Consider the following 57,671-nt stretch of genomic DNA (forward strand, 5'->3'; position numbering starts at 1 on the left):
GTCAATCGGTACAACAGCAATACCGCTTTTATCCGCGCAGACGGCTAAAATGCGACCCTCGCCACCGCTGAGCCAAACATGACCATTACCCGCCACGCCCAGATCGACTGGGACGACCAAGGCAATCCGCTTTCGCGAACATTTTCCGACGTGTATTTCTCCACAGAATCCGGACTGGACGAGACGCGTCATGTGTTTTTGGCGCAGAACGATCTGCGTCGTCGCTTCACCGAATTGCCGCCAGGCGAACGGCTGACCATCGGTGAAACCGGGTTCGGCACCGGGCTCAATTTCCTCTGTGCCTGGCAGCTGTTCGACGAGTGCGCCCAACCTGACGCCAGGCTGCATTTCGTCAGCGTCGAAAAATACCCGCTGAGCCGCACCGATCTGCAACGCGCACTGGCGTTGTGGCCGGAACTGGCGCGGTTCGCCACTCCGCTGCTCGCTCAGTACATCGCCGTACACGAAGGCTTTCAGCGACTGGTGTTCGATCAGGGCCGCATCACCCTGACCCTGCTGATAGGCGATGCGCTGGACATGCTGCCGCAACTCGACGGCCAGATCGATGCGTGGTTTCTCGACGGCTTTGCACCGGCGAAAAACCCCGACATGTGGACGCCAGAATTATTTGCCGAGCTGGCACGGCTGTCGACGACCGCCACCACCCTCGGCACCTTTACCAGCACCGGCTGGGTGCGCCGCGCACTGAACGCCGCAGGCTTCAAGATGAAACGCGTGCCGGGCATCGGCCATAAATGGGAAGTGCTGCGCGGCACGTTCATCGCCTGGCCGGAGGACGCCGTACCCGCCCCTGCCGTCAAGCCCTGGTTTGCCCGTCCGCCTGCCCTGCTCGGCGCGCGCAAGGCACTGGTGATCGGTGCCGGGCTGGCCGGTTGCGCCACGGCTGAAAGTCTGGCGAACCGGGGCTGGCAGGTGAGTCTACTGGAACGCCACGCAGCACCTGCGCAGGAGGCATCGGGCAATCCGCAAGGCGTGCTGTACCTCAAGTTGTCAGCTCACGGAACAGCGTTATCCCAACTGATCCTCAGCGGATTCGGGCACACCCGGCGACTGCTCGAGCGCTTGCAACGGGGCACCGACTGGGATGGCTGCGGCGTGCTGCAGTTGACCTTCGACGACAAAGAGGCCAAGCGGCAGGCACAACTGGCCGCTGCCTTTCCTGAATCGCTTTTGCACCTGCTGGACCAGGCGGCAGCCCAGGCGCGCAGCGGCATTGCATTGGCCAGCGGCGGGTTGTTCTATCCGGAAGGCGGCTGGGTGAATCCGCCTGCGCTCTGCGACTTGCAGGCCGGGCATCCGAACATTCGGTTGATGGCTCATCACGAAGCACTTGAATTGCTTCAGGTCGATGGGCAATGGCAGGCGTGGGACGCCGAACGGTTGATCGACAGCGCCTGCGTCGTGGTGCTGGCTGGCGCTGCCGACATCAGGCAGTTCGCCCACAGCGCCGATTTGCCGCTCAAGCGCATTCGCGGACAGATCACCCGACTGCCTGAAACCCAAGCCAGCCAGGCCTTGAGCACGGTGGTGTGCGCTGAGGGTTACGTGGCACCGGCTCGGCTGGGCGAGCACACGCTGGGGGCCAGTTTCGACTTCGACAACGACGATCTCACGCCCAACCTGGCAGATCATCTGGGCAATCTGCAGATGCTGGAGGATATTTCCCACGATCTGGTGAAACGCCTGGCGGCAACTGAACTGCCACCCGAACAGTTGCAGGGTCGCGCCGCGTTTCGCTGCACCAGCCCGGATTACCTGCCTATCGTCGGCCCACTGGCGGATCGGCAAGCGTTTGTAGACGCTTACGCTGCACTCGCCAAGGATGCGCGTCAGGTGCCGGACGTCGCCTGCCCCTGGCTACACGGTCTGTACATCAACAGCGGCCACGGCTCACGCGGGCTGATCACCGCCCCGCTGTCCGCCGAACTGCTCGCCGCGTGGCTGGATAACGAACCCTTGCCCGTACCACGCAGCGTTGCCGAAGCCTGCCACCCAAACCGGTTCGCCTTGCGTGGGTTGATTCGGGGCGAGAATAAATAGCTCGTGTGACTGCGTGAAACAGGCGCATGCAGGCTTGAGAAACGGTCAGTCATCCCACTGATCGTGCTCACGCTCCGCGTGGGCAAGCAGCCCGGGACGCTCCGCGTCCCAATTGGCACAGACTGTGGATTCATTGAGCCAGGCGCTCGACTCACGTCAATTGGCGACGCACGCTCGCTCAGCCGCTATCCTTGACTATCAGCGCAGCCAGTCGAGCCCCTCATGTTGCAAGTGCGAGACGTATTCAAAAGCTACACCACCACCCAAGGCCCTTTGGCGGTATTGCGGGGTGTCGATTTGCAGATGGAACGTGGCGACAGCCTCGCGCTGATGGGCGAATCCGGCAGTGGCAAAAGTACACTGCTGCACCTGATCGCCGGGCTTGATCAGGTCGACTCAGGGAGCATCGACATCGCAGGCCAGCGTCTGGACCGGATGAACGAAAGCCAACTGGCGAACTGGCGGCGCACTGAAATCGGCCTGGTGTTTCAACAGTTCAACCTGATCGGCAGCCTCAAGGTTGCGGACAACCTGGCCTTTCAAGCGCGCCTGGCCGGGCGTCACGACCCTGTCTGGCAAGCGCACCTGGTCGAGCGTCTGGGGCTGGGCGCAATGCTGGAGCGCTATCCCGAGCAACTGTCCGGTGGGCAACAGCAACGCGTCGCCATCGGTCGCGCCCTCGCCTCGCGGCCGGGCCTGCTGCTGGCTGACGAGCCCACCGGCAACCTGGACGAAACCACCAGTGACGAGGTTCTGCAATTGTTGCTGGATCTGCTCAATGACAGCCCGACCACCCTGTTGATGGTCACACACAGCCCGCGCATCGCCGCAAGACTGGCGCGTAAGCAGGTGCTGCACCTGGGCCAGTTGGCGACGGAAGGTGAGTGCTGAAGTGCGAGTCTTTTACTGGACCTTACGTGCCCTGCTCAGCCACTGGCGCCGCCACCCGGTGCAGTTCTTCAGCGTCCTGACCGGGCTGTGGCTGGCGACGGCCTTGCTGACCGGCGTCCAGGCGCTCAACAGTCAGGCACGGGAAAGTTACCAGCGCGCCAGCCAATTGATCGGCGGCGAACCGCAGAGCAGCCTCGAAGCCGCTGACGGCAAGTTGTTTTCCCAGGATCTGTTCATTCAACTGCGTCGTGAAGGCTGGCCCGTGTCGCCCGTGGTGCAGGGGCGGGTCACGCTCAAAGGACATGAAGATCGGCGCCTGCAACTGATGGGCATCGAACCCGTCACCCTGCCTGCCGGGTCTTCTTTGGCAGGCCAGACACTGGATTCGGATCGTGTTGTGGACTTCCTCACCCCGCCCGGCCGGACCTGGATCGCCCCGCAAACCCTACAGGCGTTGAACCTGCAGGAAGGTCAGCGACCGCTTACCGAGGACGGCACGCCACTGCCGCCTTTGAGGTCGACGCCAGACATGGCGCCCGGTTTACTGCTCACCGACATCGGCTTCGCTCAGCCCCTGCTGGTTGCTTCCGAACAACTGTCCCGCCTGTTGTTGCCCAAGGATTTTGCGGCGCACATGCCCCCATTGCCCGCTGCGCTGGCCGACCGGCTGGTGATCATCAAAAGCGGTGAAGAAAACAATCTGGAGCGCCTGACCGAAAGCTTTCACCTGAACCTGAATGCGTTAGGCGTGTTGTCATTCATCGTTGGGCTTTTCATTGTTCACGCAGCCATCGGCCTGGCCTTGGAGCAGCGGCGCGGCCTGTTGCGTAATCTGCGGGCTTGCGGCGTGACTGCGCGCCTGCTGATTGCCACGTTGAGCGTCGAACTGGGTGCGTTGGCGCTGCTGGGCGGCGTGCTCGGGGTGATAAGCGGTTACCTGTTGGCCAGCCTGCTGTTGCCGGATGTGGCAGCCAGCCTGCGCGGCCTGTATGGCGCCGAAGTCGCCGGGCAACTGAACCTGAGCCTCTGGTGGTGGGCCAGCGGGATAGGAGTCAGTCTGCTGGGCGCACTGCTGGCCGGTGCCAACAGCCTGATACGGGCGGCACGCCTGCCCTTGCTGGCGCTGGCCGATGCCCAGGCATGGCAGCAAGAGCATGGACGCTGGCTACGGCGTCAGGGCTGGATCGCGTTGGCCTGCGCCGCCGTGGCTGCAGCGACGCTGCTACTGGGCAACTCCCTGTTGGCAGGTTTTGTCATGGTGTCTGCACTGCTGCTCGGCGCTGCCTTGGGACTGCCGGTGCTATTGGATACGTTGCTGAAGGCGATGCTCCCGCGTACTCACTCGGTTACTGGGCAATGGTTCGTGGCCGACTGCAGGCAACAGCTGCCCGCCTTGAGCCTGGCGCTGATGGCGTTGCTGCTGGCGATGGCGGCCAATATCGGTGCAGGCAGCATGACCTCCGGCTTTCGAGAAACCTTCAGCAGTTGGCTGGAGCAGCGCCTGACCGCCGAGCTGTACATCAATCCGCAAAGTCCCGCGCAAGCCGAGCCATTGCAGACGTGGTTGAGCCAGCAGAAGGAGGTCAAGGCCGTGTTACCGAACTGGCAAGTGCCGGTTCAGTTGCAGGGCTGGCCAGCCGACCTGTTTGGCGTGATCGACCACAGCACCTACCGCCAGCATTGGGAGTTACTCGATGCATCGAGCGAGCCCTGGGACCAATTGGCCAGCCAGGACACTGTCATGCTCAGCGAGCAATTGGCACGCCGGCTCAAGCTGGGATTGGGTGACAGCCTGATCATCCCGGTGCCCGCAGGTCAGTGGACGGTGCGTATCGTGGGCATTTATGCCGATTACGGGAATCCCAAGGGGCACTTACTGGTCAACGCCGGAAAGCTGCTTGCCCATTGGCCCGACCTGACGCCTGTACGTTTCAATCTTCGGATCGCCCAAGCCGACATCGCGCCGCTGATTGCGGGCCTGCAACAGCAGTTTGCCCTGGACGACAACCACATCATCGATCAGAGCCAGCTCAAACGCTGGTCCAATCAGGTGTTCGAGCGAACCTTCGCCGCCACTGCGGCGCTCAACAGCCTGACACTCGGCGTGGCCGCAGTGGCGCTGTTCATCAGCCTGTTGACCCAGAGCCAAAGTCGAATCGGCCAGCTCGCGCCGCTGTGGGCGATGGGCGTCAAACGAAGACAATTGATGCTGCTCAACCTCGGCCAGACCTGGATGCTGGCGGTGCTGACGTTGCTGCTGGCACTGCCGCTGGGTATCGCGCTGGCCTGGTGCCTGAATGCCGTCATCAACGTGCAGGCCTTTGGCTGGCGACTGCCGTTGAGGGTTTTCCCGCTGCAACTGGTGCAATTGATGCTACTGGCCCTGTTGGCGACCTTGCTGGCGTCGGCCTGGCCAATGTTCAAGCTGTATAGAAGTCGTCCGAGCGACTTGCTGAGGACGTTTGCCCATGAACATTAGAGGGCTGCTTCTGATCGCCGCCCTGCTGCTCAGCGCCTGCGATGACAAACCCCGGCCCGACAAAGGTTTCGCGGGTCTGGGCGACACAGCGAACGCCTACACGCAGGTAACGCCGGGGCGCGTATTTTCCTTTCCAGAGGATCATGGACAGCACCCTGGCTTTCGGATCGAATGGTGGTACATCACGGCCACGCTCAAGGACGACACTGGCAGACAGTTCGGCGTGCAATGGACCTTGTTTCGCAGCGCTTTGCAGCCCGGCATCCAGACCGGCAGCGGGTGGAACGACGGCACGATCTGGCTGGGCCATGCCGCCGCCACCTCGGCCACCGGGCATTACGTGGCCGAGCGCTACGCACGGGGCGGTGTCGGTCAGGCCAATGTGAACACGGCGCCCTTCTCTGCCTGGATCGATGACTGGTCGTTGAGCAGTGACACCGTCGCTGAAGACCCTCTGGCCAGCCTGCAATTGAAAGCCAGTGGCAAGGATTTCCGCTATCGCCTGCACCTCACGTCGAGCAAACCCGTGGTGCTACAAGGCGATCAGGGCTACAGCCAGAAATCCGAGGCTGGACAGGCGTCGTACTACTACAGCCAACCGTTTTTCAACGCTCAAGGCAGTGTGGACATAGAAGGCAAGACCTATCAGGTGGCAGGCAACGCCTGGCTGGACCGGGAATGGAGCAGCCAGCCACTGACCGCCAACCAGACCGGCTGGGACTGGTTCTCTCTGCAACTGGCAAACGGGGACAGGTTGATGCTGTACCGGATTCGTCACAAGGAAGGCGCGCCCTACGTCACAGGCAACTGGATTGGCGCCGATGGCAGCACGCGATTACTGAGCGCCAGCGAGATCAGCCTTGAACCGCTCAAGATCACCCAGATCGGCGAGCATTCAGTGCCCACGGTCTGGTCGATCAAGATCCCCGGCATGCACCTGGACATCACCAGCGAAGCGCTCAACGCCAAGGCCTGGATGGGCACCAACATTCCATATTGGGAGGGGCCGGTCACGTTCAGCGGCAGTCAAAAAGGCGTGGGGTATCTGGAGATGACAGGCTATTGAGCTGCCTCTGTCCCTTGCCCGATCAAGGCTGAAAGCACATGGCCGCAACCAGCTAAGGTCCTAACTTATAACTTTTTGATCTAAAACTACCGCGTTTGCATTGGGTCAGTTTCTGGGTGGCTGCACTTTCTCAGCCACCTCCCCAACGGAAACCCGGTAAGGACTTATGTGCGGATTAGCAGGTGAACTACGTTTCGACCATCAACCAGCGGACCTGGCCGCTGTTGAACGCATTACCCATGAGCTGGCGCCTCGCGGCCCGGACGCGTGGGGTTTTCACAGCCAAGGGCCAGTTGCCCTTGGTCATCGCCGACTGAAAATCATGGACCTGTCGGACGGCTCGGCGCAGCCGATGATCGACAGCCACCTGGGCCTGTCAATGGCCTTCAACGGTGCGATCTACAACTTTCCGGAACTGCGCGCCGAGCTTGAAAGCCTCGGCTATGCGTTTCACTCCGGCGGCGACACCGAAGTGCTGCTCAAGGGCTACCACGCGTGGGGCGCAGACATGCTGCCCAAGCTCAACGGCATGTTCGCGTTCGCCATCTGGGAGCGCGACAGCAAGCGTCTGTTCATTGCCCGTGACCGTCTGGGCGTAAAGCCTCTGTACTTGTCGAAAACCGACAAGCGCCTGCGCTTCGCCTCGTCGCTGCCTGCGTTGCTGAAAGGCGGTGACATCAGCCCGCTGCTCGACCCGGTTGCGCTTAACCACTACCTGAACTTCCACGCCGTCGTACCTGCGCCACGCACGCTGCTGGCAGGCGTTGAAAAACTGCCGCCGGCCAGCTGGATGCGCATCGACGCCAGTGGTCAGGTTGAGCAGAAAGTCTGGTGGACGTTGCCTTACGGCCCTCATGAAGACGAGAAAAACCTCACGCTGGAAGACTGGCGCGACCGCGTTCTGGACAGTACCCGCGAAGCCGTGGCGATTCGTCAACGTGCCGCGGTAGACGTCGGCGTGCTGCTGTCAGGCGGCGTAGACTCCAGCATGCTGGTCGGTCTGTTGCGCGAAGTCGGCGTTGAAGACCTGTCAACCTTTTCCATCGGCTTCCAGGACGCTGGCGGCGAACGTGGCGACGAATTCCAGTATTCAGACCTGATCGCCAAGCATTACGGCACCCGTCACCATCAGCTGAGGATTCAGGAAAGCGAGATCATCGAGCAGTTGCCTGCTGCCTTCCGGGCGATGAGCGAGCCGATGGTCAGCCACGACTGCATCGCTTTTTACCTGTTGTCCCGCGAAGTGTCCAAGCACTGCAAAGTGGTTCAGAGCGGCCAGGGCGCGGACGAGCTGTTTGCCGGTTATCACTGGTACCCGCAGGTCGATGGCGCGAGCGATCCGGTCGCTGCCTACCGCGACGCCTTCGTGGACCGCAGCTACGCCGAATACGCCGAAACCGTGCAGCCTAAATGGCTGACGGCCAACGACGCCGCTGGCGACTTCGTACGCGATCACTTTGCTCAACCCGGCGCCAGCGCTGCGGTCGACAAGGCGCTTCGCCTGGACAGCACGGTGATGCTGGTGGACGACCCGGTCAAGCGCGTCGACAACATGACGATGGCGTGGGGCCTGGAAGCGCGTACGCCGTTTCTGGATTACCGCCTGGTTGAACTGTCCGCTCGCATTCCCGGCAAGTTCAAACTGCCGGACGGCGGCAAGCATGTGCTGAAAGAAGCCGCGCGCATGGTCATTCCTTCGGAAGTGATCGACCGTAAGAAAGGCTATTTCCCAGTACCGGGCCTGAAGCACTTGCAGGGCGATACCTTGAACTGGGTTCGCGAATTGCTGACCGACTCAAGCCAGGACCGTGGCCTTTTCAATCCGGCCATGATCGACAAGCTGCTGACCAACCCTGAGGGCCAGCTCACGCCATTGCGTGGCTCCAAGTTGTGGCAACTGGCAGCGCTGAACCTGTGGCTCAGCGAACAAGGACTGTAACCCCATGAAACAGAACGCGACGACTTACAGCCAACGCCTGTTGCGCCGACAGTCGCCCTCGTACGAACGTCTGCAAGCGCGCTTTGCCGAAGACGGCAGCCCGCTGGAGACCGACCCCTTGGCGCTGCACTGCGGCTGGGGGCGCCTGTTGATAGGCCACACCTATCCTGATCCGGCCGCACTGGCTCAGGACCTGCTGCACGAAAAACCGGGCGAGCGGGACATTGCGCTGTACGTGGCAGCGCCACAACAAGTGTTGGCTCAAGCGCCGCAGCAGCTGTTTTTGGACCCCTCGGACACCTTGCGTCTGTGGTTCAGCGATTACCGTCCGGCGCAACGAGTATTCCGTGGCTACCGCATTCGTCGCGCCCAGAGCGAGGCCGACTGGCAGGCCATCAACAACCTGTACCTGGCGCGTGGCATGTTGCCGATCGATCCATCATTGCTGACCCCGCGTCACCAGGGTGGCCCGGTGTATTGGGTCGCAGAGGATGAAGGCAGCCACACGGTCATCGGCAGCGTCATGGGGCTCAACCATCAGAAAGCTTTCAACGACCCCGAAAAAGGCAGCAGCCTGTGGTGCCTGGCGGTTGACCCCCAATGCACCCGCCCAGGTGTCGGCGAAGTGCTGGTTCGGCATCTGGTCGAGCACTTCATGAGCCGTGGCCTCAGCTACCTCGATCTGTCGGTATTGCACGACAATGAACAGGCCAAGGCGCTTTACGCCAAGCTGAATTTTCGCAATCTGCAGACCTTCGCCATCAAGCGCAAGAACGGGATCAACGAGGCCCTGTTTCTCGGTCCTGGACCGCAGGCCGAGTTCAACCCCTACGCGCGAATCATCGTCGAAGAAGCCCATCGACGCGGCATTGATGTGCAGGTCGACGATGCAGACGCAGGGCTGTTCACCCTCAGCTATGGCGGACGCCGCATACGCTGCCGCGAATCGCTGAGTGATCTGACCAGCGCGGTGAGCATGACCTTGTGTCAGGACAAGAGCCTGACGCACCGAGCCCTCAAGGCCGCAGGTTTACGCCTGCCCGCCCAGCAACGCGCTGGCAGTGAAGAGCAGAACCGCGCGTTTCTGGAACAACACGGACAAGTCGTGGTGAAGCCGCTGGATGGCGAGCAGGGTCAAGGCGTTGCCGTTGACCTGCGCACCCCTGAAGACGTGCAGAACGCTATCGAGCGTGCTCGCCAGTTCGACAGCCGCGTGATTCTGGAAAGCTTTCACGAAGGCCTTGACTTGCGCATTGTCGTGATCGGCTTTGAAGTGGTGGCCGCTGCCATACGCCGACCTGCCGAAATCACTGGCGACGGCCGACATACCATCAAGCAATTGATCGAGGCACAGAGCCGACGTCGCGAAGCCGCGACCGATGGTGAAAGCCGCATCCCGATGGATGAAGAAACCGAGCGCACCGTACGTGAAGCAGGGTACGACTATGCCAGCGTTCTGCCGCTGGACGAGCGCCTGGCCGTGCGCCGCACCGCCAACCTACACACCGGCGGCTGCCTGGAAGACGTGACGGCTATTCTTCACCCGGTGCTGGTGGATGCCGCTGTACGTGCCGCACGCGCACTGGATATCCCGGTGGTCGGCCTGGACCTGATGGTTCCGGCAGCCGACCAGCCTGAGTATGTGTTCATCGAAGCCAACGAGCGCGCCGGACTGGCCAACCACGAACCTCAACCCACTGCCGAACGCTTCGTCGATCTGCTGTTTCCGCACAGCCTGCCTGCGCACACCTAGACAGCTACAGGCGCTGGACCGAAGCGGCGATACGATTGTCGCCTCGGTCCGGTGCTTGCCGCTTCACCCAAGAGGAGCCTTCCATGACCCCTGCAACCATCCCCGATCCGGATCTGAAGTACCTGCAGAAAGTTCTGTTGGAAATGCTCGCGATCCCAAGCCCGACCGGCTTTACCGACACCATCGTGCGCTACGTCGCCGAACGCCTGGAAGAAATAGGCATTCCGTTCGAGCTGACGCGCCGTGGCACCATTCGCGCAACGCTCAAGGGCAAGCAAAACTCGCCTGATCGTGCCGTCTCCGCGCACCTGGACACCATTGGTGCCAGCGTTCGCGAGGTCAAAGACAACGGTCGCCTGGCCCTCGCAGCTGTCGGCTGCTGGTCGAGCCGCTTTGCCGAAGGCAGCCGCGTCAGCGTGTTCACCGACACCGGCATCATCCGTGGCAGCGTCTTGCCGCTGATGGCCTCCGGTCACGCGTTCAATACGGCTGTCGATGAAATGCCGATCAGTTGGGACCACGTCGAATTGCGCCTGGACGCTTACTGCACCACCCGCGCCGACTGTGAATCGCTGGGTATCGGCATCGGTGACTTCGTGGCCTTCGACCCGTTGCCGGAGTTCACCGAGAGTGGCCACATCAGCGCCCGACACCTGGATGACAAAGCGGGTGTCGCTGCGCTGCTGGCCGCGCTGAAATCCATCGTCGACAGTGGTGCAGAGCCGCTGATCGATTGCCACCCGCTGTTCACCATCACCGAAGAAACCGGCACGGGCGCTGCCGGCGTGCTGCCGTGGGACGTGAGTGAGTTCGTCGGTATCGACATCGCACCGGTTGCACCAGGCCAGCACTCCAGCGAGCACGCAGTCAGCGTGGCCATGCAGGACTCTGGCGGGCCTTATGACTATCACTTGTCGCGCCACTTACTGCGCCTGGGTGTGGACAACGAACTGCCAGTGCGCCGAGACCTGTTTCGTTACTACTACAGTGACGCGCACTCCGCCGTGACTTCGGGCCATGACATCCGCACTGCCCTGCTGGCGTTCGGCTGTGATGCGACCCACGGCTACGAGCGGACCCACATTGACAGCCTTGCGGCCTTGAGCAAACTGTTGGGCGCCTACATGCTCAGCCCGCCGGTCTTTGCCAGCGACGCCAAACCGGCCCAGGCTTCATTGGACCAGTTCAGCCATCAGATCGAGCATGACGCGCAAATGGAATCGGATACCCGCGTACCGCCGGTGGACAGCCTGATCGGACAGAATCGCGAGGAACCTTGATTCTATTATCGCCAACGCGCTCAGCAGCGAAGTCGTTTGCTGACTGAGCGCTACGTGGGACACGGTTTGCCGGAAATAGCGTCAGCTCAGTCACTGATAAAGTGCCTTTGAAAACGCATCGTCGGCGAGCTGCTTCCCACCGTTGATGAGCCGCTGCAAAACATGCATATGACGCGCAGCGCTGGGCATCGAAACGATCGGGTTCCGGCCCTCTACATTGCGACACACGCTGTCACCGCACTATCATCGTGGGCAATCGACCCGAGAACCGCCATGCTCATCCCTTACGACCAGCTTGAACCCGACACCCTGACCCGCCTGATCGAGGACTTCGTCACGCGCGAGGGCACCGACAATGGCGACGACACGCCGCTGCAGACGCGCGTTCTGCGCGTACGGCATGCATTGACCAAAGGGCAGGCCGTGATCTTTTTCGACCTGGAAAGCCAGCAATGCCAGTTGATGCTCAAGCATGACGTGCCCAAGGAATTCTTCGATTGAAGCTCAGGCAGCGGGCGATCCCGGCTGCTGCTCCGCGAGCTTGTTGGCGATACGCCGATACACTTCGGCACGGTGAATCTTGATGTCTTTGGGCGCATCGATTCCCAGCCGGACCTGATTGCCGTTCACACTCAGGATATGAACGGTGATGTCATCACCGATTGAAAAGGTTTCACCAATTTCCCGCGTCAGTACCAGCATGTGTCGACTCTCTTGTTGTTACAAAAGAATCAGGGTGCAGCCACGCGTGGAGGGCTTCAATACGGTGATAGCAAATCAGTAACGCCCTTCAATTGCTTCGGATTGCGCCGACAGACAAGTCCTACTTCAAGTCAAAAAGGGTAGGAAAATTCGCTCTAAAAGGCCTGAATTGACGGCACTGAAAGCCGCGTCAACCCAGACCCGTTCATGTGACGCTGAGCGTCAGTTGGGCTGTCGAGCCTTGGCGCGCATTTTCCCGCACATGACAGTCATCTCATCGTACATTGCCTGCGGATGCTTGCGCTTCAATTCCCAGGCCGCCCTGCCCTCGTCGTGGGGCAGGATCATGAATTCGCCTTTACCGACCTCTTCGAAAATATGGTCAGCGATATCACTGGCCGTGATCGGGGATTTTTCCAGCAGTCTGCCGATCTGCGCTTTCATTGCGGGCGTGGGTCCGCGAAAGGAATCCAGCAGGTTGGTCTGGAAGAATGACGGGCAGACGACATGCACACTCACCTCCTGATCACGCAACTCCACCAGCAGGCTTTCGGACAGCGCCACCACACCTGCCTTGGCCACGTTGTAATTGCTCATGGCTGGCGCCTGCATCAGCGCGGCCATCGAGGCGATGTTGATGATCTTCCCTTTGCTGACTTGCAACAAGGGCAGGAAGGCCTTGCAGCCTTTGACCACGCCCATCAGATTGATCGCGATCTGCCAGTCCCAGTCTTCCAGCGATAGCTCGTTGAAGAACCCGCCTGAGGCGACGCCCGCGTTGTTGACGATGATATCGATACCGCCAAAACGCTCCTCACAGGCTTGAGCGAATGCGGTGAGCTGGCTGTAGTCGCGCACATCGCACCGCTGCACGAAACCGTCACCGCCCGCTTCGCGCACCTTGGCGAGCGTTTCCTGCAAACCGGCGTCGTTCACGTCCGACAATGCCAGACGCCAGCCCTCGCGCGCCCAGCGCACTGCAATTTCACGGCCCAGACCCGAACCGGCGCCAGTAATCATGATGCGGTTTTGCATAACGGAATGCCTTGTGATGTGCAGGAATAGACCGAGTGTAATCACAGGCGGGGCCGCGCATCCTCAACATCAAGACGCTGAATGCCTGGAGCAAACCCAAGGCCTATGCGCGTTTCAACCTGCGCACCCCGCGAACCAGCAACACGGCGTAGATTGACCCATTGACCAGCACAACGATGCTGCCCAGCCAGAGCTGAATCTGCGGCGTAAGCCCTGACGGGTAGATCAGTGCAATGAGGTAGTGCTCGATAAATCCCCCGTCGTACCCCTGCTCGCCCGCACGATTGCGCAAAGCGTTTTCCAGCGGTGTGAGTGGGCAATACAGATGCAGAAATTCGACCAGTGCGCCCCATACCATCGCAGGCACATGCATCAGGGCCATCCAAGGCCTGGTCAAAACCAGTAAACCGCCCAGCAGAACGAAAACGATGAACAGAAAATGAAACAGGACTACGGCATCGGCAGCCACTCGGTAAATCATTCATATCCTCCAGGCTTCTCCGTACGGAGCGAGCTAACAGTGCACCGTTAGTTCAATCTTTTTTAATACTTTGTTGAGTGCTAACACCGTTGAAACGCCTCCAATAAAAAAATACAACCGCTTGATTCTTATAGATTTATAAAATTGTAAGAATTTATTCGAACATGATCGAACCTTTCCTGAACCGCCAGAGTCGGATGTTTCAAGCAGCTAAAACCCGTGGCCTTAGAGCCAGGATATTAGCGGCAGACATTCTAATTGGAATTACAAGAAGGAACTCACGTCATGGGCATCGGCACTATTCTTATCATCGTTCTGATTCTGCTGCTGGTCGGCGGTCTGCCGGTCTTCCCGCACTCGCGCAGTTGGGGCTACGGTCCGTCGGGCGTGATCGGTACGATCCTGGTGATCCTGCTGATTCTGGTGCTGCTGGGCAGAATATAACCCGGCTGCCCGCCAGAGCCCCGCTGTTACAAGCGGGGCTTTTTATTGCGCAAAAAAAAGCAGCCCAAAGGCTGCTTTTTTCATGATGCCTACCGCTTAGTGTGACACCGCACCGCTGGCACCCAGGCCAGTCTGCGAGCGTACGAACTGCGGGAAGAACAAGGCGCGCTCGCCCTCTGCCGCTTTCGACTTGTCGGTGATGGAGAAGAACCAGATGCCCACGAATGCAATGGCGATGGAGAACAACGCCGGGTATTCGTAAGGGAAGATGGCTTTAGGGTTGTGCAGAATCTGCACCCAGATGGTCGGACCCAGCACCATCAGCACGACCGCACTGATCAGCCCCATCCAGCCGCCGATCATGGCGCCACGGGTGGTCAGGTTCTTCCAGTACATGGAGAGCAGCAGGATCGGGAAGTTGCAGCTCGCGGCAACCGAGAATGCCAGGCCAACCATGAACGCAATGTTCTGGCTTTCGAAGGCGATGCCCAACAGGATCGCCACGACCGCCAGCGCGATGGTGGTGATCTTCGAGATGCGAATCTCATCCTTCTCGTTGGCTTTGCCAGCCTTGATCACACTGGCGTACAGGTCATGAGACACCGCCGAAGCACCGGCCAGGGTCAGACCGGCAACCACCGCCAGGATGGTGGCAAACGCAACCGCCGAGATAAAGCCCAGGAACAGACTGCCGCCTACTGCGTCGGCGAGGTGAACCGCCGCCATGTTGTTACCGCCCAACAGCGCACCTGCCGCGTCCTTGAACATCGGGTTGGTGCTGACCAGCAGGATCGCGCCAAAGCCGATGATGAAGGTCAGGATGTAGAAGTAGCCGATGAAACCGGTCGCGTAGAGTACCGACTTGCGGGCTTCCTTGGCATCGCTCACGGTGAAGAAGCGCATCAGGATGTGAGGCAGACCAGCCGTACCAAACATCAGCGCCAGGCCGAGCGAGAACGCCGAGATCGGATCCTTCACCAGACCGCCAGGGCTCATGATCGCTTCACCTTTAGGGTGAACCTTGATCGCTTCGGAGAACAGTACGTTGAAGTCGAAGTTGACGTGCTTCATGACCATCAGCGCCATGAACGACGCACCGGACAGCAGCATCACCGCCTTGATGATCTGCACCCAGGTGGTGGCCAGCATGCCGCCGAACAGCACATACAGGCACATCAGGATACCGACCAGCACCACGGCCACGGTGTAGTCCAGACCGAACAGCAGCTGAATCAGCTTGCCGGCACCGACCATCTGAGCAATCAGGTAGAACGCAACCACGACCAGCGAACCGCAGGCCGACAGGGTACGGATCTCTTTTTGCTTGAGGCGATAGGACGCAACGTCGGCAAAGGTGTACTTGCCCAGGTTACGCAGGCGCTCGGCGATCAGGAACAGAATGATCGGCCAGCCCACCAGGAAGCCGATCGAGTAGATCAGGCCGTCGTAGCCGGAGGTGTACACCAGCGCGGAAATACCCAGAAAGGACGCCGCAGACATGTAGTCGCCTGCGATGGCCAGACCGTTCTGAAAACCGGTGATCTTGCCACCCGCCGAGTAGTAGTCCGATGCTGTCTTGTTTTTCTTCGAGGCCCAGTACGTGATGTAGAGCGTAAAGCCCACAAAGGCGAGGAACATCACGATCGCCGAGACGTTCAGGGGTTGTTTCTGTACCGCCCCGGTCAGGGCATCTGCCGCCATGAGGGCCGGCGCACAGACGGAGAGGCCGAGGGCCAGTGAAAGACGACGGATCATTGCTGAGCCTCCTTGAGAATCGCATTGTTCAGGTCGTCGAATTCACCGTTGGCACGGCGCACGTAGATGGCCGTCAGGACGAATGCCGAGACAATCAGGCCAACCCCGATGGGCATTCCCCAGGTAATGGAAGAGGTCGCGCTCAGTTTGGCACCCAGGATATGTGGACCGTACGCAATCATCAGGATGAATGCGGCATAGAGCCCAAGCATGATCGCCGAGAGAATCCAGGCGAAACGCTCTCTTTTTGAAACCAGCTCCTTGAATCGCGGGCTGTTTTGAATCGAGAGGTAAATGCTGTCGTTCATTGTTTTTGTCCTCGCAGCACAGATGAGATGTCACGTATTCCACTTTAGTCAGGTCCGGCTCGCACTCCAGACGACCTTAGTATTAGAACGACATTAGTTGTAGATTCGCGGCTCTGCCCGATATTGCGCAGCGTCACAGCGTGCGCACAGCGAAAACATGAACCCAAGACACACAAAAGGCCGTCTGGCGGTAACACCAGACGGCCTTGAAAGGTTTGAAACAGACGCTTCAGCGGTTATTTTGCCGTCCAGGCAGCAACGCGATCAGGGTGCTTGGCGACCCAGTCCTTGGCAGCCGCTTCGGGCTTGGCACCGTCCTGAATGGCCAACATGACCTCGCCGATTTCATCTTTCGACGCCCACTGGAATTTTTTCAGGAAGGCCACGACGTCAGGTGCCTTTTTCTCAAGGCCCAGACTTGCGACGTTATCGACGGTTTCAGCAGCGCCGTAGACGCCTTTCGGGTCTTCCAGGAAACGCAGTTTCCATTTGGCGAACATCCAGTGCGGCACCCAGCCGGTCACGGCAATGGACTCATTGCGCTTTTCAGCCCGGGTCAGCTCGGCAATCATGCCTGCACCCGAACTGGCCTGCAGTTTGTAGCCATCCAGACCGTAATCCTTAATGGCCTGATCGGTCTTGATCATCACCCCCGACCCGGCGTCGATACCGGTGATCTTTTTCTTGAAAGAATCATCGGTCTTGAGGTCGGCGATGGTCTTGGCTTTCACGTATTCCGGTACGATCAGGCCGATCTTGGCGTCCTTGAAGTTAGGGCCGTAGTTGACCACCTGATCCTTGTACTTGGCGTAGTACTCACCGTGCGTGCCGGGCAGCCAGGCGGACAACATCATGTCCAGCTTGTCGCTGGCCACGGCCTGCCACATGATCCCGGCCGCGACGGACTGCAATTTGACGTCATAGCCCAGCTTCTGCTTGAGCACTTCGGATGCCACAAACGTGGTGGCCACACTGTCGGACCAACCTTCTACGTAGCCAATGGTCAGCGTCTTGGTTTCAGCAAGGGCCAGCGTGGAACTGACAGCCAGTACCAGAGCGGCACCCGCCCCCAGGATTTTTCGCATCTTCATCGTCACTTCCCCAGCAAGTCCTGCGCCGACGGCTGTCGGGCACGGTTAACGTTGTTTTCCAGACCACCTGCACGCCCGTTTCCGGGGCAGGCCATGATCTGCACGCTTTGATCGTTCGTGCGCGCATCGACACGCACAGCAACGCCACGCTGATCATCAACCTGCGCGTTAATCGAACATGATCTGCCTGCGACACCGGGACAGCGGGAAACGACATCACCCAGCCATCAGCGACACCCCCTGCGTGAACAGGTCGTTATTTCGTCTGTCTTTTGCATGTCGGGACTGACACGCGTTGCGCTGGGTCAGCCTTTGTATTCACGGAGGGGCCTGGACGGAACTCAGAACCGTGCCCGGCTTTGGCGCACGCTACGCACACCTTAGGATGTGTTACCGCGACCTCACTTGGGATTCCGCATTCGGGTAACACGGAAACATTACCGAAAGATTTCCAGGCCTGATGAAGTCTTAAAAATTCTCAAGCCATTGTTTTTAAAGGATTTTAAAAAGTTGGCACAGCTCCTGCTATCTCTCTGGCACAACAAAAACAAGAAATGTGCAGCATCCCAATAAGAACAAGACGTAACGGCTCTGACATAACAAGAACAACACGGACAGAGACGCAGCTAACAGATTTTTTTGGAGTGGATCAGCTTTACAGGGACCTCGCCTACTGAGGCCCCACAATCGGACAGAGAACAATAAAACTACCTGAAGGTAGCTCCAGAACCGGTTGGACCACGACGTTGTGCAGACAGGTGGTCAAAGTGAATCAGCGCTCAAAAAAATACGTTTGCTCTTGACCCCGGATGGGGGTCGCCCTGAAACGCGGTTAAAGCAACGCGGCAAAAGCGAGGTCGCCAATAACAACAACAGGCCTCGCCATAACAATAAGAAGAGCATGCGACACACATTAAAAGGAGAGCCCCGGCTCTCCTTTGTGCTGTCTGGTGTTCGGGTTTTATTTTTCGCCACGCCGAATCTTTTTCACCAAACACCCCTCAAACACGGTTCCTGACATGCCGACCGACTCTCTGGGAAGGGGCAATTGCGCGCTTGAAGCCCGCAAAATCACATCATGTAGAAAAAAACGCACAGATCTGCATTGCAAAATCCACAGACCGTGTATTGTTCCGTCAGGTTTACAAGGTTTGCACCCGCAATGCGGCACTTTGGCATCATGTCAGTGGTCATAGCGTGCAGACCTCATCAGCACTTCTTTCCCAAGGGATTTAGTCATGCTCCGTTTTCTGCGCTTCGCTACCGTTATCGGTGGCCTGTGTTTAAGTGCGTCCGCTCTGGCGACGAATGTCGACCCTGCCACTTATGGCTACCCGCTGACTAATCCGTTCGAAGCGACCATTGCCACCACACCTCCTGACCTGCGTCCCGACCTGCCCGACGACGAAGACATCGATCAGGACATCTACACGCTCAACCTGCACCCCGAGCGCGAATTCACCCTGCCCGACAATTTCTGGGCCGTGAAGAAGCTGCACTATCGCCTCGCCAAGCAGGATCACGCCGCCCCGCTGATCTTTCTGATTGCAGGCACTGGCGCACCCTATAACAGCACCATCAACGAATTCCTGAAAAAACTGTATTACGGCGCGGGTTACCACGTCGTCCAGTTGTCGTCGCCCACCAGCTACGACTTCATGAGTTCGGCTTCGCGCTTTGCGACTCCTGGCATCTCCAAGGATGACGCAGAAGACCTGTACCGCGTGATGCAAGCCATCCGCGCACAGCAGGCGCAACTTCCAGTGACAGAGTATTACCTGACCGGCTACAGCCTGGGCGCGCTCAACGCCGCGTTCGTCAGCCAACTGGATGAAACCCGTCGCAGCTTCAACTTCAAGAAAGTGTTGTTGCTCAATCCGCCGGTCAACCTCTACACCTCGATCAGCAACCTCGACAAACTGGTACAGACCAACGTCAAGGGCATCAACAACACCACCACGTTCTACGAACTGGTACTGGCCAAGTTGACGCGTTACTTCCGCCAGAAAGGCTACATCGACCTGAACGATGCCTTGCTGTTCGACTTCCAGCAGTCCAAACAGCACCTGACCAATGAACAGATGGCGATGCTGATCGGCACCTCGTTTCGCTTCTCGTCGGCCGACATTGCGTTCACGTCCGACCTGATCAACCGTCGTGGCCTGATCACGCCGCCGAAATTCCCGATCACTGAAGGCACCAGCCTGACGCCGTTTCTCAAGCGTGCCTTGCAGTGTGATTTCGATTGCTACCTGACCGAACAGGTCATTCCGATGTGGCGCGCACGCACCGACGGCGGCAGCCTGCTGCAACTGGTCGATCAGGTCAGCCTGTATGCGCTCAAGGATTACCTGCACAGCAGCAGCAAGATTTCAGTCATGCACAACGCAGACGACGTGATCCTGGGCTCCGGTGATCTGGGCTTTCTGCGCAAGACTTTCGGCGATCGCCTGACCGTTTATCCGTACGGTGGCCATTGCGGCAACATCAATTACCGCGTCAACAGCGACGCCATGCTGGAGTTTTTCCGTGGCTAAACGTCTTTTACTCCTTGCCGCCCTGCTTTGTGCCGGTACTGCCCATGCGGCTGACGCGGACATCACCAACAAGGCCGAACACCCCGCGACCGTGGCTCGCCAGACCGACGCCGATGGCTTCACTCAGCCGTTGAAATCACTGCAATTCAACCCCGGCCTCGATCAACGCGAATTCGAACGAGCGTCCATCAACGCCCTTGAAGTGTTCGATCCGCTGGAATCGTGGAACCGTCGGGTTTATCACTTCAACTACCGTTTCGACGAATGGGTATTCCTGCCCGTCGTGAACGGCTATCGCTATGTCACACCCGGCTTCGTACGCAGTGGCGTGAGCAACTTTTTCAGCAACCTGGGCGATGTGCCTAACCTGCTGAACAGCCTGCTGCAGTTCAAAGGCCAACGTTCGATGGAAACCACCGGGCGCCTGCTGCTCAACACCACCATCGGCATTGCCGGTCTGTGGGACCCGGCCACCATGATGGGCTTGCCTCGTCAGAGCGAAGACTTTGGTCAGACGCTGGGCTTCTACGGCGTGCCGGCAGGGCCTTACCTGGTGCTGCCGCTGCTCGGCCCTTCCAACCTGCGTGACACCGGTGGCCTGGTGTTCGACTTCGCCGCCGAAATGCAGATCAACTTCCTCAACGTGGCCGACGTCAGCAGCGATCACCCCGAGATCATGCTGCTGCGGGCTATCGACAGGCGCTACGTGACCAGCTTCCGCTACGGGCAACTGAATTCACCGTTCGAGTACGAGAAGGTGCGTTACGTCTACACCGAGTCGCGCAAGCTTCAAATCGCCGAATAAGCGAGCTGCACACCAAAACGGCCAGCCCGAGTGATCGGGCTGGCCGTTTTTTGTTGGTCGCGACTCGCCGTGGAATATAACAAGGGCGTAGTGAGAACCCCTGCCGCAACGCCAACATCTATAAAATCGATAGGTTCGACCTAGTATTCAAATTCACTGATCAAAATAACAGGCATACCATAGACTCATTGTGACTCAATGAGGAGTGTCTTTTTAATGGCTCAATTTCGTAAAGTGCTGTCGATTCAGGCGGGTCAGCCTACGTCCGACGGCGCTGGCGTGCGCCTGACACGTGTGTTCGGCGGTCAGGGGGTGGAGCAGTTCGACCCGTTTCTGATGCTCGACGAATTCGGTTCGGACAAGCCGGACGATTACATCGCAGGCTTTCCGCCGCACCCGCATCGTGGTTTTGAAACCGTGACCTACATGCTCGAAGGCCGCATGCGCCACGAAGACCATATGGGCAATGTGGGCTTGTTGCAGGGCGGCGGCGTGCAGTGGATGACGGCCGCACGCGGCATCATTCACAGCGAGATGCCCGAGCAGGAAGAAGGCGTGATGCGCGGCTTTCAGCTGTGGCTCAACCTGCCAGGCAAAAACAAACTGGCCGATGCCAGCTATCAAGACATTCAGCCGGAAAACATCCCGCGTCTGACCACTCGGGATGGTGTGGACGTGGTTGTGATCGCCGGTCAGTTCGACGATGGCGATGCACAACGGATCGGCGCCGTAGAGCGTCCCGATACCGAGCCGTTGTATTTCGACTTCCATATGCCAGCTGGCAGCCACGTCAGCCCGCGCATCCCTCAAGGCCATCGCGCCTTGCTATATGTGTATGAAGGCAGCCTTGAAGTGGAGGGTTGCGCGCAGACCATCGCCAGCAGCCACATGGTGAGGCTGAGCGATGAAGGCGATCTTCGGATCGCCAGCGCAAACGGCGCACGCGTGTTGCTGATCGCGGGCAAACCGCTGCGTGAACCCATCGTGCAGTACGGCCCGTTCGTGATGAATACCCGAGAGGAAATCGAACAGGCACTTCGTGATTTTCGGGATGATCGCCTGACCGCGTGAATGAAAGGCTGCGGTTTCATGGCACATGCCGCCTCTCACGGCCCTATGCTCCCGGTGAGACACGGCGGTGTCAGCGATGGGCTTGCTTTGCGAGCCCCCCTCCCTAAGGCAACCCCAGAAACCGCTTCAACTCCGCGCCCTGGGCAATCGCATCGTGCCGCCCCAGTTCGATCAGCTCGCTGCAATAGCCTGATTCGAACAGCAGGTAGCTCAGCACACTGGCCCCGCTGGTCTTGGTGGCTCCCGGACCGCGCAGAAAGGTGCGCAGTGCAGGCGGCAGCTCGCGGCGGTGGCGGGCGGCGATCTCGTCCAGCGGCTGACTCGGGGAAATGACCAGCACGTCCACCGGCGCCAATCCTGGCTGGGACCGCGACTGCTCGTCCGGTAACAGCGCGCTGGCCATGTTCAAGCGCTCAAGCAGTTCAATGTCGCTCTCCAGGTTGTCGATGAAAGTGCTGTTGAGCATGTGGCCGCTGATCTGCGCCAGGCTGGGCTGGGCTCCAGTGGCAGGACGAGCCACCGGTTTTTTGGGTTGCAGACCCCGTGGATTGCCACTCACCCCGACCACCAACACGCGATTGGCGCCCAAGTGCAGCGCGGGGCTGATCGGCGCCGACTGACGCACGGCCCCATCACCGAAATACTCATCCTCAAGCTTGATCGGCGCGAACAGCAGTGGAATGGCAGAGCTGGCCAGCAGATGCTCCACCGACAGCTGAGTGGGCTTGCCTATACGCCGGTGACGCAGCCACGGCTCGATGGTGCCACGCCCCTGATAGAACGTGACCGCTTGCCCTGATTCGTACCCGAACGCCGTCACCGCGACCGCACGCAAGTGATGCGCTTCGATGGCAGCATCGATCCCGCTCAGGTCCAGCCGCTCGGTCAACAGATCGCGCAAGGGCGAGCTATTGAGCAGCGCGACGGGAATATTGCGGCCAAGCCCGGTCATGCTGCGCCCGAAGAACCGCCCGGCCTGACGAATGACGCCCGGCCAGTCGCTGCGCAGCACTTGGTGACTGCGGAAAGACTGCCAGAACTCGGTCAACTGATGGATGGCGATCCGAAAGTGCAGCGCGCCGCTGGCCAGCTTCACGGCATTGATCGCGCCTGCCGACGTACCGACGATAACGGGAAAAGGATTGGGAGAGCCCGGTGGCAGCAGGTCGGCAATCCCTGCCAGAACCCCCACCTGATAAGCAGCGCGGGCACCGCCGCCTGAAAGAATGAGCCCGGTGACGGGCTCGACATCGTGTGAAACAGGAGTCGCTACGGCGGATTCTGGCATCTACAACTGACCTCGGTGATCAACGACGCTTTTTATTTATGCTTCCTGTATAGCTTCGGTTCACCGGCGGGTCGACTTTTGAAGCGCCGATGGGCCCAAAGATATTGCGACGGGCACTGCGTGATGGCACGTTCTACCCATTGATTGATCCGCAGGCAATCCGCTTCGTCGCTCTCGCCCGGAAAGTGTTGCATTGGCGGATGGATCACCAGCCGATAGCCGCTGCCGTCCGCCAGACGCTGCTGGGTAAACGGTACCACCTGAGCGCGGCCCAGCTTGGCGAACTTGCTGGTCGCCGTCACAGTCGCCGCCTGGATGCCAAACAGCGGCACGAACACGCTCTGCTTGGCGCCGTAGTCCTGATCCGGCGCATACCAGATCGCCCGCCCGGCGCGCAGCAGCTTGAGCATGCCGCGCACGTCTTCACGCTCCACAGCCAGCGAGTCGAGGTTATGACGCTCGCGACCGCGCCGCTGGACGAAGTCGAACAGCGCGTTACGGTGTTCGCGGTACATGCCGTCAATGGTGTGTTGCTGACCGAGCAACGCCGCACCGATTTCCAGTGTCGTGAAATGCAGGGCCATCAAAATCACGCCCTCACCCTTCTGTTGGGCGTTCTGCAAATGCTCCAGGCCTTCGATGTGGGCCAGCTTTGCCAGCCGTTGTTTCGTCCACCACCAACTCATGGCCATTTCAAAGAAAGCGATGCCGGTCGAGGCGAAGTTTTCCTTGAGCAATCGCTTGCGCTCGGCAGCGGACAGGTGCGGGAAACACAGCTCCAGATTGCGCGAGGCAATATATTTTCGATCAGTGGCGACCCTGTACATGACCGCGCCCAAGAGCCGACCGATGACCAGCAGCACGCGAAACGGCAGTTGCACGATCAGCCACAGAAGCCCCAGCCCCAGCCATAGCGGCCAGAAACGAGGGTGAAGGAAACGGGCGTTAAAGCGCGGGCGATCCATTTGGGCTTCCGTCAGAACAAAGGCCGCGCATTCTACATCGGTTCGACCGGCTTGCGGCCTGCGGGCGTTCTCGTTATAAGTCTCGGCACTTTTAGCGACAAGCTGTTGTGTAAGCCGACCATGAGCCAGATTGAATCGCAAAACCAAGAACCTGTATTCCAGCTCAAGGGCAGCATGCTTGCCATCACGGTGATGGAGCTGGCCCGGACCAATCTTGAAGCGCTTGACCGGCAGTTGGCGGCAAAAGTCGCACAGGCGCCCAATTTCTTCAGCAACACCCCGCTGATCCTGGCACTGGACAAACTTGCGCCCAACGAAGGCTCGGTAGACCTGCCGGGTCTGGTGCGCATCTGCCGCCAACACGGTTTGCGAACCCTGGCGATCCGCGCCAACCGCATCGAAGACATTGCAGCGGCCATCGCCGTCGACCTGCCGGTGCTGCCGCCGTCCGGCGCCCGTGAACGCGTGCTGGACCCTGTCGAAGCCGAAGCACCAAAAAAGATTTCCGACAAACCGCCCGAGCCGACCATCAAACCGACCCGCGTGATCACTGCGCCAGTGCGCGGCGGACAGCAGATTTACGCCCAAGGTGGCGATCTGGTGGTCGTGGCCCCGGTCAGTCCGGGTGCGGAACTTCTTGCCGATGGAAACATCCATGTGTACGGCCCAATGCGCGGCAGAGCGTTGGCAGGCATCAAGGGCGACACCAAGGCACGCATTTTCTGCCAGCAACTGAGCGCTGAGCTGATTTCCATCGCCGGGCAATACAAGGTCTCCGAAGACCTGCGCAGGGACCCACTCTGGGGCTCGCCGGTCCAGGTCAGCCTGTCAGGCGATGTGTTGAACATCATTCGGCTTTAACGGATACTGCCGCAATTTTCAAAGCATCTCTGATTCGTCGCGAAAACGTAGCAAAGGTTGTAGGAAATCCTGAGCAGCTCTGCTTCTCAGCCGGTATTTGACTCGAAAGTGGTAGCGTGGAGCTCTCTTTCCAGGATCAGGCCACAAGATTTCCATAATTCTTCGACTAACGCCGCGTCAAGGGATGCTCTTCAGGGACCTAAAGTCCTTTTCCTCTAGGGGTGATTCACCTTGGCCAAGATTCTCGTTGTTACATCCGGCAAGGGTGGTGTGGGCAAGACCACCACCAGCGCCGCTATCGGTACAGGCCTCGCACTGCGCGGCCACAAGACTGTCATCGTCGACTTCGACGTCGGCCTGCGTAACCTCGACCTGATCATGGGTTGTGAACGTCGCGTCGTGTACGATTTCGTCAACGTGGTCAATGGCGAGGCCAATCTGCAGCAGGCCTTGATCAAGGACAAGAAGATCGAAGGGCTGTTCGTACTAGCAGCCAGCCAGACCCGTGACAAGGAAGCCCTGACCAAGGAAGGCGTCGAAAGAGTCCTGATGGAACTCAAGGAATCGTTCGAATTCATCGTCTGCGATTCACCTGCAGGCATTGAAACCGGCGCGCACCTGGCGATGTACTTCGCCGACGAAGCCATCGTCGTGACCAACCCTGAAGTCTCGTCGGTACGCGACTCTGATCGTATGCTGGGCCTGTTGGCCAGCAAATCCCGTCGCGCCGAAAATGGCGAAGACCCGATCAAGGAACACCTGCTGTTGACCCGCTACAACCCTGAGCGTGTCAGCAAGGGCGAAATGCTCGGCGTTGAAGACGTCAAGGAAATCCTGGCGGTTACGCTGCTGGGTGTCATTCCCGAGTCGCAAGCGGTACTCAAAGCCTCGAACCAGGGCGTGCCAGTGATCCTCGATGACCAGAGCGATGCAGGCCAGGCTTACAGCGATGCCGTTGACCGTCTACTGGGCAAAACTGTTGAACACCGGTTCCTGGATTTGAAGAAGAAAGGATTGTTTGAACGCCTGTTCGGGAGCAATTAATGAACATTTTTGACTTCTTTCGTGACCGCAAAAAAGAAACTACGGCCTCGGTAGCGAAAGAGCGTCTGCAGATCATCGTTGCGCACGAACGTGGCCAACGGAGTACACCCGACTACCTTCCTGCCTTGCAGAAAGAACTGGTGGAAGTGATCCGTAAATACGTCAATATCGAGTCCGATCAGGTGCAGGTCGCTCTGGAAAACCAGGGCAGCTGTTCGATTCTGGAACTCAATATCACTCTGCCAGATCGCTGATCAGGCAGTCGCTTGCAGCGGTATCGGCGCCCTCACCGTGAGGCAGCGCCTTTACCGCTGTTGGCGTTTCTCGCGTTTCGAGGCCGTTGCATGCCGTTGTCGAACATCCGAATCATTCATCAGGACGCTGCCGTTCTGGTGATCGATAAGCCTACCTTGCTGCTCTCCGTTCCTGGTCGTGCCGACGACAACAAGGACTGCCTGATCACCCGCCTGCAGGAAAACGGCTACCCCGAAGCCCGCATTGTCCATCGTCTGGACTGGGAAACCTCGGGCATCATTTTGCTGGCTCGCGATGCCGACACTCATCGCGAACTGTCGCGTCAGTTTCATGACCGCGAAACCGAAAAGGCCTACACCGCGTTGTGCTGGGGCCAGCCCGCGCTGGACAGCGGCAGTATCGATCTGCCATTGCGTTACGACCCGCCCACCAAACCGCGTCACGTGGTGGACCACGAGGCAGGCAAACATGCACTGACCTTCTGGAAGATCCTCGAACGCTACGACACGCATTGCCGGGTCGAACTGACGCCGATCACCGGCCGCTCTCATCAGTTGCGCGTACACATGCTGTCCATCGGGCATCCCCTGCTGGGCGACGGGCTGTACGCCCATCCCGAGGCGCTGGCGGCCTATCCGCGCCTGTGTCTGCACGCCAGCATGCTGAGCTTCACGCATCCCGTAAGCGGTGAGCGATTGACCTTCAAGTGCCCTGCTCCGTTTTGACGGCAACGACCGTAGAAACGCGCCTGCCTGTCAAACACTGGGTTTCCTGAATTAAGCACGGTTTTTGTGGGAGGCTTCATCACGCCTTCGACGTGGCGCTGTAGCGCCGCAAACATGGCCAGTCGTGGGCGCGGACCTGTCCGCGAATGCTGCATTTCAGCCGCTGAACATTCATCGGCTGCCCCCTCTTCGCGGACAAGTCCGCTCCCATAAAAACCGCTTTCATTCAGGAATTTAGGCGTTGCTTGATAAGAGACGCCTTGCCGCGATTTTGTATGACTGCCAACGATAGCGGTGCTTCCCACATACAGAGTTCACGGCCAATGCGGTAAACTCGCGGCATTGCTGTCTGGAGCTATTTATGCGCGAAGAGTTGAATAAAGGCCTGATCGATTTCCTCAAGGCCTCTCCTACACCGTTCCATGCCACCGCCACCCTTGTGCAACACCTCGAAGCAGCGGGTTTCCAGCGTCTGGACGAGCGCGACACCTGGTTCATCGAAACCGGTGGCCGCTATTACGTCACGCGCAATGACTCCTCCATCGTCGCCTTTCGCATGGGCCGCCAGTCGCCACTGACCGGCGGTATCCGCATGGTCGGCGCGCACACCGACAGCCCTTGCCTGCGAGTCAAGCCGCAACCCGAGCTGCAACGCCAGGGTTTCTGGCAGTTGGGCGTCGAGGTGTACGGCGGCGCACTGTTGGCCCCCTGGTTCGACCGCGACCTGTCGCTGGCCGGTCGGGTCACCTTCCGCCGTGACGGCAAGGTCGAGAGTCAGTTGATCGACTTCAAGCTGCCGATCGCGATCATTCCCAACCTGGCGATCCACTTGAACCGCACCGCCAACGAAGGCTGGGCGATCAATGCCCAGAACGAGCTGCCGCCGATCCTGGCCCAAGTGGCCGGTGACGAACGTGCCGACTTCCGCGCCCTGCTGACCGATCAACTGGCCCGCGAGCACGGCCTGAACGCCGACGTGGTGCTGGATTACGAGTTGAGCTTCTACGACACCCAAAGTGCTGCGGTGGTCGGCCTGAATGGCGATTTCCTGGCCGGTGCGCGCCTGGACAACCTGCTGTCCTGCTTCGCCGGGCTGCAAGCGCTGCTCAACAGCGACAGCGACGAAACAGCGCTGCTGGTGTGCACCGATCACGAAGAAGTCGGCTCGACTTCGGCCTGCGGTGCGGACAGTGCGATGCTGGAGCAGATCGTTCAGCGCCTGCTGCCGAGCAGCGAAGACTACGTGCGCACCGTCCAGAAATCGCTGCTGATTTCGGCTGACAACGCCCACGGCATTCACCCCAACTACGCTGAGAAACACGACGCCAACCACGGACCGAAGCTCAATGCAGGCCCGGTGATCAAGGTCAACAGCAACCAGCGTTACGCCACCAACAGCGAAACCGCAGGGTTCTTCCGTCATCTGTGCATGGCCGAAGAAGTGCCGGTGCAGAGTTTCGTGGTGCGCAGCGACATGGCCTGCGGTTCGACCATCGGGCCGATCACTGCCAGTCATCTGGGCATCCGCACCGTCGACATCGGCTTGCCGACGTTTGCCATGCACTCGATTCGCGAGCTGGCGGGCAGTCACGATCTGGCACATCTGGTCAAGGTACTCACCGCGTTTTACGAGAGCCACGAGTTGCCGTAACGCCCGGCATGACGTTCGCGGGTTACAAACGGCCCGCGAACGCTCGGTTTGCCTCAGATGTCCTGCACCATCGCGCTCACGTGAATCGCATCGTGACGCCAGTACTCAAGATCACAATCGATCAGACGGCCTCGCTGATCGTAATTGATCCGGGCAATGCGCAAGCCAGGGCTGCCTGTCGAAACCTTCAAGGCCGCTGCCGCTTCGGCATGCAGAGCGGTCGGCACCATCTCGAAACGAACCTGCCCGTAGCGAAGGTCATACTGCCTGGCGTACAGCTCGGTCAGTGACTGCTCCATATCGAAATCCAGAATCCGCGGAAAGAATTCCGGTTTCAGATAATGCTCGACGTACAGCACCAGCCGCTGGTCGATGCGCCGTGCGCGGCATATCTGAATCACACTGGACAACGCAGGCAACTCAAGCATTTCGCAGATGGTTGCCGACGCAGGCTGCAAGCGGGCCGACAACACCTGCGTCTGCGCAATTCGCCCCTGTGCCGAAACCATTGCGTGGAAGTGACTACGACGAATCAGGTCATAAGCCAGGCGCGGCGGTGAAATGAACCAGCCGCGGCGCTCCTCGCGGTACACCAACCCCTGTGCTTCGAGCTGCACGAGGGCCTCGCGCAAGGTAATGCGCGTGGTATCGAACACCTCGCTGAGCTTGCGCTCGGCAGGCAGCTTGCTGCCAGGTGTCAACAAGCCATGCTCGATCTGCTCCTGCAAGGCGTTGCAGATGGTTGTTACCGCTCGTGGCACATCGTCGCGCATTGGCTACCTGTCTGGACTAGACCAGCCCTGTCATGGGGCACGCTTTTACCCCTGTCGTCGTCATCAATCGTGTTTTAGCAAGCCTAGGCCGGGTCTGTGACCGTCCTGTGACACTGCGCTTCATGATCCATGCCAACCGACGCGCAAACAGCCCTCAAGCCCTTGAACGGCAAGCCTTTGAGTCTGGTCTACGCTTAGCGCCAGGCACTGCCCAAATGCAGGCAATGTGGAATCAACCGTGTTGCCCGACACGAAAATGTCATGCAACAGGCCTAACTTGGCTCAGGTATTGCTGATCTAGACCACATCATCCGCAACGAACACTTCAGCTAAAGAAGTGCACTAGGAGCTTCGAATGAAACATTTTTTGTTGGCATCACTCCTCGGCTCGGCCATCGCCATGAGCGCGTCCGTTATGGCTGCGGACACGGACCTTAAGACACTCGAAGCCGCAGCCAAGGCTGAAGGCGCCATCAACAGCCTCGGCATGCCGGATGACTGGGCGAACTGGGGCGGCATCTGGACCGATCTGGAAGCCAAGTACGGTCTTAAACACACCGACACCGACATGAGCTCGGCGCAGGAAGTGGCCAAGTTCGATGCGGAAAAAGACAACGCCAGCGGCGACATCGGTGACGTCGGCGCAGCCTTCGGTCCCATCGCCGTTGCCAAGGGCGTCACTCAGCCCTACAAGCCAAGCACCTGGGCGCAGATTCCAGACTGGGCCAAGGACACGGACGGTCACTGGGCACTGGCCTACACCGGCACCATCGCGTTCATCGTGAACAAGAATCTGCTGCACGGATCTGAAATCCCGAAAACCTGGGCCGACCTGAAAACCGGTAAATACAAGGTGTCCATCGGTGACGTAAGCTCGGCGGCTCAGGCCTCCAACGGCGTGCTGGCTGCTGCCTTCGCCATGAAAGGCGACGAAAAGAATATCGAGCCCGGCCTGCAACTGTTCACTGAACTGGCCAAACAAAAACGTCTGTCGCTGGCCAACCCAACCATTCAGACCATCGAAAAGGGTGAAGTCGAAGTGGGTGTGGTCTGGGACTTCAATGGCCTGAACTATCGCGCCAAGATGACCAAACCCGATGATTACGTGGTGCTGATCCCATCGGACGGCTCGGTCATCTCCGGCTACACCACCATCATCAACAAATACGCCAAGCACCCGAACGCGGCCAAACTGGCGCGCGAATATGTCTTCAGCGACGCGGGCCAGATTCAGTTGGCCAAAGGCAACGCACGCCCGATTCGTGCCGAGCACGTCACCTTGCCGGAAGACGTGAAAGCCAAGCTGCTGCCCAACGAGCAGTACAAAAACGTGACGCCGATCAAGGACGCCGAAGCCTGGGAAAGAACCTCCAAGTCGCTGCCTCAGAAGTGGAACGAGCAGGTCATCATCGAGATGAACTGATCCGCCACGCGACTCACGGATGAGGTCGCACCTCACAGCCGGGCGAGCCCCCTCGCCCGCGCCTGATTCCGACTTACCTTCGTGCAAGCGAGTCGCCCATGAAACACAACGTCATTCTTGTCGTGCTCGACGGCCTCAACCATGAAGTGGCTCGCGATGCGATGGGCCATCTTCAGGCCTGGCACGCCGCCGGACGCGCAGCGCTGTACAAGCTGGAATGCGAGCTTCCAGCGCTGTCGCGCCCCCTGTACGAATGCATTCTGACCGGCGTCGCGCCCATCGACAGTGGCATCGTGCACAACAACGTTTCGCGCCTGTCTCGTGAACGCAGCGTGTTTCATTACGCCCGCGATGCCGGATTGAGCACGGCCGCCGCCGCCTACCACTGGTTCAGTGAGTTGTACAACCGAACGCCGTTCAACGCCGCCCGCGACCGTCATACCGACGCGCCGGAACTGCCGATCCAGCATGGGCTGTTCTACTGGGCCGATCACTACCCCGACTCGCACCTGTTCGCCGACGCTGAAAGCCTGCGCTTGAAACACGCGCCGAACTTTCTGTTGATTCACCCCATGAACATCGACGACGCCGGGCACAAGCACGGCCTCGACACCCCGCAATACCGCAACAGCGCACGCAGCGCCGACATCATCCTGGCTGATTACCTGCAGGGCTGGCTGGATGCGGGCTATCAGGTGTTGGTCACCGCCGACCACGGCATGAACAACGACCGCTCGCACAATGGCCTGCTGCCTGAGGAACGCGAAGTGCCCTTGTTCGTGCTGGGCGATGCGTTCAGCCTCGACCCTGACGCCAGACCGCGCCAGACCGACCTGTGCGGCACCCTCTGCGAACTGCTCGGCGTGCCCCACGACAAACCCGTGTGCCGGGAGATCCTCAATTGACCACCTTTACCCGCGGCAAATGGCTGGCGCTGTTGTGCCTGGTGCCGTTCGCACTGTTCTTCATCGTGTTCCAAATCGCTCCGCTGTTCTGGGTGGCAATCCACAGTGTGCAGAGCGACAGCGGTTGGGGCCTGGAGAACTTCAGCAAGGCCTTCAATTCACGTTTCTATCGTCAGGCTATGCAGTTCAGCCTGGAGATCAGTTTCTGGTCGAGCCTGTTCGGGATTCTGATTTCCATCCTGGGGGCGTATTCGCTGCGCAAGGTGGATTCGCGGCTGCGGGATTTCGTCAATTCGTTCGCCAACATGACCAGCAACTTCGCCGGCGTGCCGCTGGCGTTCGCGTTCATCATCCTGCTGGGCTTCAATGGCGCGCTGACCCTGATTCTGAAAGACGCGGGCATCATCGATGACTTCAATCTGTACTCCAAGACCGGGCTGATCATCCTCTACACCTACTTCCAGATTCCCCTCGGCGTTCTGCTGCTGTACCCGGCGTTCGATGCCGTGCGCGAGGACTGGAATGAGTCCGCTGCGCTGCTGGGTGCCAGTAGCTTCCAGTTCTGGCGCTACATCGGTATCCCGGTGTTGACGCCTGCGCTGCTGGGCACGTTCGTCATTCTGTTGGCCAATGCGCTGGGCGCGTACGCCACGGTCTACGCGCTGACCACCGGCAACTTCAACGTTCTGCCGATCCGAATCGCCGCGATGGTGGCTGGCGACATCACACTCGATCCGAACATGGCCAGTGCGCTGGCAATGATTCTGGTAGGGCTCATGACCCTGGTGACCGTGATCCATCAGTGGCTGTTGAAAAGGAGCTACCATGTCGCGCGTTGAAAAAGGACCTGCCGGCCTCTACCACAAGACCGTGGTGTGCCTGCTGTTCCTGACCCTGCTGCTGCCCTTGGCCGGCACCTTTGTGTATTCGATATCGACGAGTTGGTCGGCAACTATTCTGCCCAGCGGCCTGACTTTCAAGTGGTACGTGGCGCTGTGGAGCGACCCGCGTTTTCTGGCGGCATTCGGTCAGTCGCTGCTGGTCTGTGTGGGGGCCCTGATCCTGTCGGTGGTACTGATTCTGCCGCTGCTGTTCGTGGTTCATTATCACTTCCCCCGCCTCGACGGGCTGATGAACATCCTGATCCTGTTGCCTTTCGCCGTGCCGCCTGTGGTGTCGTCGGTGGGGCTGCTGCAGCTCTATGGCTCAGGTCCGATGGCGATGGTCGGTACACCGTGGATTCTGATCGGCTGTTACTTCACAGTCGCGCTGCCGTTCATGTACCGCGCCATCACCAACAACCTGCAAGCCATCAACCTGACCGACCTGATGGACAGCGCCCAACTGTTGGGTGCCAGCACCTGGCAGGCCGCGTTCCTGGTGGTGCTGCCGAACCTGCGCAAGGGCCTGATGATTGCCTTGCTGCTGTCGTTCTCGTTCCTGTTCGGCGAGTTCGTGTTCGCCAACCTGCTGGTCGGCACGCGTTACGAAACCCTGCAGGTCTACCTCAACAACATGCGCAACAGCAGTGGCCACTTCAACAGCGCACTGGTGATTTCCTACTTCCTCTTCGTGCTGGTGCTGACCTGGGCCGCCAATCGACTGAACAAGGACAAAGACTGAGATGAGTTTTGTCAGCATTGAAAACCTGCAGAAGAGCTACGCCAGCACGGCGGTGTTCAGCGACATCAACTGCACCATCGATAAGGGCGAATTCGTCACCCTGCTCGGCCCCTCCGGTTGTGGCAAATCCACCCTGCTGCGCTGCATCGCGGGCCTGACCTCGGTCAACAGCGGCAGCATTGTGCTCGACGGTCAGGACCTGGTGCCGCTGACGCCGCAGAAGCGCAACATCGGCATGGTGTTCCAGAGCTACGCGCTGTTTCCCAACATGACGGTGGAGCAGAACGTCGCCTTTGGCCTGCGCATGCAGAAGGTCGGCCCGGACGAAAGTCAGAAACGCGTGGCCGAGATTCTCAAGCTGGTCGAGTTGCAGGACTACGCCAAACGCTATCCTCACCAGATGTCCGGCGGCCAGTGCCAGCGCGTCGCCCTGGCCCGCTCGCTGGTCACCCGCCCACGCCTGTTGCTGCTGGATGAACCGCTGTCGGCACTGGATGCACGAATTCGCAAACACCTGCGCGAGCAGATCCGGGCGATCCAGCGCGAGCTGGGCCTGACCACCATCTTCGTGACTCACGATCAGGAAGAAGCGCTGACCCTGTCGGACCGTATCTTCCTGATGAACCAGGGCCGTATCGTGCAGAGCGGCGATGCCGAAACGCTGTATACCGCGCCAGTGGATGTGTTCGCCGCCGGTTTCATCGGCAACTACAACCTGCTGGATGCCGACGACGCCAGCCGCCTGATGCAACGCCCTATCAGCGGCCGCATCGCCATTCGCCCGGAATCCATCCAACTGAGCCTGACCGGCGAACTGGAAGGCGAAGTACGCAGTCACAGCCTGCTGGGCAACGTCATTCGCTACCGCGTGCAGGCGCGCGGTGTGGAATTGGTGGTCGACGTACTCAACCGCAGCGCGGATGATCTGCACCCTGACGGCCGCCGAGTGACGTTGAATATCGAGCCTTCCGCGCTGTGCCCGGTGGCTTGACCAACACATGATCTAAGGATGTACGCAATGGCTTTAGCAATTTTCGACCTGGACGAAACCCTGATCGGCGGCGACTGCGCCACCCTGTGGAGCGAGCAGATGGGCCGCCTCGGCTGGGTCGATCCGGTGTCGTTCATGCAGCGCAACGACGAGCTGATGGCCGCCTACAGCGCCGGTGAACTGGCGATGGAAGACTACATGGCATTCAGCCTTGAGCCGATGGCCGGTCGTACACCGGAAGAAATTGATCACCTGGTCGGTCCGTGGGTGGAAGACGTGATCGAGCCGATCATCTACAGCGACGCCTGCACGTGCATCGCCCAGCACCGCGCCAAGGGTGACCGGATTCTGGTGATCTCTGCATCGGGCGTGCACTTGGTCAAGCCGATTGCCGAGCGTCTGGGCATCGACGAAGTGCTGGGTATTGAACTGGATGTGCAACACGGCGTTTACAGCGGCGGCACGGTGGGCGTGATGACCTATCGCGAAGGCAAGATCACCCGCCTGATGGACTGGCTGGATGCCGAAGGGGAAAACCTGGAGGGGGCGAGTTTCTATTCCGACTCGCGTAACGATCTGCCGTTGCTGCTCAAGGTCGATCACCCCAATGTGGTTAATCCTGATCCGGTGCTGCTCGAACATGCGCAAAAAGCCGGATGGCCGGTGCACAGCTGGACCTGAAGCATTCAGCCAGCACGTAGCCCACTGAATTAATGTCGGTTCGCGGCGGGAGCTCTCGCCGCGTCTTCGATGCAGATAGAAGAATCGTGGGAGCGAGCTTGCTCGCGAAAGGGCTATTCCATCCACAAAGATAAGGTACGCGCAGCACAGCCTTCGCGAGCAAGCTCTCTCCCACACAGTCTGCACCGTTCAGTGTCTACTGCGAGAGCGGCCTGGAACGCGCGGCCCGCAAAGGCCGCGGTCATCATTTCAGACTTTCGTCGATCACCAGCACGATCTTGCCGGACACCTGATTGGTCGCCAGTTCTTCGAACGCAGCGTCCGCGTCGTCGATGGCAAAGGTTTTGGACAGTTGCGGCTTCAAGCGACCTTCGGTGAACAGCGGCCAGACAAACTGACCCAGATCACGCAGCAAATCGGCCTTGAACGTTTCGTCGCGACTGCGCAGGGTCGAACCCATCAGATGGATACGCTTGCCCAGCACGTGGGCCAGATCCACCTGTGCATCGCGACCGCCCATCGTGCCGATCAACACCCAGCGGCTGTCCAGTCCGAGCAGTTTGACGTTCAACTCGGCGTAATTGCCGCCGACCGGATCGAGGATAACGTCGAACGGTGCGAAATCGCTCAGAGCCTCCAGACTTTCGCTGCGCACCACGCCGCCCTGGGCACCCAGTTCGACGCAATACGCCAGGCGCTCGGCAGAGCCGACGCTGACCCAGACCGGGCTGCCGAACGCTTTGCAAAGCTGAATACCGGCTGAACCAACGCCACTTGCCCCCGCGTGCAGCAGCACTTTTTCCCCAGGTTTCAGGCCCGCAAGCTGAAACAGGTTCAGCCAGGCCGTCGCGTACACCTCAGGAATGGCAGCAGCCTCATGCAGCGACAGGCCTTCCGGCACCGGCAACACATGACGCGCATCGACCACCACTTCTTCGGCCATCGCCCCGCCTGCCAGCAGCGCGCAGACACGGTCTCCAACCAGCCAGGACGTGCCCGGACCGACTTCGGCAATGACTCCGGAGCACTCCAGACCCAGGACGCTGGTGACGCCCGGCGGCGGCGGATATTTGCCCGCGCGCTGCAACAGATCGGCCCGATTCAAACCCGCCGCAGCGACTTTGATGCGAACCTGCCCCACATCGAGAGCCGGACTTGGCTCTTCGACCCATTCCACATGTCCTTCCACGCCTTGCAATGCCTTCACGGTGCCTCCATAGTGAGTCCAGACTGAGCCCGTGGCTGTTTGCCCGGGCTTTTGCATTATGCGGCCGGGTTCAAAGGAACCGGCGACCTCAAAGACGGCCTAATATGCGTTATCAATTGTCCTCGCGTCGAATCAGCATGAAGCAACTATTCCCTAGTACCGCCCTCGCACTGTTTGTCGGCCTGAGCGTTTTGCCGATGTCAGCCAGCACCTTTGCCGCCAACAGCTGGGATAATCTTCAGCCGGACCGCGACGAAGTGGTTGCCAGCCTCAACGTGGTTGAGCTGCTCAAGCGACATCACTACAGCAAGCCGCCATTGGACGACAAGCGTTCAGCGATCATCTACCAGAGCTACATCAAGCAACTGGATCCGTCGCGCAGCTACTTCATGGCAAGCGACATTGCCGAATTCGACAAATGGCAGTTTCAGTTCGACGACTTCCTTAAGAGCGGTGACCTGAACCCAGGGTTCACTATTTACAAACGCTATCTGGACCGCATCAAGGCGCGTCTGGACTTTGCGCTTGCAGAATTGGCCAAAGGCGTCGACAAGATTGACCTGAACGCCAAGGAAACCCTGCTGGTGGACCGCAAGGACGCCGCATGGCCCAAGGACACCGCCGAGCTCGACGAGCTGTGGCGCAAACGCATCAAGGATGAGGTTCTGCGCCTGAAGATCGCAGGCAAGGACCCGGCCAAGATTCAGGAAACCCTGACCAAGCGTTACAAGAATCAGCTTGCACGGGTGGGCCAGACCCGCGCCGAAGATATTTTCCAGGCGTACATCAACACCTTCGCCATGTCGTACGATCCGCACACCAACTACCTGTCACCGGACAGCGCGGAGAACTTCGACATCAACATGAGCCTGTCGCTGGAAGGCATCGGCGCCGTGTTGCAGAGCGACAACGACAACGTGAAGATCGTGCGTCTGGTGCCGGCAGGTCCTGCGGCCAAGACCAAACAGGTCGCTCCGGCCGACAAGATTGTCGCGGTCGCCCAGGGCGACAAGGAAATGGTCGACGTTATCGGCTGGCGCCTGGACGAAGTGGTCAAGCTGATCCGTGGTCCGAAAGGCTCGGTGGTTCGCCTGGAAATCATTCCGGCCAGCAACGCACCGAACGACCAGACCACCAAGATCGTGGCCATCACTCGCGAAGCGGTGAAGCTTGAGGAACAGGCTGCCAAGAAGTCGATCCTGCACATCAAGCAGGATGGCAAGGATTACAAGCTGGGCGTCATCGACATCCCGGCCTTTTACCTGGACTTCAAGGCCTACCGTGCTGGCGATCCCGAGTACAAAAGCACGACCCGTGATGTGAAGAAACTGCTGACCGAACTGCAGGCCGAGAAGGTCGATGGCGTGGTGCTGGACCTTCGCAATAACGGTGGCGGCTCGCTTCAGGAAGCCACCGAGCTGACCAGCCTGTTCATCGATCGCGGCCCAACCGTGCTGGTGCGCAACGCGGACGGCAAGGTCGATGTGCTTGAAGACGAAGCCAAGGGTGCCTTCTACAAAGGCCCGATGGCGCTGCTGGTGAACCGCCTGTCCGCCTCGGCATCGGAAATTTTCGCTGGCGCCATGCAGGATTACCACCGTGCGCTGGTCATCGGCGGTCAAACCTTCGGCAAAGGCACCGTGCAGACCATTCAACCGCTCAATCATGGCGAGTTGAAACTGACCCTGGCCAAGTTCTACCGGGTTTCCGGCCAGAGCACCCAGCATCAGGGCGTCGTACCGGACATCACCTACCCGTCGCTGATCGATACCAAAGAAATCGGCGAGAGCGCCCTGCCCGAGGCCATGCCGTGGGACAGCATCAAACCGGCGATCAAGCCGGCCATCGATCCGTTCAAGCCGTTCCTGGCCCAATTGCAGGCACGCCATGACGTGCGTTCTGCCAAGGATGCCGAGTTCGTGTTCATCGAGGATCGTTTGGCGCTGGCCAAGAAGCTCATGAACGAGAAGACCGTCAGCCTCAACGAAGCCGACCGTCGCGCCGAACATGCGTCCATAGAAGGCAAGCAGCTTGCGCTGGAAAACACTCGTCGCAAGGCCAAGGGTGAAGAACCGCTCAAGGAACTGAAGAAAGAGGACGAAGACGCGCTGCCGGTGGAAGACGAGAAGACCAAGCCGGAAGACGATGCGTACCTGTCTGAAACTGGTCGCATTCTGATCGACTACCTCGGCCTGAGTGCTTCGGTTGCAAAGAAATAAGCGGCACGTGACGCTTGATGGCCAATTAGCAGCAACGGTCATCAAACAGTCATGAAGCTGTCGTGAAATGACGGGCTGAACGCCAATGCGTTCAGCCCTTTTTATTGCCATCGAGATCATCATGACCGTGACTGAACAGCTGGGCGCACTGAGTTCCATCCTGGCTCGCGGTGATTTGCACAGCCTGTTCCAGCCCATCGTCTCGTTGTCACAGCGCAGCATTCTGGGCTATGAAGCCTTGACGCGTGGGCCGTCCAACAGCCCTCTCCACTCGCCCCTCAATCTGTTTGCCGTTGCTCGCCAGGCTGGCCGCCTGAGCGAACTGGAACTGACCTGCCGGGAAAGCGCCTGCAGACGTTTCAGCCAGCAGCAGTTGCCCGGCAAGCTGTTCCTCAACGTGTCGCCCGAATCGTTGCTTGAAGCCTCGCACCCTCCAGGTCGAACCCTTGAGATGCTGCGTCGTTACAATATCGCGCCCAAGAACGTGGTGATCGAGCTGACGGAGCAGATGCCGACCGACGATTTCGATCTGCTCTACAACGCCCTGCACCACTACCGCGACATGGGCTTTTCCATCGCACTGGACGACCTGGGGGCCGGGTATTCGAGCCTGCGTCTGTGGTCCGAATTGCGGCCGGACTATGTGAAGATCGACCGGCACTTTATCGACGGCATTCACCAGGACGCGGTGAAGCGCGAGTTCGTCGGTTCCATGCTGCAAATGGCCAGGGCCTCCAGAGCCATCGTGATCGCCGAAGGCATCGAATTGCCGGAAGAGCTGGCGGTCCTGACCGACATGGGCGTGGATCTGGTCCAGGGCTATCTGCTGGCCCGCCCGCAGGAGCGCCCGATGCGCGATACCCGGGCCATGCTGCCCAAGGCCGAGGCGGCGGCTCCCGGATTGAATGAAGACGCGGCTGATCTGTCGGCACTGCTCAGTCAGCAACCGTCCGTGAGCCAGTCCACCCCGACGGCCGACGTGCTGGAAGCGTTCCGCAAACAGGCCAATCTGAACTCACTGGCAGTGCTGGACGACGATGCACGGCCTTGCGGCATCGTCCATCGGCACTCGCTGTCCGAAGCGCTGCTCAAACCGTTTGGCACCGAACTGTTCGCCCGCAAACCGATTAGCCGGCTGATGAGCGATGACTTCCTGGCCGTGGAAGTCAGTCAGTCGTTGCAGCAGGTCAGCCGCCTGCTCACCAGCCGTGCGCGCCAACGGATCGAAGAAGACTTCATCATCACCCTCAACGGCACTTATCTGGGGCTGGGTCGGGTGATTGACGTACTCAAGCTAATTACCGAAATGAAAATCCAGCAAGCGCGCTACGCCAACCCGCTGACGCTGCTGCCGGGCAACGTACCGATCCAGCAGTGCCTGACTCGCCTGTTGCAACAAGGGCGCGAGTCGATGATCTGCTACGTGGACATCGACAGCTTCAAGCCTTTCAACGATATCTATGGCTACGCACGCGGCGACGAAGTGCTGCTGTGTCTGGCGCACTGCCTGAACGACCGCGTCGATCCCAGCCGGGATTTCGTCGGGCACATTGGCGGGGATGATTTTCTGATGGTGCTCGGCTTCGAGGACTGGGAAAGGCGCCTGCACAACCTGCTCGACGACTTTCAGAACCAGTGCCGTCGCTTCTACCGGGCCGAGCATCTGGAGTCTGGCTGCTTCGTTGCACTCAACCGCCAGGGGCAGCGTCAGGAGTTCCCGCTGCTGTCACTTTCCATTGGCGTGGTGCATTTGCGTGAAGAAAGCTGCGCTCAGATCAACGCCAGCCAACTGGCCGACCTGGCCTCGCAGGCAAAACACTTCGCCAAGGACATGGCGGGCGCGAGCATTCATGTCATCGATTCGTCGCGGCTGGATTTGCTGGTGGAGGCGTGAGAATCAAAGCCAGGCCAGAGATGAGTATGCATTCTTTGTGGGAGGCGCCCCCACGTCTTCGACGTAGCGCTGTCGCGTAGCAAACTCAGTGGGAGCGTTTCAGTAAGTCACAGGTCGTTTGAAAGGAGGCGGCTCGCCGACGATAGCGTCCGCCCAGTCGATGATGTGTCGCCTGACAAACCGAATCGCCGGCAAGCCGCTTCCCACGGCCGCACGCTTGCCTGAATGATCAAACCCTCAGCGTTATGCACGAGAAGCGAAATTCAAACGCTGCCCGTCTGCACGTCCACTTCCGGGTAGCTGTACTCGAACACCCGCGCCACTTCGGCGGCATGCCACGAGGCTGCGGCTACGCCATCGGAAGGGCCGGAGAAACGGCCCAATCGTTCAACGCATTCGAAGAAGCCGGGACGCGGCAGGCGGCTGGCGCCCTGGCTGATCACCAGCGAACTGCGTAGAGGTTGTTCCGCGCGGGCATCCATTGCCGCCAGATGCTCAAGCGCCGCAGTCAACGTCTGCATGGCCGGGCTGGGCAATTGCAAGCGTTCCAGCAGTGCCCGGTAGGTCACCAGATGGCGTTGACGGCGCGCATGGTTCAGCTCACTCAGCAAGCCGTCCCAGTGCTGACGGCTGATGCGCACGCTCATGACTCACCCCGCCAGCCCGGAACGCCCAGTTCCCAGGCTAGGCTGCGCTTGATAGCCGCGTCCGGCTCACGTGTGCCGTTTTCAATCAGTTCCAGGTAGGAGGGGCTGATACCCACTGCTCGCGCCAGCGTTGCCACCTCCAGCCCCTTGGCGATACGCAGTGCGCCCAAGCGACCGAAGGCGGGATGCTCTGCAGCTTCAGGTGTCGGCTGCGCGGCACTCGGACGGGGCTTTTCCGCCAGCCCTGCCGCCTTGAGCAGAGCCTGATACTGAGCCCAAGGCAGGACTGCATACTCAGGCTCGCCATCACGAGATATCACTTGAAGATCCATAGACTCCCCTTGCAGTACAAGGCCACATTCCGGATTGGCTTATCCCTGTGCAGGCATCTTAACAGCGGAACGCTACGGCTTGTGCTCAAACGCTTCACTCAGTCTATGCGCTTCTCCTTTTCCAGCAGCGCCTGGGTTTCGGGCAGTCGTTCAACCACCACGAGTTTTTCGGGCGGTTGTCGGTCACGCCACGCACGGAACGCGTCGAGCTCATCGGTCAGGTGCTTCATGACCCAAGCCAGTACGGCGATGTCGTCAAACATGCCCAGGCCGGGAATCCAGTCAGGTATCGCATCCAGCGGGCTGAGGAAGTACATCAGGCCAGCCACGATGGACAGAATAGCCTTGGGACTGATGTCTCGGTACTCACCGCGCCAATACGCCAGGCACAGGCTCTGCAGAAGACGCAAGTCATCCTTGAGTTTGCCAAGACGGCTGCCCTCACTGTTGCCCTTGCGCGCCACGGCAAACAAAAGCCCCGGCAAGCGTCCCGCGGCAAGAAGACGACGCGCGCCAGGCAAGTAACGGATCAGGTTCCACGGTGCTTTCATATTCACTCCGCTCAGAAAAAGTGGCGATACTCATCAGTTCAACCATCTCCGGGGCCTGTCGCAAGGTTATCCACAATTGTTGTGGATAACCTTGTGAACAGCCGCCATTTTTGACCCTGGCGTCCCCGTTTTCAGGGGCTTTGGGTCAAATCGGGCGTTTTTTACTCACATAAAAAAACCCATGATTTCGTTGACTTCGAAGTGCTGTTGAGACTAGTCCGCTTTGCCATAGGGATTGTCAGACAGGATTTCAGTCATCTTCATGATAGTGGGACTGTGCGCACCGCCAAGCGTTCGGCAAATACGCCACACACAAAAACGCCCTGTCGAGACAGGGCGTTTTCAGTAGCCAGGTGTTGCGTTACTTCTTGGCCGGAGCCGATGCAGCCGGAGCCGCCTCTTCTTCGTCTGCATCAGGAGCCTGTGCAGCTGCCGGATCCTTGATGCCAAGCAATTCCATGTCGAAGACCAGAACCGAATTGGCAGGGATCAGCGGGCTTGGGCTCTGTGCGCCGTAGGCCAGGTCGCTCGGGATGAAGAGTTTGATCTTCTCACCCACGTGCATCAGTTGCAGACCTTCAACCCAACCCGGAATCACACCGCTAACCGGCAGATCGATAGGGCTGCCGCGCTCAAGGGAGCTGTCGAACACCTTGCCATCAGTCAGTTTGCCTTCGTAGTGAACGGTCACTATGTCAGTCGGCTTGGGCTGAGCGCCGTCACCCTTCTTGATGACCTGGTATTGCAGGCCGGAAGCCGTGGTCACGACACCGTCCTTCTTACCGTTCTCTTCGAGGAATTTCTTGCCGGCAGCTGCCGACTCTTCGCTCATTTTGGCCATGCGCTCTTCGGCACGCTTTTGCAGCGCAGCGAAGGCTTCAACCAGTTCTTCGTCTTTCAGTTTCTGATCTTTCTTGCCGACAGCGTCTTCGATACCCAGAGCCACAGCTTTGGAATCCAGATCGTCCATGCCTTCCTGAGCCAGGCTTTTGCCCATGTTCAGACCGATGCCATAAGACGCTTTTTGTGCCGGACTTTTCAGCTCGACGGTGCTGGCTTGTTTATCACAACCTGCGAGTACCAGACCGACCAGGGCAATCGCCGCTGCCAACCGATGCTGTTTCATGCTAATTCCTTGTTCATGCGCCAAAAGGGCAAACGAGTAAAGCCGCGAGCTTATCAGGCCGCCGCGATCAATGGCTACCGGCATGAGAGAGGCAAAAGGCCGATAAGTTCAGGTATCCAAAGGTTTTACCGGATCGCCTTCGAACCGTTCAGTCGAAGTTCAGCCGGTGATGCCAAGGCATAGAGGGCGGGGTCGGCGCAGATCGCACCCGGCTCGACACATGATTTGGCAATCTCGATGCCATGATGATCATCAGCTCCGGCGACCATCTGACTGCCGTTGGCCCCGCTCCTGCGGTATCGACATGAAATTAAAGATAATTTTTAAGCCCGTGCGGTTGTGTTTCGATCTGTGGCAAGGGCGAAACCGCCTCAATTTTGTCAGCGCCTACGGATCACGTCCCTGGCTTAACGCAGTTATCCGTTTTCAGGTGAATACATGCAGCCCATCACACCCAGTCTTTCCGAGGTTTCAGCCACCCGACCTAAAAGGCGCTGGCGAAGTGGAATGGCTGTCGTTGCCGCAGCCATCCTCCTGCCCTGGGGCAACAGCGCCTTCGCGGCAACCTCTCCTCCCGTTCAACCTCAAGGCATCAAAGCCTTCAGACTGTGCACCGGTTCGGACAACCTTTCTCACGTGATACAAGGCACGATCGATCAGAACGCTATCACTGAGGTCAGCAACCTTAACTTCAAGGAGACGCCGCCACACGCCAAGTACGACTGGCATGCAGCGCCCGAGGCTCAATACGTGATCACGCTGTCCGGGACACTTGAATTCTCCACCACGGGCGGGGAAAACTTCGTCCTCCACCCAGGTGAAGTGCTGCTGGCACAGGACACAACGGGGCCAGGCCATCGCTGGAGGCTGATTGATGATCAGCCTTGGCGCCGCGCCTACATCGTTCTCAAGGCAGACGAAGACAAGGCGTTCGTGCCTAAAGAGGGAAGCACTAATAAAGACGGATGCCCTGCCTGACACATGCCCCACCCGAAGCCGTCCTTACAAGAGGATCGATCAGTGAGTCTGCTCATTAGGGTGAACGGCATAATCAGATGATGCCCAGCTTGCGCCACTGCGCTCGGGTATCGGCGTCAATGCCGTGAGCTTCAAGCACCGCGTCCGTATGTTCACCCAGCCTGGGCGCGGCTGAGCGCACCTGGCCTGGTGTGGTCTGCAATTTGGGCAGAATGCCCGGCAGCGTCACAGGCGTGCCGTCGTCCAGGGTGCTTTTCAACAGCATGTCGCGCGCCAGATAGTGCGGGTCATTTGCGATGTCGGCGGCGTCATAGATCTTGCCCGCAGGAATGCGCGCCTCATTCAGCGCATCGAGCACTTCATCCAGCGAATGCTCGGCGGTCCACGTGGAGATCGCCGCATCGATGCGCGCCACATGCCGGACTCGCCCGTCGTTGTGCGCAAGCTCCGGGTCATTGGCCAGGTCCAGGCGACCGATTTTTTCCATCAGCCTTCTATAAATACTGTCCCCATTACCTGCCACGAGCGCGTACTTGCCGTCATTGCAGCGATAGGCATTGGTGGGTGCAATGCCAGGCATGCTGCTGCCCGCAGGTTCGCGGATGACGTTGAACACCGAATACTCGGGGATCAGGCTTTCCATCATGTTGAATACCGACTCGTACAAAGCGACGTCGATCTGCTGACCCGCCCCGCCATTCTGCTCGCGATGACGCAAGGCAAGCAGAATGCCAATCACCCCGTGCAACGCCGACAACGAATCACCAATCGAAACCCCGACCCTGACTGGCGTGCGCCCTGCCTCGCCCGACAAATGACGCAGACCGCCCATTGCTTCGCCGATCACGCCAAACCCGGGCCGGTCCCGATAAGGGCCCGTCTGCCCATAGCCTGAGACACGCAACATGATCAGCCCGGGATTGAGCGCATGAAGCTCTTCCCAGCTAAGCCCCCAGCTTTCGAGTGTGCCGGGGCGAAAGTTTTCAATCAGCACGTCCGCATCACGAATCAGACGACGAGCCGCCTCCTGAGCCTGGGGCTGACGCAAGTCGAGGGTGACCGACTTCTTGTTACGCGACTGCACGGCCCACCATACGGACGTGCCGTTATGCAGCAGACGCCATTTGCGCAGCGGATCGCCCGTCAACGGCGGCTCGACCTTGATGACCTCGGCGCCGAACTCGCCGAGGATTTTTGCGGCAAACGGTCCGGCGATGAGTTGCCCGAGCTCTACGACCTTGATGCCTTGAAGAGGTAGGTTCATGACGCGTCCACGTGTTGTTCGAGATTCGGGGATGATCCGCGCAAACGGGCACGATGGAAAGACGCGAAACAACCACACACAAAAGCCCCGCACTGGGCGGGGCTCGTTCTGCACAGGGCCGTCAGAGGGTACAGGCCAGTTGAAAGCTGATCGCCGAATCTTCGGCAGCCTCTTTCTTACCGACCATCAGGCCCAGTACTTTGACTTTTTCCGTGGTCGCCGCCCCGCCCAGCTTGGCATGGCCATAGAGCAGGCGATCATAGTCGGAAGTATCAATCGAGGACACTGAGCAAAAACCTGGAGCCTGTTTGAACACCCCGTCAACGAACCGAACTTCATAGTTGGCAAAGTAATGTTTCTGACGGGTCAGATTGATTGATTTGATCCAGTCTGAAGACTGATTAACGACAACGCCGTTCTGGTTGATGGTGGCCGTGTGGAGCGCAGGTGTCGCCCATGCCCCCACAGAGGCCGCCATGATGCAGGAAGCCAGTAATGCTTTAATACCGTTGTTCATAAAAATCCCTTTAATACTTTAATTGTCCTTTTTGGAGCGAAGGCAGAGTTGAATACATCGCCCCGCTTCAGGTATCAGCCCGTGAAGACTGATCACCACCGCAATGCAGGTAATACCAGAGAAACCCGAAAATCAAGCTCAGCCATAGGGCTTTTTACAGATCACTTAAAAATCACAACACACAGAGACACGTCTTACAGCGAGCAAAACAGAAACTTACAGGTCTATAACTTTTCACTTTAACGGCACTGTATCGGCGGTCGCTTCCAAGTGATTCAACAGACCGGACTCCTCGGTCAGAAACCGGCATCGTCATGAAACAGTTCAGCTAACCGCTTCTGTCATTTAATCGCCACACGCCGACGGTAACGTCGGCCGGCAAACACGCGTTTCAGTTTCCGGATTCCAGCTGCGATATACCGATGGAATTAAACCCTATGACGAACGCCAACCTGCTGCGCCGAACATTCCTGTTTCAAGCCTGCGCCATGACGGCCGGCACGGCATTGGCCGCCTCGCCCCTGCTCACAATGCCGCAGGTCCCGGGTGATCAGCCCAGTGACGTCAATCGCAAATTCTACGAAAACGGTACAGCACGGGCATTTGCCGGAAATACGATCATCAGTCAGATCCCATTACGCACGCCACTGAGCACTGCGCTGACGACCGTCAGAAACACGTTGGCCGTCCAGGCGTTCAGTCAGTGTCTGAGCCTGCTGCCGCCTTCCAGCTACCACATGACAGTGTTTGAGGGCGTGATCGACGAACAGCGCAATCCGCCCTTATGGCCGCCCCAAGTACCCAAAGACGCTACGGTTCAAGCCTGCACGGATGACTTCACGGAACGCTTGAAGGACTTCGATCTGGACGACGACTTTAAGCTCCGCATGCAGATAGATGACTTCAACGTTCACAAGGACAGCGGTGCTACCCTTCACCTGAAGCCGCTCGACGCGCAGGAAAGCCGGAAACTCCATGACCTGCGCGACCGTCTGGCCGAACGCCTGGGCATTTGCGCCCCGAATCATGATCTTTATGGGTTTCACATTTCGCTGGGCTATCTGGTGAAGTGGATGACGGCTCGGCAAACCCGGGACTACGCCGATGTGCAACAGAACTGTCTCGCGTTTCTACGTCAGACTTTCGACGTGATCGTGCTGGATGCACCTCGATTCTGCACCTTCAACGACATGCTGGCATTCGATGATAAATTCGCCATTGGCAAGCAGCCTGATACGCTCCCCTCTGACTGACACCAGAACCTGACTCTCGTAGTGGTTTAGAGAGCCGAGCGGCGAACGAACAGATGCACGAACGCATCAGGCCGTGATGTGCCTGCTTCAATACGTATCGAACGGGATATAGCGGAAAGGCGAAAAGCAGAAAGCCCGCACAAGGCGGGCTTTCTGTTTGCTTCAAGGAGTTCAAGGGCCTTGAAGCTGAATATGGCGCAGCGGACGGGACTCGAACCCGCGACCCCCGGCGTGACAGGCCGGTATTCTAACCGACTGAACTACCGCTGCGCGTAACACTAAGAGAGAGATTGGTGGGTGATGACGGGATCGAACCGCCGACCCGCTGCTTGTAAGGCAGCTGCTCTCCCAGCTGAGCTAATCACCCTTCACTCTCGGTGTGGCGCGCATTCTACGGAGCGACCTTTACTCTGGCAAGTAATTTTTTAAATAATTTTTATAATCCTTCCAAAGGCTTACAAAGACTCCGTGCAGGCTTGGCCCCGGAGGCAGAGCAGCGAATAATGCCCCCCTTTGTATGGAAGGAGAGATTCACCTCATGTGGTTCAAAAACCTGCTTGTCTATCGCCTGACCCAGGATCTGCCTTTTGACGCCGAGGCGCTGGAGACGGCACTGGCGACCAAACCGGCCCGCGCCTGTGCCAGCCAGGAGTTGACCACTTACGGTTTCGTCGCGCCATTCGGCAAAGGCGAAGATGCTCCATTGGTTCATGTCAGCCAGGATTTCCTGCTGATCGCCGCACGCAAGGAAGAACGCATTTTGCCGGGCAGCGTCGTACGTGACGCGCTCAAGGAAAAGGTCGAAGAGATCGAAGCCGAGCAAATGCGCAAGGTGTACAAGAAGGAACGTGATCAGCTCAAGGATGAAATCATCCAGGCTTTCCTGCCGCGCGCCTTCATTCGTCGCTCGGCAACGTTCGCCGCCATCGCGCCCAAGCAGGGCCTGATTCTGGTCAACGCTTCGAGCCCGAAACGCGCTGAAGACCTGCTGTCGACGCTGCGCGAAGTCATCGGCTCGCTGCCGGTTCGTCCGCTGACCGTCAAGGTATCGCCAAGCGCGACCATGACCGACTGGGTCAAGACCCAGAAAGCGGCCGACCACTTCTTCGTTCTGGACGAGTGCGAACTGCGCGACACCCACGAAGACGGCGGCATCGTGCGCTGCAAGCGTCAGGACCTGACCGGCGACGAAATCCAGCTGCACCTGAGCACTGGCAAAGTCGTGACCCAACTGTCGCTCGCCTGGCAGGACAAGCTGTCGTTCGTGCTGGACGACAAGATGGTCGTCAAGCGCCTGAAATTCGAAGACTTGCTGCAGGATCAGGCTGAACAGGACGGCGGCGACGAGGCACTGGGCCAACTCGATGCCAGTTTCACCCTGATGATGCTGACCTTCGGCGAGTTTCTGCCGGAGCTGTTCGAAGCATTGGGCGGCGAAGAAATACCGCAAGGTATCTAAAGCCACTGCTTGATGAACCGAAACAACGCGCCGTCTTATAGACGGCGCATTCATTTGGTACACACTAAAGAAGGAGCAGACCATGCGCGCCCTCGCCGCCCTGAGTCGTTTTGTCGGCAACACCTTTGCGTACTGGGTGCTGCTATTCGCCATTCTGGCGTTTGTGTTTCCACAGGTGTTCATCGGCCTGAAAGGCTGGATCGTGCCGCTGCTCGGGCTGGTCATGTTCGGCATGGGCCTGACCCTGAAACTCGAAGACTTCTCTGAAGTGGCGCGCAACCCGTGGCGCGTCGCGCTGGGTGTGGTCGCGCACTTCGTCATCATGCCCGGCGTGGCGTGGTTGCTCTGTCAGCTGTTCCAGTTGCCGCCGGAGATCGCCGTCGGCGTGATTCTGGTGGGCTGCTGCCCGAGTGGAACATCGTCCAACGTCATGGCATGGCTGGCCAAGGGTGACCTGGCGCTGGCGGTGGCTATCGCTGCCGTGACCACCCTGCTTGCTCCGCTGCTGACGCCGACGCTGATCTGGTTTCTGGCGTCGGCCTGGCTGCCGGTGTCCTTTCTGGATATGTTCTGGTCGATCCTGCAACTGGTGATGCTGCCGATCGTGTTGGGGGTTGTGGCGCAACGCCTGTTGGGTGCGCGGGTCAGCTACGCGGTGGATGTACTGCCGCTGGTGTCGGTGGTGAGCATCGTCATGATCGTCTGCGCAGTAGTCGCCGCCAGCCAGGCGAAGATCGCCGAGTCCGGCCTGCTGATCATGGCCGTGGTGATCCTGCACAACACCTTCGGTTTTTTGCTGGGCTACTTCACCGGCAAGGTCTTCAAGCTGCCATTGCCGCAACGCAAATCGCTGGCGCTGGAAGTCGGCATGCAGAACTCCGGGCTCGGCGCCGCACTGGCCAGCGCCCACTTCTCACCACTGGCAGCGGTGCCCAGCGCGCTGTTCAGCGTCTGGCACAACATTTCCGGTGCGCTGCTATCGACGTACTTCAGAAAGATGCCGGAAGAAGGCGAGGTAAAAGCGCGCAAATCGGGGCCAAACGAAAGTGTCTGACTGAATACATACCCCGTGGGAGGCGGCTTGCCCCCTCCCACAGTCCGGTGTTTGCTACGCGAAAGCGCTACGTCGAAGACGTGGTGGAACCTCACTCAGTCCGTTGACGGACCACCCACCTACCGCCCCGCCCCTCTCAACGCCTTCACCCGTTCCCGCACATCCACCGGCGCGGCGGCGTCTGCCGGGATGGGCGCACCGGCCACCAGCACGACGCGTGACCACAGACGGCGAAACAGCCCCTTTTCCGGATCACGGCTGAAAAAGCTGCCCCACAGCCCCTGCAACGCCATCGGGATCACGGGCACGGACGTTTCCTCAAGGATGCGCGTCATGCCACTTTTGAATCCGCTGATCTCGCCATCCGTCGTGAGCTTGCCTTCGGGGAAGATGCACACCAGTTCGCCATCTGCCAGATACCGGGCGATGCGCTTGAATGACTGTTCGTAGATCGCCATGTCCTCATTGCGTCCGGCAATCGGAATGGTGCCAGCGGTGCGGAAGATGAAGTTGAGCACCGGCAACTGATAGATCTTGTAGTACATGACAAAACGAATCGGCCGCCTGACCGAACCGGCAATCAGCAGCGCATCGACGAAAGACACGTGGTTGCAGACCAGCAGGGCCGCGCCCTCGTCGGGAATGCGATTCAAGTCGCGGTGTTCGACGCGGTACATCGAGTGGCCCAACAGCCAGATCAGGAAGCGCATCGTGAACTCGGGCACGATCCTGAAGATGTAGACGTTGACCGCTATGTTCAGCAGCGACACCACCAGAAACAGATGCGGAATGGTCAGCTTGGCGAAGCTGAGCAACAGGATCGAAACGATCGCCGACACCACCATGAACAACGCGTTGAGGATGTTGTTGGCCGCAATGACCCGCGAGCGCTCCTTCTCGGGGGTGCGCGACTGAATCAGGGCGTACAGCGGCACAATGTAGAAACCGCCGAAGACACCGATGCCGAGAATGTCGATCAGCACCCACCAGCCATGCCCGAAACTCAGCACAGCCAGCCAATCGTTGGGCTGCGCATTCTGCACAAACCCGCCCGAGTGCCACCACAGCAACAGGCCGAAAATCGTGATCCCCATAGAGCCGAACGGCACCAGACCGATCTCGACCTTGTGCCCGGACAGGCGCTCGCAGAGCAGCGAACCCAGCGCGATACCGACCGAGAAAACGGTCAGGATCAGCGTAACAACCGTTTCGTCGCCATGCATCCATTCCTGGGCGTAGGCCGGAATCTGCGTCAGGTAAATCGCACCAACGAACCAGAACCATGAGTTGCCAACAATGGAGCGCGACACCGCAGGCGTCTGCCCCAGGCCCATGCGCAGCGTCGCCCAGGACTGGGTGAAGATGTTCCAGTTGAGCTTCATTTCAGGCGAAGCGGCCGCCGCTCGCGGGATGCCGAAACTGGCGAGAAAGCCCAGGCAGGCGATCAACACGATGGCCGCCGAGACAATCCATGCATAGTGCGTGGAGGACATCATCACCCCAGCACTGATGGTGCCCGCCAGGATCGCCAGAAAAGTACCCATCTCGACCAGCGCATTGCCGCCAACCAGTTCGGTTTCGCGCAAATGCTGCGGCAGGATCGAATACTTGACCGGACCGAACAACGCCGAATGCGTGCCCATCGCGAACAGGGCTGCCAACATCATCCACAGGTGGTTGAACAGAAAGCCCGCAGCGCCCACGGCCATGATGGCGATTTCGCCGAACTTGATGATCCGGATCAGCGTGTCTTTGGGGTATTTCTCGCCGAATTGCCCAGCCAACGCCGAAAACAGGAAGAACGGCAGGATGAACAGCAAGGCGCACAGATTGACGTAGATCGAACGGTCACCCTCAATGGCCAGCTTGTAAAGAATGGCGAGAATCAACGACTGCTTGAAGACGTTGTCATTGAACGCCCCGAGGGACTGAGTAACGAAAAACGGCCAGAAACGCCGCTTCCCGAGAAGGCTGAATTGTGACTGCTGGCTCATCGTCCGTGGTCCTGAGAGGCTGGGGCGAACTGACGTGAGCGCCAATCCGAGGCACATTGAAGACGCAACGCCTGCGAATGTCGATAGGATATTTCCTGCACCCACGCGCGCCGGGGCTTTTAACGCTTCTGCGACAGCCTGCCACGCTCGACCTTGGTCGAGAAAGACGAACCGCAGCGGTCGTGCGAGACTGCGCGTCACCGATACATTCTGGAATCCGATATGTCGCTGTCCAGCGGGCTGATCGCCGCCGTTGCCCTGTCTTATATGGCAATCATGTTCGCCATTGCCTTCTATGGCGATCGCTACAGCGCCTCACTGCGCCCGACCATGCGCGCCTGGGTCTACAGTCTGTCGCTGGCGGTCTATTGCACCAGTTGGACGTTCTTTGGCGCAGTAGGCCAGGCGGCCGAACAGCTGTGGTCGTTTCTGCCGATTTACCTGGGACCGATCGTGCTGATGGTGCTAGCGCCCTGGGTGCTGCAAAAGATGGTGCTGATCAGCAAGCAGGAAAACATCACCTCGATCGCCGACTTCATCGCGGCGCGCTACGGCAAGTCCCAGTCACTGGCCGTCATGGTGGCGCTGATCTGCCTGATCGGCATGCTGCCGTACATTGCGCTGCAACTGAAAGGCATCGTGCTGGGGGTGAATATTCTGATTGGTGCCGTGGCCGACTCCACCGGCACCCGGGCTCAGGACACCGCGCTGGTGGTTTCATTGATTCTCGCGCTGTTCACCATCGTGTTCGGTGCGCGCAACCTGGACGTGACCGAGCACCATCGCGGCATGGTGCTGGCGATTGCGTTCGAGGCGCTGGTAAAGCTGTTTGCGTTCATGGCGGTCGGGGTGTTCGTGACGTTCGGCCTGTACGACGGTGTCGATGACCTGTTCAATCAGGCGAAGCTGGCGCCTCGCCTTGATGAATACTGGAAAGACACCATCAACTGGCCGTCGATGTTCGTCCAGACCGGCGTTGCGATGATGGCGATCGTCTGCCTGCCACGACAGTTTCACGTCACTGTGGTGGAGAACATCGAACCGCAGGACCTCAACCTGGCCAAATGGGTGTTCCCGGCCTATCTCGCCTTGGCGGCGCTGTTCGTGGTGCCGATTGCACTGGCCGGACAAATGCTGCTGCCCGACTCGATACTGCCAGACTCGTTCGTGATCAGCCTGCCGCTGGCCCATGCTCACCCGTCGCTGGCGCTGCTGGCCTTTATCGGCGGTGCGTCGGCCGCAACGGGCATGGTGATCGTGGCCTGCGTGGCCCTCTCGACCATGATCTCCAACGATATGCTGTTGCCGTGGCTGCTGCGGCGCAAGAACACCGAGCGGCCGTTCGAGGCGTTCCGGCACTGGATGCTCTCGGTGCGGCGCATCAGCATCATCATGATTCTGCTGCTGGCCTACGTCAGCTACCGCATGCTGGGCTCGACGGCCAGCCTGGCGACCATCGGCCAGATCGCCTTCGCCGCGATTACCCAACTGGCACCCGCCATGTTCGGCGCGCTGTACTGGAAACAGGCCAACCGGCGCGGTGTGTTTGCGGGACTGGCCGCCGGGATTTTCATCTGGTTCTACACCCTCGTGCTACCGGTCGCCGCCCACGGCATGGGCTGGCCATTGAGCGCGTTCCCGCTGCTGGACTGGCTGCACAACAACCCGTTCGATTTGCCGATCACGCCGATGACCCAAGGCATCCTGCTGTCGATGGCGGGCAACTGCACCCTGTTCGCCTGGGTGTCGATGCTGTCACGTACCCGCGTCACGGAGCACTGGCAGGCGGGTCGCTTCATCGGCCAAGAGACGCAAGGCCGCGCCTACATGCGTCCGTTGCTGGCAGTGCAAATCGAAGACCTGCTCAGCCTGTCGGCACGGTTCGTCGGCGAAGAACGCGCGCGCCAGAGCTTTACCCGCTTTGCCTATCATCAAGGCAAGAGCTTCAATCCCAATCAGAACGCCACGGGTGACTGGATCGCCCACACCGAACGTCTGCTGGCCGGGGTATTGGGCACGTCGTCGACCCGAGCGGTGGTCAAGGCGGCGATTGAGGGCCGGGACATGCAGCTTGAGGACGTCGTGCGCATCGCCGACGAAGCATCCGAGGTGCTGCAGTTCAATCGGGCACTGCTGCAAGGCGCCATCGAAAACATCACCCAAGGCATCAGCGTGGTCGATCAGTCGCTGCGGCTGGTGGCGTGGAATCATCGTTATCTGGAGCTGTTCAATTACCCCGAAGGCCTGATCGGCGTAGGCCGGCCGATTGCCGACATCATTCGCTACAACGCCGAGCGCGGGCTGTGCGGGCCAGGTGAGGCCGAAGTACACGTGGCGCGACGTCTGCACTGGATGCGCCAGGGTCGGGCGCACACCTCGGAACGGCTTTTCCCCAATGGACGGGTCATTGAGCTGATCGGCAACCCGATGCCGGGCGGCGGGTTTGTCATGAGCTTCACCGACATTACCGCGTTCCGCGCTGCGGAACAGGCGCTCAAAGGCGTCAACGAAAGCCTTGAGCAGCGCGTGGCCGAGCGCACCCACGAACTGTCGCAACTGAACCAGGCCCTGACCGAAGCCAAGGGTACGGCAGAAGCGGCCAACGAATCGAAAACCCGGTTTCTGGCGGCGGTCAGCCACGACCTGATGCAGCCCCTTAACGCGGCGCGGTTGTTTTCCGCAGCGCTCTCGCATCAGGAAGATGAGGTGTCCGATGAAGCCCAGCAACTGATCCAGCACTTGGACAGTTCGTTGCGCTCGGCCGAAGACCTGATCAGCGACCTGCTGGACATCTCACGCATCGAGAACGGCAAGATCGCCCCGGATCGTCAGCCCTTCCCGCTTAATGCCTTGTTCGACACCCTCGGCGCGGAGTTCAAGGCACTGGCGCAAGAACAGGGTTTGAAATTCCGCGTCAGGGGCAGTTCATTGCGCGTGGACAGCGATATAAAGCTGCTGCGCCGGGTGCTGCAAAACTTCCTGACCAATGCGATCCGCTATGCCAAAGGCCCGATCCTTCTGGGCGTCAGGCGTCAGGGTGGCCATTTGAGCCTGGAGGTCTGGGACCAGGGGCCGGGGATTCCCGAAGACAAGCGCCAAGTCATTTTCGAAGAATTCAAACGTCTGGACAGCCATCAGACGCACGCCGCCAAAGGGTTGGGGCTGGGATTGGCGATTGCAGATGGGCTGTGCCGCATTCTCGAACATCCGCTGCAGGTCCGTTCCTGGCCGGGCAAAGGCAGCGTGTTCAGCGTGCAGGTGCCGTTGGCGTCGGCACCGACGCCGCTGCCTGACAAACAGGTGGAGCCGCATCGCTCTGCGCTCAACGGTACACAGGTGCTGTGTGTCGATAACGAAGACAGCATCCTGATCGGCATGAAGAGTTTGCTGTCGCGCTGGGGCTGTCAGGTCTGGACTGCGCGCAACCGTGAGGAATGCGAGACGTTGCTGAACAATGGCGTCCATCCGCAGATTGCCTTGGTGGATTACCATTTGGATGACGGCGAAACCGGCACTGAGTTGATGGCCTGGCTACGAACCCGCCTTGGCCGACCGGTGCCGGGGGTGTTGATCAGCGCTGACGGTCGGCCCGAATTGATCGCTCAGGTGCACGCCGCCGGACTCGATTACTTGCCCAAGCCGGTCAAGCCAGCGGCCTTGCGAGCGTTATTGAGTCGGCATGTGAGTTTGAGCTGAGCCTGCATAATTAACGGGCCGTGGGAGCGGACCGTGTTTCTCCAGTGAGCTACAGGCTATTTGACAAGAGGCGGCTTGCGGGCGATGTCCGCATCAATCTGTAATCGGTATCGACATCTATCTGGACAGGCGAACCCTCAACCAAACAACCAGTAGCCCAACAACGTCAGGACCAGCACCGCCAGCACCGGGCGCAATACGCGGTAGGCCTTTGGGTTGCTGCGCTTGAACTGTTTGACCTTGCCACTGAAACCATCGCTGAAACGCTTGCTGAAGGCATACGCCTGGTTAATGCCGCCGACGCGCTCGTCATCCAGGTTCTGCGGCGCGGTTGCGCGGCCCAGAAAGGCACTGACGCTGCGATTGAGACGAGTCATCAGACGGTTGGTCAGCGGGCGCTCGATGTCACAGAACAGAATCACCCGGGTTTGCGTGGTTTCGTTTTTGACCCAATGTACGTATGTCTCGTCAAACATGACGTCTTCGCCATCACGCCACGAGTATTCCTTGCCATCGACAAAGATCCGGCAGTCATCGGAGTTGGGGGTGGACAGCCCCAAGTGATAACGCAGGGAACCGGCAAAGGGATCGCGGTGCGGGTTGAGATGACTGTCACCGGGCAACAGGGCAAACATCGCCCCCTTGACGTTGGGGATGCTGTTGACCAGCGCAACGGTCTTGGGGCACAACGCTTCGGCTGATGGCAGCGCCTTGTCGTACCACTTCAGGTAAAAACGCTTCCAGCCCTTCTTGAAGAACGAACCGAAACCGGCATCGTTGTTCTTTTCAGCGGCGCGAATGTAACCCTCGTCGAACAGGTGCATGGCTTCGTCACGGATGGCTTCCCAGTTGTCCTTGAGCACATCCAGTTCGGGAAACTTGCTGCGGTCCAGGTATGGCTTGGACGGCACGCGGGAAAACAGATACATCAGCGCGTTATAGGGGGCGAACAGCGCCGAATGGTTCACGAACTGCCGAAGCAGAGGAAGACGCGCCTGACCGCGCAGATGCACGTACAGCGTGCTGCCCAGAAAAAGCATCAGAATCAATGCCTTGGCAGCGAATGAAAGGGTCATGAATCTCTCCTTGGAGCGGGCAGACAACGCTGAACGTAACGCCGATCGTCGGTCAATGCGAAAAACCGGAAGTGCCGGAAGATCAGTGAAAATCGTCCGGCACTCGAAAGGTGGCCATCATAAACCCTTGAACCGCCCGCATGAAGCACACACTGTCGAAGATGTGTTACTGCGACAGTTCCTGATCAGTGAACAGATCGCTGAACAGCATGCTCGACAGGTAGCGTTCGCCAGAGTCCGGCAGGATGACGACGATGGTCTTGCCCTGCATTTCCGGCTTCTCCGCCAACCGAACTGCCGCCGCCATTGCTGCACCACAGGAAATACCGCACAGAATGCCCTCCTCCTGCATCAGGCGGCGCGCCATCGCCTTGGCCTCCTCGTCGGTTACGCGTTCAACCCGGTCAACCAGTGACAGATCAAGGTTTTCCGGGATGAAGCCGGCACCAATCCCCTGAATCTTGTGCGGGCTGGGCGTGATCGCTTCACCGGCCATCGCCTGGGTGATGATCGGCGAGCCGTCCGGCTCCACGGCCACTGACAGGATTGGCTTGCCTGCGATGTGCTTGATGTAACGCGACACACCGGTAATCGTGCCGCCTGTCCCTACGCCCGCCACCAGTACATCGATTGCACCGTCGGTGTCGTTCCAGATTTCAGGGCCGGTGGTCTTCTCATGAATGGCAGGGTTGGCCGGATTCTCGAACTGGCCGGGCATGAAATACTGGTCCGGGTCGGTGGCGACCAACTCCTGCGCCTTCGCAATCGCACCTTTCATACCCTTGGCGGGCTCGGTCAGTACCAGTTCGGCGCCCAGCGCCTTGAGCACCTTACGACGTTCTATGCTCATGGAAGCGGGCATGGTCAGCATCAGCTTGTAACCGCGTGCCGCAGCGACGAACGCCAGGCCGATGCCGGTGTTGCCCGAGGTGGGCTCGACAATGGTCATGCCCGGCTTGAGTTTGCCGCTGCTCTCTGCGTCCCAGATCATGTTGGCACCGATCCGGCATTTCACGGAGTAACCGGGATTACGCCCTTCGATTTTGGCCAGAATCGTGACACCGCGAGGCGCGATGCGGTTGATCTGCACCAGCGGCGTGTTGCCGATGGAATGGGCGTTATCAGCGTAGATACGGCTCATGAAGATGTCCTTATGCACATCGGTTAAATAAATAAAGCCTATGCCGCCAGCGATTGGGCGTCCAGTATCACCGAACCGATGCTGCCGAACGCAGTCAACCCTTCACTGCAACCGGAGACTCGTGTCATGAAACGTCGCTACAGTTGGCCGCTATGGACGCTGGCCGGCCTGGTCGTTCTGCTGATCGGCATCAACATTGCCCTGCCCTACCTGGTGCGCAACTACCTTAACGACAAACTTGCCGACATGGGCGAGTACCGCGGTCAGGTGACGGATGTGGACCTGGCGTTGTGGCGCGGCGCCTATCGAATCAAGGGGCTGAACATCGTCAAAGTTGATGGCAAAGTCCCTGTGCCGTTCGTTAAGGCGCCTGTCATCGA

General features: G+C 59.3%; 50 protein-coding genes and 2 tRNA genes (1 of these 52 running past the window's edge). 31 read left to right on the plus strand and 21 right to left on the minus strand.

The annotated features are described in order from the left end of the window. Nucleotides 1–78 precede the first annotated feature (78 nt). From mnmC to ALP40_RS11375, 8 genes are all read left to right on the plus strand, one after another. Nucleotides 79–2,061, plus strand: a complete 1,983-nt coding sequence (gene mnmC / locus ALP40_RS11340; RefSeq protein WP_122208367.1) for a bifunctional tRNA (5-methylaminomethyl-2-thiouridine)(34)-methyltransferase MnmD/FAD-dependent 5-carboxymethylaminomethyl-2-thiouridine(34) oxidoreductase MnmC — start codon at nt 79–81, stop codon at nt 2,059–2,061. Nucleotides 2,062–2,283: 222 nt separating this feature from the next. Further along, nucleotides 2,284–2,952 (plus strand): ABC transporter ATP-binding protein, encoded by a 669-nt coding sequence (locus ALP40_RS11345; protein WP_122208368.1) that lies wholly within the window; start codon nt 2,284–2,286, stop codon nt 2,950–2,952. Between the two features lies 1 nt (nt 2,953). Then, entirely contained in the window at nt 2,954–5,431 is a 2,478-nt protein-coding gene (locus tag ALP40_RS11350; RefSeq protein ID WP_122208369.1) for an ABC transporter permease, read from the plus strand. Then, nucleotides 5,421–6,497: a lipocalin-like domain-containing protein gene (locus ALP40_RS11355; RefSeq protein WP_122208370.1), complete on the plus strand. Its 1,077-nt coding sequence runs from the start codon at nt 5,421–5,423 to the stop codon at nt 6,495–6,497. The genes ALP40_RS11350 and ALP40_RS11355 overlap by 11 nt, the downstream gene beginning before the upstream one ends. Before the next feature lie 166 nt (nt 6,498–6,663). Beyond that, nucleotides 6,664–8,436 carry an N-acetylglutaminylglutamine amidotransferase gene (locus ALP40_RS11360; protein ID WP_122208371.1) on the plus strand — a complete coding sequence of 591 codons (1,773 nt, stop codon included), beginning with the start codon at nt 6,664–6,666 and terminating at the stop codon, nt 8,434–8,436. 4 nt (nt 8,437–8,440) lie between these two features. Further along, entirely contained in the window at nt 8,441–10,189 is a 1,749-nt protein-coding gene (gene ngg, locus ALP40_RS11365; protein WP_122208372.1) for an N-acetylglutaminylglutamine synthetase, read from the plus strand. Nucleotides 10,190–10,272: 83 nt separating this feature from the next. Beyond that, nucleotides 10,273–11,469: an osmoprotectant NAGGN system M42 family peptidase gene (locus tag ALP40_RS11370; RefSeq protein WP_122208373.1), complete on the plus strand. Its 1,197-nt coding sequence runs from the start codon at nt 10,273–10,275 to the stop codon at nt 11,467–11,469. A 273-nt stretch (nt 11,470–11,742) separates the two neighbouring features. Next, nucleotides 11,743–11,970, plus strand: a complete 228-nt coding sequence (locus ALP40_RS11375; protein ID WP_122208374.1) for a YheU family protein — start codon at nt 11,743–11,745, stop codon at nt 11,968–11,970. A 3-nt stretch (nt 11,971–11,973) separates the two neighbouring features. Here ALP40_RS11375 and csrA read toward each other — a convergent pair whose 3' ends face one another. The 3 genes from csrA to ALP40_RS11390 all read right to left on the minus strand — a co-directional run bounded on the left by csrA (nt 11,974) and on the right by ALP40_RS11390 (nt 13,687). Continuing rightward, nucleotides 11,974–12,171 carry a carbon storage regulator CsrA gene (csrA, locus tag ALP40_RS11380; protein ID WP_122208375.1) on the minus strand — a complete coding sequence of 66 codons (198 nt, stop codon included), beginning with the start codon at nt 12,169–12,171 and terminating at the stop codon, nt 11,974–11,976. Nucleotides 12,172–12,393: 222 nt separating this feature from the next. Further along, nucleotides 12,394–13,206, minus strand: coding sequence for an SDR family oxidoreductase (locus ALP40_RS11385; RefSeq protein WP_122208376.1), 813 nt, complete (start codon nt 13,204–13,206; stop codon nt 12,394–12,396). A gap of 103 nt (nt 13,207–13,309) precedes the next feature. Then, the gene (locus tag ALP40_RS11390) at nt 13,310–13,687 is read right to left on the minus strand and encodes a DUF2784 domain-containing protein (RefSeq protein WP_122208377.1); all 378 of its coding nucleotides are present in this window, start codon (nt 13,685–13,687) and stop codon (nt 13,310–13,312) included. Between the two features lie 285 nt (nt 13,688–13,972). On the opposite strand from ALP40_RS11390, the gene ALP40_RS11395 reads away from it, so the two are divergent. After that, the gene (locus ALP40_RS11395; protein ID WP_004879412.1) at nt 13,973–14,131 is read left to right on the plus strand and encodes a DUF3309 family protein; all 159 of its coding nucleotides are present in this window, start codon (nt 13,973–13,975) and stop codon (nt 14,129–14,131) included. Nucleotides 14,132–14,227: 96 nt separating this feature from the next. On the opposite strand, the gene ALP40_RS11400 is transcribed toward ALP40_RS11395, so the two are convergent. From ALP40_RS11400 to ALP40_RS11410, 3 genes are all read right to left on the minus strand, one after another. Next, the gene (locus ALP40_RS11400) at nt 14,228–15,886 is read right to left on the minus strand and encodes a cation acetate symporter (RefSeq protein ID WP_122208378.1); all 1,659 of its coding nucleotides are present in this window, start codon (nt 15,884–15,886) and stop codon (nt 14,228–14,230) included. Further along, a complete protein-coding gene (locus ALP40_RS11405) occupies nt 15,883–16,194 on the minus strand; it encodes a DUF485 domain-containing protein (RefSeq protein WP_004879410.1) in 312 nt (103 codons plus the stop codon). Before ALP40_RS11405 ends, ALP40_RS11400 begins: the two co-directional genes overlap by 4 nt. A gap of 236 nt (nt 16,195–16,430) precedes the next feature. Continuing rightward, the gene (locus ALP40_RS11410; RefSeq protein WP_122208379.1) at nt 16,431–17,285 is read right to left on the minus strand and encodes a glycine betaine ABC transporter substrate-binding protein; all 855 of its coding nucleotides are present in this window, start codon (nt 17,283–17,285) and stop codon (nt 16,431–16,433) included. 1,238 nt (nt 17,286–18,523) lie between these two features. Here ALP40_RS11410 and ALP40_RS11415 point away from each other — a divergent pair. The 3 genes from ALP40_RS11415 to ALP40_RS11425 all read left to right on the plus strand — a co-directional run bounded on the left by ALP40_RS11415 (nt 18,524) and on the right by ALP40_RS11425 (nt 21,698). After that, on the plus strand, nt 18,524–19,822 hold the full coding sequence (locus ALP40_RS11415; RefSeq protein WP_122208380.1) for a serine/threonine protein kinase: 1,299 nt from the start codon (nt 18,524–18,526) through the stop codon (nt 19,820–19,822). Continuing rightward, nucleotides 19,815–20,627: a VacJ family lipoprotein gene (locus ALP40_RS11420; RefSeq protein ID WP_122208381.1), complete on the plus strand. Its 813-nt coding sequence runs from the start codon at nt 19,815–19,817 to the stop codon at nt 20,625–20,627. Before ALP40_RS11415 ends, ALP40_RS11420 begins: the two co-directional genes overlap by 8 nt. Nucleotides 20,628–20,843: 216 nt before the next feature. Next, nucleotides 20,844–21,698, plus strand: a complete 855-nt coding sequence (locus tag ALP40_RS11425; protein ID WP_122208382.1) for a pirin family protein — start codon at nt 20,844–20,846, stop codon at nt 21,696–21,698. 103 nt (nt 21,699–21,801) lie between these two features. On the opposite strand, the gene ALP40_RS11430 is transcribed toward ALP40_RS11425, so the two are convergent. Beyond that, entirely contained in the window at nt 21,802–22,986 is a 1,185-nt protein-coding gene (locus tag ALP40_RS11430) for a patatin-like phospholipase family protein (RefSeq protein ID WP_122208383.1), read from the minus strand. Nucleotides 22,987–23,018: 32 nt separating this feature from the next. Continuing rightward, nucleotides 23,019–23,951 (minus strand): lipid A biosynthesis lauroyl acyltransferase, encoded by a 933-nt coding sequence (locus ALP40_RS11435; protein ID WP_122208384.1) that lies wholly within the window; start codon nt 23,949–23,951, stop codon nt 23,019–23,021. Between the two features lie 120 nt (nt 23,952–24,071). Here ALP40_RS11435 and minC point away from each other — a divergent pair, with 120 nt between their 5' ends. The 5 genes from minC to ALP40_RS11460 all read left to right on the plus strand — a co-directional run bounded on the left by minC (nt 24,072) and on the right by ALP40_RS11460 (nt 28,487). Further along, nucleotides 24,072–24,812, plus strand: coding sequence for a septum site-determining protein MinC (minC, locus tag ALP40_RS11440; RefSeq protein ID WP_122208458.1), 741 nt, complete (start codon nt 24,072–24,074; stop codon nt 24,810–24,812). 231 nt (nt 24,813–25,043) lie between these two features. After that, the gene (gene minD, locus ALP40_RS11445) at nt 25,044–25,856 is read left to right on the plus strand and encodes a septum site-determining protein MinD (protein WP_122208385.1); all 813 of its coding nucleotides are present in this window, start codon (nt 25,044–25,046) and stop codon (nt 25,854–25,856) included. Continuing rightward, the gene (minE, locus tag ALP40_RS11450; RefSeq protein ID WP_099229927.1) at nt 25,856–26,110 is read left to right on the plus strand and encodes a cell division topological specificity factor MinE; all 255 of its coding nucleotides are present in this window, start codon (nt 25,856–25,858) and stop codon (nt 26,108–26,110) included. Before minD ends, minE begins: the two co-directional genes overlap by 1 nt. 90 nt (nt 26,111–26,200) lie before the next feature. Beyond that, nucleotides 26,201–26,836, plus strand: coding sequence for an RluA family pseudouridine synthase (locus ALP40_RS11455; protein WP_122208386.1), 636 nt, complete (start codon nt 26,201–26,203; stop codon nt 26,834–26,836). A gap of 361 nt (nt 26,837–27,197) precedes the next feature. Then, nucleotides 27,198–28,487, plus strand: coding sequence for a M18 family aminopeptidase (locus ALP40_RS11460; protein ID WP_122208387.1), 1,290 nt, complete (start codon nt 27,198–27,200; stop codon nt 28,485–28,487). A gap of 53 nt (nt 28,488–28,540) precedes the next feature. Here ALP40_RS11460 and ALP40_RS11465 read toward each other — a convergent pair whose 3' ends face one another. After that, a complete protein-coding gene (locus tag ALP40_RS11465; RefSeq protein ID WP_122208388.1) occupies nt 28,541–29,260 on the minus strand; it encodes a UTRA domain-containing protein in 720 nt (239 codons plus the stop codon). A 355-nt stretch (nt 29,261–29,615) separates the two neighbouring features. On the opposite strand from ALP40_RS11465, the gene ALP40_RS11470 reads away from it, so the two are divergent. From ALP40_RS11470 to ALP40_RS11495, 6 genes are all read left to right on the plus strand, one after another. Further along, nucleotides 29,616–30,683: an ABC transporter substrate-binding protein gene (locus ALP40_RS11470; RefSeq protein WP_122208389.1), complete on the plus strand. Its 1,068-nt coding sequence runs from the start codon at nt 29,616–29,618 to the stop codon at nt 30,681–30,683. A 98-nt stretch (nt 30,684–30,781) separates the two neighbouring features. After that, entirely contained in the window at nt 30,782–31,588 is an 807-nt protein-coding gene (locus tag ALP40_RS11475) for an alkaline phosphatase family protein (RefSeq protein ID WP_122208390.1), read from the plus strand. Continuing rightward, a complete protein-coding gene (locus tag ALP40_RS11480; RefSeq protein ID WP_122208391.1) occupies nt 31,585–32,427 on the plus strand; it encodes an ABC transporter permease subunit in 843 nt (280 codons plus the stop codon). Before ALP40_RS11475 ends, ALP40_RS11480 begins: the two co-directional genes overlap by 4 nt. Continuing rightward, complete coding sequence (locus tag ALP40_RS11485; protein ID WP_122208392.1) at nt 32,414–33,211, plus strand: ABC transporter permease; 798 nt, start codon at nt 32,414–32,416, stop codon at nt 33,209–33,211. The genes ALP40_RS11480 and ALP40_RS11485 overlap by 14 nt, the downstream gene beginning before the upstream one ends. Before the next feature lies 1 nt (nt 33,212). Beyond that, entirely contained in the window at nt 33,213–34,202 is a 990-nt protein-coding gene (locus ALP40_RS11490; RefSeq protein ID WP_122208393.1) for an ABC transporter ATP-binding protein, read from the plus strand. Between the two features lie 27 nt (nt 34,203–34,229). Then, nucleotides 34,230–34,883: an HAD family phosphatase gene (locus ALP40_RS11495; protein ID WP_122208394.1), complete on the plus strand. Its 654-nt coding sequence runs from the start codon at nt 34,230–34,232 to the stop codon at nt 34,881–34,883. A gap of 244 nt (nt 34,884–35,127) precedes the next feature. Here ALP40_RS11495 and ALP40_RS11500 read toward each other — a convergent pair whose 3' ends face one another. Next, nucleotides 35,128–36,090, minus strand: coding sequence for an NAD(P)H-quinone oxidoreductase (locus ALP40_RS11500; RefSeq protein WP_122208395.1), 963 nt, complete (start codon nt 36,088–36,090; stop codon nt 35,128–35,130). 137 nt (nt 36,091–36,227) lie between these two features. On the opposite strand from ALP40_RS11500, the gene ALP40_RS11505 reads away from it, so the two are divergent. Together ALP40_RS11505 and ALP40_RS11510 are read left to right on the plus strand one after the other, a co-directional pair. After that, nucleotides 36,228–38,309: a carboxy terminal-processing peptidase gene (locus ALP40_RS11505; protein ID WP_183136032.1), complete on the plus strand. Its 2,082-nt coding sequence runs from the start codon at nt 36,228–36,230 to the stop codon at nt 38,307–38,309. A gap of 121 nt (nt 38,310–38,430) precedes the next feature. Continuing rightward, nucleotides 38,431–40,203, plus strand: a complete 1,773-nt coding sequence (locus tag ALP40_RS11510) for a bifunctional diguanylate cyclase/phosphodiesterase (protein WP_122208459.1) — start codon at nt 38,431–38,433, stop codon at nt 40,201–40,203. A 263-nt stretch (nt 40,204–40,466) separates the two neighbouring features. Here the strand turns inward: ALP40_RS11510 and ALP40_RS11515 are convergent, their stop codons facing one another. The 4 genes from ALP40_RS11515 to ALP40_RS11530 all read right to left on the minus strand — a co-directional run bounded on the left by ALP40_RS11515 (nt 40,467) and on the right by ALP40_RS11530 (nt 42,859). Next, entirely contained in the window at nt 40,467–40,850 is a 384-nt protein-coding gene (locus ALP40_RS11515) for a hypothetical protein (protein ID WP_181113453.1), read from the minus strand. Continuing rightward, on the minus strand, nt 40,847–41,182 hold the full coding sequence (locus tag ALP40_RS11520; RefSeq protein WP_122208397.1) for a helix-turn-helix domain-containing protein: 336 nt from the start codon (nt 41,180–41,182) through the stop codon (nt 40,847–40,849). The genes ALP40_RS11515 and ALP40_RS11520 overlap by 4 nt, the downstream gene beginning before the upstream one ends. A gap of 98 nt (nt 41,183–41,280) precedes the next feature. Then, on the minus strand, nt 41,281–41,733 hold the full coding sequence (locus ALP40_RS11525) for a YkvA family protein (protein ID WP_122208398.1): 453 nt from the start codon (nt 41,731–41,733) through the stop codon (nt 41,281–41,283). Nucleotides 41,734–42,094: 361 nt separating this feature from the next. Beyond that, complete coding sequence (locus ALP40_RS11530) at nt 42,095–42,859, minus strand: FKBP-type peptidyl-prolyl cis-trans isomerase (RefSeq protein ID WP_122208399.1); 765 nt, start codon at nt 42,857–42,859, stop codon at nt 42,095–42,097. 507 nt (nt 42,860–43,366) lie between these two features. On the opposite strand from ALP40_RS11530, the gene ALP40_RS11535 reads away from it, so the two are divergent. After that, on the plus strand, nt 43,367–43,837 hold the full coding sequence (locus tag ALP40_RS11535) for a hypothetical protein (protein ID WP_122208400.1): 471 nt from the start codon (nt 43,367–43,369) through the stop codon (nt 43,835–43,837). Between the two features lie 73 nt (nt 43,838–43,910). On the opposite strand, the gene ALP40_RS11540 is transcribed toward ALP40_RS11535, so the two are convergent. Continuing rightward, nucleotides 43,911–45,101: a CaiB/BaiF CoA-transferase family protein gene (locus tag ALP40_RS11540; RefSeq protein ID WP_122208401.1), complete on the minus strand. Its 1,191-nt coding sequence runs from the start codon at nt 45,099–45,101 to the stop codon at nt 43,911–43,913. 121 nt (nt 45,102–45,222) lie between these two features. After that, a complete protein-coding gene (locus ALP40_RS11545; protein WP_183136033.1) occupies nt 45,223–45,618 on the minus strand; it encodes a hypothetical protein in 396 nt (131 codons plus the stop codon). Nucleotides 45,619–46,055: 437 nt separating this feature from the next. Here ALP40_RS11545 and ALP40_RS11550 point away from each other — a divergent pair, with 437 nt between their 5' ends. Beyond that, nucleotides 46,056–46,871 carry a DUF1868 domain-containing protein gene (locus ALP40_RS11550; RefSeq protein WP_122208402.1) on the plus strand — a complete coding sequence of 272 codons (816 nt, stop codon included), beginning with the start codon at nt 46,056–46,058 and terminating at the stop codon, nt 46,869–46,871. A 193-nt stretch (nt 46,872–47,064) separates the two neighbouring features. Here ALP40_RS11550 and ALP40_RS11555 read toward each other — a convergent pair. After that, nucleotides 47,065–47,141: transfer RNA gene (locus ALP40_RS11555), tRNA-Asp, on the minus strand. 21 nt (nt 47,142–47,162) lie between these two features. Then, nucleotides 47,163–47,238, minus strand: a tRNA-Val gene (locus ALP40_RS11560). Nucleotides 47,239–47,409: 171 nt separating this feature from the next. Here ALP40_RS11560 and rdgC point away from each other — a divergent pair. Beyond that, nucleotides 47,410–48,330 (plus strand): recombination-associated protein RdgC, encoded by a 921-nt coding sequence (rdgC, locus tag ALP40_RS11565; RefSeq protein ID WP_122208403.1) that lies wholly within the window; start codon nt 47,410–47,412, stop codon nt 48,328–48,330. 82 nt (nt 48,331–48,412) lie between these two features. Further along, nucleotides 48,413–49,384, plus strand: a complete 972-nt coding sequence (locus ALP40_RS11570; RefSeq protein WP_122208404.1) for a bile acid:sodium symporter family protein — start codon at nt 48,413–48,415, stop codon at nt 49,382–49,384. Nucleotides 49,385–49,503: 119 nt separating this feature from the next. Here ALP40_RS11570 and ALP40_RS11575 read toward each other — a convergent pair whose 3' ends face one another. After that, the gene (locus ALP40_RS11575; protein ID WP_122208405.1) at nt 49,504–51,378 is read right to left on the minus strand and encodes an MFS transporter; all 1,875 of its coding nucleotides are present in this window, start codon (nt 51,376–51,378) and stop codon (nt 49,504–49,506) included. A gap of 222 nt (nt 51,379–51,600) precedes the next feature. Here ALP40_RS11575 and ALP40_RS11580 point away from each other — a divergent pair, with 222 nt between their 5' ends. Then, nucleotides 51,601–55,074 carry a PAS domain-containing hybrid sensor histidine kinase/response regulator gene (locus ALP40_RS11580; protein WP_122208406.1) on the plus strand — a complete coding sequence of 1,158 codons (3,474 nt, stop codon included), beginning with the start codon at nt 51,601–51,603 and terminating at the stop codon, nt 55,072–55,074. A gap of 137 nt (nt 55,075–55,211) precedes the next feature. Here ALP40_RS11580 and ALP40_RS11585 read toward each other — a convergent pair whose 3' ends face one another. After that, the gene (locus tag ALP40_RS11585; protein ID WP_122208407.1) at nt 55,212–56,150 is read right to left on the minus strand and encodes an aspartyl/asparaginyl beta-hydroxylase domain-containing protein; all 939 of its coding nucleotides are present in this window, start codon (nt 56,148–56,150) and stop codon (nt 55,212–55,214) included. A gap of 166 nt (nt 56,151–56,316) precedes the next feature. After that, nucleotides 56,317–57,291: a cysteine synthase A gene (gene cysK, locus ALP40_RS11590; protein WP_122208408.1), complete on the minus strand. Its 975-nt coding sequence runs from the start codon at nt 57,289–57,291 to the stop codon at nt 56,317–56,319. 126 nt (nt 57,292–57,417) lie between these two features. On the opposite strand from cysK, the gene ALP40_RS11595 reads away from it, so the two are divergent. Beyond that, nucleotides 57,418–57,671, plus strand: the 5' end (the start) of a protein-coding gene (locus tag ALP40_RS11595; protein WP_122208409.1) for a DUF748 domain-containing protein. The gene runs 817 nt beyond the window's last position; 254 of the gene's 1,071 nt are visible here — the first part of the coding sequence; the start codon lies at nt 57,418–57,420; its stop codon lies off the right edge, out of view.

The organism is Pseudomonas viridiflava (assembly GCF_003702045.1).
In the GTDB taxonomy this organism is placed as follows: Bacteria; Pseudomonadota; Gammaproteobacteria; order Pseudomonadales; family Pseudomonadaceae; genus Aquipseudomonas; species Aquipseudomonas viridiflava_C.

Coding starts and splice junctions, on each gene's coding strand:
- ALP40_RS11505 (WP_183136032.1), top strand. CDS start 36,228: ATGAAGCAACTATTCCCTAGTACCGCCCTCGCACTGTTTGTCGGCCTG.
- ALP40_RS11535 (WP_122208400.1), top strand. CDS start 43,367: ATGGCTGTCGTTGCCGCAGCCATCCTCCTGCCCTGGGGCAACAGCGCC.
- ALP40_RS11410 (WP_122208379.1), bottom strand. CDS start 17,285: ATGAAGATGCGAAAAATCCTGGGGGCGGGTGCCGCTCTGGTACTGGCT.
- ALP40_RS11530 (WP_122208399.1), bottom strand. CDS start 42,859: ATGAAACAGCATCGGTTGGCAGCGGCGATTGCCCTGGTCGGTCTGGTA.
- ALP40_RS11520 (WP_122208397.1), bottom strand. CDS start 41,182: ATGGATCTTCAAGTGATATCTCGTGATGGCGAGCCTGAGTATGCAGTC.
- ALP40_RS11525 (WP_122208398.1), bottom strand. CDS start 41,733: ATGAAAGCACCGTGGAACCTGATCCGTTACTTGCCTGGCGCGCGTCGT.
- ALP40_RS11370 (WP_122208373.1), top strand. CDS start 10,273: ATGACCCCTGCAACCATCCCCGATCCGGATCTGAAGTACCTGCAGAAA.
- ALP40_RS11580 (WP_122208406.1), top strand. CDS start 51,601: ATGTCGCTGTCCAGCGGGCTGATCGCCGCCGTTGCCCTGTCTTATATG.
- ALP40_RS11435 (WP_122208384.1), bottom strand. CDS start 23,951: ATGGATCGCCCGCGCTTTAACGCCCGTTTCCTTCACCCTCGTTTCTGG.
- ALP40_RS11490 (WP_122208393.1), top strand. CDS start 33,213: ATGAGTTTTGTCAGCATTGAAAACCTGCAGAAGAGCTACGCCAGCACG.
- ALP40_RS11400 (WP_122208378.1), bottom strand. CDS start 15,886: ATGATCCGTCGTCTTTCACTGGCCCTCGGCCTCTCCGTCTGTGCGCCG.
- ALP40_RS11575 (WP_122208405.1), bottom strand. CDS start 51,378: ATGAGCCAGCAGTCACAATTCAGCCTTCTCGGGAAGCGGCGTTTCTGG.
- ALP40_RS11390 (WP_122208377.1), bottom strand. CDS start 13,687: ATGATTTACCGAGTGGCTGCCGATGCCGTAGTCCTGTTTCATTTTCTG.
- ALP40_RS11470 (WP_122208389.1), top strand. CDS start 29,616: ATGAAACATTTTTTGTTGGCATCACTCCTCGGCTCGGCCATCGCCATG.
- ALP40_RS11430 (WP_122208383.1), bottom strand. CDS start 22,986: ATGCCAGAATCCGCCGTAGCGACTCCTGTTTCACACGATGTCGAGCCC.
- ALP40_RS11585 (WP_122208407.1), bottom strand. CDS start 56,150: ATGACCCTTTCATTCGCTGCCAAGGCATTGATTCTGATGCTTTTTCTG.
- ngg (WP_122208372.1), top strand. CDS start 8,441: ATGAAACAGAACGCGACGACTTACAGCCAACGCCTGTTGCGCCGACAG.
- ALP40_RS11375 (WP_122208374.1), top strand. CDS start 11,743: ATGCTCATCCCTTACGACCAGCTTGAACCCGACACCCTGACCCGCCTG.
- ALP40_RS11540 (WP_122208401.1), bottom strand. CDS start 45,101: ATGAACCTACCTCTTCAAGGCATCAAGGTCGTAGAGCTCGGGCAACTC.
- ALP40_RS11455 (WP_122208386.1), top strand. CDS start 26,201: ATGCCGTTGTCGAACATCCGAATCATTCATCAGGACGCTGCCGTTCTG.
- ALP40_RS11415 (WP_122208380.1), top strand. CDS start 18,524: ATGCTCCGTTTTCTGCGCTTCGCTACCGTTATCGGTGGCCTGTGTTTA.
- ALP40_RS11355 (WP_122208370.1), top strand. CDS start 5,421: ATGAACATTAGAGGGCTGCTTCTGATCGCCGCCCTGCTGCTCAGCGCC.
- ALP40_RS11465 (WP_122208388.1), bottom strand. CDS start 29,260: ATGCGCGACGATGTGCCACGAGCGGTAACAACCATCTGCAACGCCTTG.
- ALP40_RS11345 (WP_122208368.1), top strand. CDS start 2,284: ATGTTGCAAGTGCGAGACGTATTCAAAAGCTACACCACCACCCAAGGC.
- ALP40_RS11510 (WP_122208459.1), top strand. CDS start 38,431: ATGACCGTGACTGAACAGCTGGGCGCACTGAGTTCCATCCTGGCTCGC.
- minC (WP_122208458.1), top strand. CDS start 24,072: ATGAGCCAGATTGAATCGCAAAACCAAGAACCTGTATTCCAGCTCAAG.
- ALP40_RS11385 (WP_122208376.1), bottom strand. CDS start 13,206: ATGCAAAACCGCATCATGATTACTGGCGCCGGTTCGGGTCTGGGCCGT.
- mnmC (WP_122208367.1), top strand. CDS start 79: ATGACCATTACCCGCCACGCCCAGATCGACTGGGACGACCAAGGCAAT.
- ALP40_RS11360 (WP_122208371.1), top strand. CDS start 6,664: ATGTGCGGATTAGCAGGTGAACTACGTTTCGACCATCAACCAGCGGAC.
- ALP40_RS11475 (WP_122208390.1), top strand. CDS start 30,782: ATGAAACACAACGTCATTCTTGTCGTGCTCGACGGCCTCAACCATGAA.
- ALP40_RS11395 (WP_004879412.1), top strand. CDS start 13,973: ATGGGCATCGGCACTATTCTTATCATCGTTCTGATTCTGCTGCTGGTC.
- rdgC (WP_122208403.1), top strand. CDS start 47,410: ATGTGGTTCAAAAACCTGCTTGTCTATCGCCTGACCCAGGATCTGCCT.
- ALP40_RS11405 (WP_004879410.1), bottom strand. CDS start 16,194: ATGAACGACAGCATTTACCTCTCGATTCAAAACAGCCCGCGATTCAAG.
- ALP40_RS11485 (WP_122208392.1), top strand. CDS start 32,414: ATGTCGCGCGTTGAAAAAGGACCTGCCGGCCTCTACCACAAGACCGTG.
- ALP40_RS11550 (WP_122208402.1), top strand. CDS start 46,056: ATGACGAACGCCAACCTGCTGCGCCGAACATTCCTGTTTCAAGCCTGC.
- ALP40_RS11545 (WP_183136033.1), bottom strand. CDS start 45,618: ATGAACAACGGTATTAAAGCATTACTGGCTTCCTGCATCATGGCGGCC.
- ALP40_RS11460 (WP_122208387.1), top strand. CDS start 27,198: ATGCGCGAAGAGTTGAATAAAGGCCTGATCGATTTCCTCAAGGCCTCT.
- cysK (WP_122208408.1), bottom strand. CDS start 57,291: ATGAGCCGTATCTACGCTGATAACGCCCATTCCATCGGCAACACGCCG.
- ALP40_RS11515 (WP_181113453.1), bottom strand. CDS start 40,850: ATGAGCGTGCGCATCAGCCGTCAGCACTGGGACGGCTTGCTGAGTGAG.
- csrA (WP_122208375.1), bottom strand. CDS start 12,171: ATGCTGGTACTGACGCGGGAAATTGGTGAAACCTTTTCAATCGGTGAT.
- ALP40_RS11495 (WP_122208394.1), top strand. CDS start 34,230: ATGGCTTTAGCAATTTTCGACCTGGACGAAACCCTGATCGGCGGCGAC.
- ALP40_RS11425 (WP_122208382.1), top strand. CDS start 20,844: ATGGCTCAATTTCGTAAAGTGCTGTCGATTCAGGCGGGTCAGCCTACG.
- minE (WP_099229927.1), top strand. CDS start 25,856: ATGAACATTTTTGACTTCTTTCGTGACCGCAAAAAAGAAACTACGGCC.
- ALP40_RS11570 (WP_122208404.1), top strand. CDS start 48,413: ATGCGCGCCCTCGCCGCCCTGAGTCGTTTTGTCGGCAACACCTTTGCG.